The sequence below is a fragment of the Isoptericola hypogeus genome (genome assembly GCF_039531145.1).
GTDB lineage: Bacteria > Actinomycetota > Actinomycetes > Actinomycetales > Cellulomonadaceae > Isoptericola > Isoptericola hypogeus.
Genome location: NZ_BAAAPM010000005.1, coordinates 327,272 through 384,942, shown reverse-complemented (window position 1 = coordinate 384,942; position 57,671 = coordinate 327,272). Strand labels below are relative to the sequence as shown.

The 57,671-nt window shown below is 73.2% G+C and carries 44 protein-coding genes (1 of these 44 cut by a window edge); 20 read left to right on the top strand and 24 right to left on the bottom strand.

Annotated features, from left to right (window positions below; translation table 11 throughout):
- Positions 1-694 carry the 3' portion of an LCP family protein gene (locus ABD254_RS14405; RefSeq protein ID WP_344249111.1) on the top strand. Its footprint begins 314 nt before the window's first position, so 694 of the gene's 1,008 nt are visible here — the last part of the coding sequence; its start codon lies beyond the left edge, outside the window; its stop codon occupies positions 692-694.
- Between the two features lie 42 nt (positions 695-736).
- Here ABD254_RS14405 and ABD254_RS14400 read toward each other — a convergent pair whose 3' ends face one another.
- A complete protein-coding gene (locus ABD254_RS14400; RefSeq protein ID WP_344249110.1) occupies positions 737-2,050 on the bottom strand; it encodes a UDP-glucose dehydrogenase family protein in 1,314 nt (437 codons plus the stop codon).
- Positions 2,051-2,132: 82 nt separating this feature from the next.
- Here ABD254_RS14400 and ABD254_RS14395 point away from each other — a divergent pair, with 82 nt between their 5' ends.
- From ABD254_RS14395 to ABD254_RS14380, 4 genes are read left to right on the top strand one after another with little or no spacing between them, the layout of a single operon-like run.
- A complete protein-coding gene (locus tag ABD254_RS14395; protein WP_344249109.1) occupies positions 2,133-3,059 on the top strand; it encodes an ABC transporter permease in 927 nt (308 codons plus the stop codon).
- Entirely contained in the window at positions 3,046-3,990 is a 945-nt protein-coding gene (locus ABD254_RS14390) for an ABC transporter ATP-binding protein (RefSeq protein ID WP_344249108.1), read from the top strand. The genes ABD254_RS14395 and ABD254_RS14390 overlap by 14 nt, the downstream gene beginning before the upstream one ends.
- A 3-nt stretch (positions 3,991-3,993) precedes the next feature.
- Positions 3,994-5,151, top strand: a complete 1,158-nt coding sequence (wecB, locus tag ABD254_RS14385) for a non-hydrolyzing UDP-N-acetylglucosamine 2-epimerase (RefSeq protein ID WP_344249107.1) — start codon at positions 3,994-3,996, stop codon at positions 5,149-5,151.
- Positions 5,148-6,827, top strand: a complete 1,680-nt coding sequence (locus ABD254_RS14380) for a DUF6270 domain-containing protein (RefSeq protein ID WP_344249106.1) — start codon at positions 5,148-5,150, stop codon at positions 6,825-6,827. The genes wecB and ABD254_RS14380 overlap by 4 nt, the downstream gene beginning before the upstream one ends.
- 61 nt (positions 6,828-6,888) lie before the next feature.
- On the opposite strand, the gene ABD254_RS14375 is transcribed toward ABD254_RS14380, so the two are convergent.
- From ABD254_RS14375 to ABD254_RS14355, 5 genes are read right to left on the bottom strand one after another with little or no spacing between them, the layout of a single operon-like run.
- Entirely contained in the window at positions 6,889-7,716 is an 828-nt protein-coding gene (locus ABD254_RS14375; protein WP_344249105.1) for an acyltransferase, read from the bottom strand.
- A gap of 1 nt (position 7,717) precedes the next feature.
- Positions 7,718-9,580: a hypothetical protein gene (locus tag ABD254_RS14370; protein WP_344249104.1), complete on the bottom strand. Its 1,863-nt coding sequence runs from the start codon at positions 9,578-9,580 to the stop codon at positions 7,718-7,720.
- Positions 9,580-11,601, bottom strand: coding sequence for a CDP-glycerol glycerophosphotransferase family protein (locus tag ABD254_RS14365; protein WP_344249103.1), 2,022 nt, complete (start codon positions 11,599-11,601; stop codon positions 9,580-9,582). Before ABD254_RS14365 ends, ABD254_RS14370 begins: the two co-directional genes overlap by 1 nt.
- A gap of 44 nt (positions 11,602-11,645) precedes the next feature.
- A complete protein-coding gene (gene wecC / locus ABD254_RS14360) occupies positions 11,646-12,914 on the bottom strand; it encodes a UDP-N-acetyl-D-mannosamine dehydrogenase (RefSeq protein WP_344249102.1) in 1,269 nt (422 codons plus the stop codon).
- 17 nt (positions 12,915-12,931) lie between these two features.
- Entirely contained in the window at positions 12,932-14,722 is a 1,791-nt protein-coding gene (locus tag ABD254_RS14355) for a glycosyltransferase family protein (RefSeq protein ID WP_344249101.1), read from the bottom strand.
- A 446-nt stretch (positions 14,723-15,168) separates the two neighbouring features.
- Between ABD254_RS14355 and ABD254_RS14350 the strand changes: the two genes are divergently transcribed.
- Together ABD254_RS14350 and ABD254_RS14345 are read left to right on the top strand one after the other, a co-directional pair.
- Entirely contained in the window at positions 15,169-15,939 is a 771-nt protein-coding gene (locus ABD254_RS14350) for a sulfotransferase family protein (RefSeq protein WP_344249100.1), read from the top strand.
- 38 nt (positions 15,940-15,977) lie between these two features.
- Positions 15,978-18,035 carry an NACHT domain-containing protein gene (locus ABD254_RS14345; protein WP_344249099.1) on the top strand — a complete coding sequence of 686 codons (2,058 nt, stop codon included), beginning with the start codon at positions 15,978-15,980 and terminating at the stop codon, positions 18,033-18,035.
- On the opposite strand, the gene ABD254_RS14340 is transcribed toward ABD254_RS14345, so the two are convergent.
- Genes ABD254_RS14340 through ABD254_RS14315 form a run of 6 tightly spaced genes read right to left on the bottom strand, consistent with a single transcriptional unit; the run spans position 18,032 to position 25,945 of the window.
- Positions 18,032-19,057, bottom strand: a complete 1,026-nt coding sequence (locus tag ABD254_RS14340; protein WP_344249098.1) for a hypothetical protein — start codon at positions 19,055-19,057, stop codon at positions 18,032-18,034. The two genes, ABD254_RS14345 and ABD254_RS14340, sit on opposite strands and share 4 nt — an antisense overlap.
- Positions 19,054-19,764 carry a Gfo/Idh/MocA family oxidoreductase gene (locus ABD254_RS14335; protein WP_344249097.1) on the bottom strand — a complete coding sequence of 237 codons (711 nt, stop codon included), beginning with the start codon at positions 19,762-19,764 and terminating at the stop codon, positions 19,054-19,056. The genes ABD254_RS14340 and ABD254_RS14335 overlap by 4 nt, the downstream gene beginning before the upstream one ends.
- Before the next feature lie 55 nt (positions 19,765-19,819).
- Complete coding sequence (locus tag ABD254_RS14330) at positions 19,820-20,869, bottom strand: FAD-dependent oxidoreductase (RefSeq protein ID WP_344249096.1); 1,050 nt, start codon at positions 20,867-20,869, stop codon at positions 19,820-19,822.
- 20 nt (positions 20,870-20,889) lie between these two features.
- Positions 20,890-21,618, bottom strand: coding sequence for a glycosyltransferase family 2 protein (locus tag ABD254_RS14325; RefSeq protein WP_344249095.1), 729 nt, complete (start codon positions 21,616-21,618; stop codon positions 20,890-20,892).
- The gene (locus ABD254_RS14320) at positions 21,615-23,834 is read right to left on the bottom strand and encodes a glycosyltransferase (RefSeq protein ID WP_344249094.1); all 2,220 of its coding nucleotides are present in this window, start codon (positions 23,832-23,834) and stop codon (positions 21,615-21,617) included. Before ABD254_RS14320 ends, ABD254_RS14325 begins: the two co-directional genes overlap by 4 nt.
- 26 nt (positions 23,835-23,860) lie before the next feature.
- Complete coding sequence (locus tag ABD254_RS14315; RefSeq protein ID WP_344249093.1) at positions 23,861-25,945, bottom strand: phosphoadenylyl-sulfate reductase; 2,085 nt, start codon at positions 25,943-25,945, stop codon at positions 23,861-23,863.
- Positions 25,946-26,072: 127 nt separating this feature from the next.
- Here ABD254_RS14315 and ABD254_RS14310 point away from each other — a divergent pair, with 127 nt between their 5' ends.
- The 3 genes from ABD254_RS14310 (at position 26,073) to ABD254_RS14300 (ending at position 29,054) form a co-directional block, all read left to right on the top strand.
- Complete coding sequence (locus ABD254_RS14310; RefSeq protein ID WP_344249092.1) at positions 26,073-26,999, top strand: NAD-dependent epimerase/dehydratase family protein; 927 nt, start codon at positions 26,073-26,075, stop codon at positions 26,997-26,999.
- A 55-nt stretch (positions 27,000-27,054) separates the two neighbouring features.
- The gene (locus ABD254_RS14305) at positions 27,055-28,086 is read left to right on the top strand and encodes a hypothetical protein (protein WP_344249091.1); all 1,032 of its coding nucleotides are present in this window, start codon (positions 27,055-27,057) and stop codon (positions 28,084-28,086) included.
- A 77-nt stretch (positions 28,087-28,163) separates the two neighbouring features.
- Positions 28,164-29,054, top strand: coding sequence for a class I SAM-dependent methyltransferase (locus ABD254_RS14300; protein WP_344249090.1), 891 nt, complete (start codon positions 28,164-28,166; stop codon positions 29,052-29,054).
- Here ABD254_RS14300 and ABD254_RS14295 read toward each other — a convergent pair.
- The 8 genes from ABD254_RS14295 to ABD254_RS14260 all read right to left on the bottom strand — a co-directional run bounded on the left by ABD254_RS14295 (position 29,035) and on the right by ABD254_RS14260 (position 39,813).
- A complete protein-coding gene (locus ABD254_RS14295; protein ID WP_344249089.1) occupies positions 29,035-29,793 on the bottom strand; it encodes a sulfotransferase in 759 nt (252 codons plus the stop codon). The genes ABD254_RS14300 and ABD254_RS14295 overlap by 20 nt on opposite strands.
- Positions 29,794-29,869: 76 nt before the next feature.
- Complete coding sequence (locus ABD254_RS14290; RefSeq protein WP_344249088.1) at positions 29,870-32,020, bottom strand: glycosyltransferase; 2,151 nt, start codon at positions 32,018-32,020, stop codon at positions 29,870-29,872.
- Positions 32,017-32,361, bottom strand: a complete 345-nt coding sequence (locus ABD254_RS14285; protein ID WP_344249087.1) for a hypothetical protein — start codon at positions 32,359-32,361, stop codon at positions 32,017-32,019. Before ABD254_RS14285 ends, ABD254_RS14290 begins: the two co-directional genes overlap by 4 nt.
- Positions 32,351-33,301, bottom strand: a complete 951-nt coding sequence (locus tag ABD254_RS14280) for a glycosyltransferase family 2 protein (RefSeq protein WP_344249086.1) — start codon at positions 33,299-33,301, stop codon at positions 32,351-32,353. Before ABD254_RS14280 ends, ABD254_RS14285 begins: the two co-directional genes overlap by 11 nt.
- Before the next feature lie 41 nt (positions 33,302-33,342).
- Positions 33,343-34,662, bottom strand: a complete 1,320-nt coding sequence (wecC, locus tag ABD254_RS14275) for a UDP-N-acetyl-D-mannosamine dehydrogenase (RefSeq protein WP_344249085.1) — start codon at positions 34,660-34,662, stop codon at positions 33,343-33,345.
- A 13-nt stretch (positions 34,663-34,675) separates the two neighbouring features.
- Positions 34,676-36,592 carry a glycosyltransferase family protein gene (locus ABD254_RS14270; protein WP_344249084.1) on the bottom strand — a complete coding sequence of 639 codons (1,917 nt, stop codon included), beginning with the start codon at positions 36,590-36,592 and terminating at the stop codon, positions 34,676-34,678.
- Positions 36,593-36,740: 148 nt separating this feature from the next.
- Positions 36,741-38,204 carry an NCS2 family permease gene (locus tag ABD254_RS14265; RefSeq protein WP_344249083.1) on the bottom strand — a complete coding sequence of 488 codons (1,464 nt, stop codon included), beginning with the start codon at positions 38,202-38,204 and terminating at the stop codon, positions 36,741-36,743.
- A gap of 100 nt (positions 38,205-38,304) precedes the next feature.
- Positions 38,305-39,813: a sugar transferase gene (locus tag ABD254_RS14260; protein ID WP_344249082.1), complete on the bottom strand. Its 1,509-nt coding sequence runs from the start codon at positions 39,811-39,813 to the stop codon at positions 38,305-38,307.
- Between the two features lie 246 nt (positions 39,814-40,059).
- Here ABD254_RS14260 and ABD254_RS14255 point away from each other — a divergent pair, with 246 nt between their 5' ends.
- Positions 40,060-40,317, top strand: a complete 258-nt coding sequence (locus tag ABD254_RS14255; RefSeq protein WP_344249081.1) for a DUF2530 domain-containing protein — start codon at positions 40,060-40,062, stop codon at positions 40,315-40,317.
- A gap of 64 nt (positions 40,318-40,381) precedes the next feature.
- Here ABD254_RS14255 and ABD254_RS14250 read toward each other — a convergent pair whose 3' ends face one another.
- The 4 genes from ABD254_RS14250 to ABD254_RS14235 form a co-directional block, all read right to left on the bottom strand.
- Complete coding sequence (locus ABD254_RS14250) at positions 40,382-43,798, bottom strand: sacsin N-terminal ATP-binding-like domain-containing protein (RefSeq protein WP_344249080.1); 3,417 nt, start codon at positions 43,796-43,798, stop codon at positions 40,382-40,384.
- Positions 43,799-43,806: 8 nt separating this feature from the next.
- The gene (locus tag ABD254_RS14245) at positions 43,807-44,616 is read right to left on the bottom strand and encodes a DUF3027 domain-containing protein (RefSeq protein WP_344249079.1); all 810 of its coding nucleotides are present in this window, start codon (positions 44,614-44,616) and stop codon (positions 43,807-43,809) included.
- Between the two features lie 35 nt (positions 44,617-44,651).
- On the bottom strand, positions 44,652-45,035 hold the full coding sequence (locus ABD254_RS14240; protein WP_344249078.1) for a cold-shock protein: 384 nt from the start codon (positions 45,033-45,035) through the stop codon (positions 44,652-44,654).
- A gap of 101 nt (positions 45,036-45,136) precedes the next feature.
- On the bottom strand, positions 45,137-45,940 hold the full coding sequence (locus ABD254_RS14235) for a TetR/AcrR family transcriptional regulator (protein ID WP_344249077.1): 804 nt from the start codon (positions 45,938-45,940) through the stop codon (positions 45,137-45,139).
- A gap of 122 nt (positions 45,941-46,062) precedes the next feature.
- Between ABD254_RS14235 and ABD254_RS14230 the strand changes: the two genes are divergently transcribed.
- The 9 genes from ABD254_RS14230 to ABD254_RS14190 all read left to right on the top strand — a co-directional run bounded on the left by ABD254_RS14230 (position 46,063) and on the right by ABD254_RS14190 (position 57,665).
- A complete protein-coding gene (locus ABD254_RS14230; RefSeq protein WP_344249076.1) occupies positions 46,063-46,986 on the top strand; it encodes an NAD-dependent epimerase/dehydratase family protein in 924 nt (307 codons plus the stop codon).
- A 62-nt stretch (positions 46,987-47,048) separates the two neighbouring features.
- Positions 47,049-49,616, top strand: coding sequence for a helicase-associated domain-containing protein (locus ABD254_RS14225; protein ID WP_344249075.1), 2,568 nt, complete (start codon positions 47,049-47,051; stop codon positions 49,614-49,616).
- A gap of 75 nt (positions 49,617-49,691) precedes the next feature.
- A complete protein-coding gene (locus ABD254_RS14220) occupies positions 49,692-49,949 on the top strand; it encodes a type II toxin-antitoxin system Phd/YefM family antitoxin (protein WP_344249074.1) in 258 nt (85 codons plus the stop codon).
- Positions 49,946-50,374 carry a type II toxin-antitoxin system VapC family toxin gene (locus ABD254_RS14215; RefSeq protein WP_344249073.1) on the top strand — a complete coding sequence of 143 codons (429 nt, stop codon included), beginning with the start codon at positions 49,946-49,948 and terminating at the stop codon, positions 50,372-50,374. Before ABD254_RS14220 ends, ABD254_RS14215 begins: the two co-directional genes overlap by 4 nt.
- Before the next feature lie 99 nt (positions 50,375-50,473).
- A complete protein-coding gene (locus ABD254_RS14210) occupies positions 50,474-52,168 on the top strand; it encodes a DNA repair helicase XPB (protein ID WP_344249072.1) in 1,695 nt (564 codons plus the stop codon).
- A gap of 49 nt (positions 52,169-52,217) precedes the next feature.
- Positions 52,218-53,213 (top strand): TIGR03557 family F420-dependent LLM class oxidoreductase, encoded by a 996-nt coding sequence (locus ABD254_RS14205; RefSeq protein WP_344249071.1) that lies wholly within the window; start codon positions 52,218-52,220, stop codon positions 53,211-53,213.
- Between the two features lie 70 nt (positions 53,214-53,283).
- The gene (locus ABD254_RS14200; protein ID WP_344249070.1) at positions 53,284-54,582 is read left to right on the top strand and encodes an AI-2E family transporter; all 1,299 of its coding nucleotides are present in this window, start codon (positions 53,284-53,286) and stop codon (positions 54,580-54,582) included.
- Between the two features lie 145 nt (positions 54,583-54,727).
- On the top strand, positions 54,728-56,842 hold the full coding sequence (locus ABD254_RS14195; RefSeq protein ID WP_344249069.1) for a TPM domain-containing protein: 2,115 nt from the start codon (positions 54,728-54,730) through the stop codon (positions 56,840-56,842).
- 70 nt (positions 56,843-56,912) lie between these two features.
- A complete protein-coding gene (locus ABD254_RS14190) occupies positions 56,913-57,665 on the top strand; it encodes a PspA/IM30 family protein (RefSeq protein WP_344249068.1) in 753 nt (250 codons plus the stop codon).
- The last annotated feature ends 6 nt before the right edge of the window (positions 57,666-57,671 follow it).

The following is a 57,671-nucleotide window of genomic DNA, read 5'->3' as shown; positions in this document are numbered from 1 at the left end:
GTACCTCGTCTCTTTCACACGGGACATGTGGGTGCCGATCCCCGGCCTCGGGGAGGGCAAGATCAACGCGGCGTTCGCGCGCGGCGGCACCGACACCCTTGTGGAGACGGTGTCCGGCGTGCTCGGCGGCGCGGAGGTCGACGCCGTCATGCAGACCAACTTCAACGGATTCATCGCCCTGACCCGCGCGCTCGACGGCATCGAGGTGGACAACGCGCACGCGTCGACCGTGACCGTGCTGTCCACCGGGCGGGTGGTCGAGTTCCCCGAGGGCCGCATCAGCCTGGAGAACACCGACGGCCTCATCTACGTGCGGGAGCGCAAGACGCTGCCGCTGGGCGACCTCGACCGCGCGCAGCGGCAGCGCGCCGCCGTCACCGGCATCCTCGCCGGCCTGGCCGAGCGCGCGGACGAGCCGAAGGCGCTCGCAAAGCTCGTGCCGCTCATGGCAGGGAACGTGAAGCTCACCGGCGACCTGAAGCCCGCCGACCTGGTCGACCTCGTGCCGCTGGCCGCCGAGCTCGGCCGCGACGACGTCGTCGGGCTGATGGTGCCCCTCACGGGGTTCGGCACCCGCGGCGGGGCGTCGGTGAACCTCGTCGACGAGGCGCAGGCCGCCGACCTCGGTGACGCGATCCGCGGCGACGACCTCGACGCGTACGTCGAGCGGTACGGGACCGGCTACGCCCCCTGAGCCCGTCGCGTCAGCGCCCGGTCGCGTCAGCGCCCGGTCGCGTCAGCGGCGGCCGAGGGCGCGGTACTGCCACCCGGCGGCCGTCCACGCCGACCTGCTCAGCGCGTTGCGCCCGTCGAGCACCGTGCGCTGCGCGACGAGGCGGCCGACCCGCTCCGGGTCCAGGTCCCTGTACTGCTGCCACTCGGTGAGCACGAGGACCGCGTCGGCACCGGCCAGCGCGCCCTCGAGGTCACGGTCGTAGCGGAGGCCGGGCTCCTTCTGCCGGGCGTTGTCGATCGCCTGCGGGTCGTGCACGGTGACAAGGGCGCCCAGCTCCGCGAGGCGTGCCGCGACGTCGAGCGCCGGCGAGTCGCGCACGTCGTCGCTGTCGGGCTTGAAGGCCGCCCCGAGCACCGCGACCTCGGCGCCGTCGACCCAGCCGCCGAGGACCTCGGTCGCCAGCTCGACCATGCGGGCCCGGCGCCGGGTGTTGATCGCGTCCACCTCACCGAGGAACGCCACCGCGTCGCCCGCGCCGAGCTCGTCGGCGCGCGCCATGAACGCGCGGATGTCCTTGGGCAGGCACCCGCCCCCGAAGCCCAGCCCCGCGTTGAGGAAGCGACGGCCGATGCGCGCGTCGTGGCCGATGGCGTCGGCGAGCCGCGTGACGTCGCCGCCGGCGACCTCGCACAGCTCGGCCATCGCGTTGATGAACGAGATCTTGGTGGCGAGGAACGAGTTGGCCGCGACCTTGACCAGCTCCGCCGTCGGATAGTCGGTGACGATGCGCGGGACTCCCTCGCGCAGCGGCGTCGCATACACCTCGTCCAGCGCCGCCACCGCCTGCTCGCCCGCCGGACCCTCGGGGACGCCGTAGACCAGCCGGTCGGGGTGCAGCGTGTCCTTGACCGCGAACCCCTCACGCAGGAACTCCGGGTTCCAGGCGAGCACCGCGCCCGGCACCGTGGTGCCCAGGACCCCCGCCAGCCGGGCCGCCGTGCCCACCGGCACAGTGGACTTCCCCACGACGATTTCACCCGGTGCGAGGTGCTCGGCGAGCGCGTCGAGGGCAGCGTCGACGAACCGGAGGTCGGCGGCGTTGCCGTCGGTGCGCTGCGGAGTCCCCACGCAGACGAAGTGCACGCGCGCGCCGGCGACCTGGGACAGGTCGGTGGACACTGTGAGCCGCCCCGTGCCCCCGACCTGCGTCAAGAGCTCATCCAGGCCAGGCTCGAAGAATGGCGCCTTACCTGCTCCGAGAGCGTCCACCCGGGCCTCGTCGACGTCGATGCCCACGACGTCGTGCCCCAGGCTCGCCAGGCTCGCCGCATGGACGGCACCGAGGTAGCCCAGGCCGATCACCGAGATCTTCACGCGTTTGCCGCCCTTCGCCGAGGCGCCGGCACGCGCACCTGCGCGCCGGACCGGTTCGCGGCTCACTCTAGAATGCGGGGCGATGACTGACGAGGCTGAAGCTCGCCCGGGCGCCACGCGCCCTGGCGACCTGTACGCGGAGCTGTTCAGGGGGCAGTCCACCGCGCTGGAGGTCGTCTCGTCGGGCCGCCTCGCCCAGGTGGGCGCTCGTCCGCCGGTGCGGGCCTACCTGGGACAGCTCTGGAAGCGGCGGTACTTCCTGTGGGCAGAGGCCCGCGCCAAGGTCACCAGCGGCACGCGCGAGACGGTCCTCGGGCAGGCCTGGCTGGTCATCAACCCCATGCTCAACGGCCTCGCCTACTTCCTCATCTTCGGAGTGGTGCTGGGAGCACGGGAAGGGATCGAGAACTTCCTCGGCTACCTGATCGTCGGTGTCTTCCTCTTCCAGTTCACGACACAGTGCGTGACCGGGGGGGCGAAGTCGATCGCCAGCGGGCGCAACCTCATCCGCGCGTTCACCTTCCCCAGGGCCTCCCTGCCGATCTCCGTGGTGCTGCGCGGCATCCTCAACCTGGCCCCGACCCTCGGCGCGATGTTCGTCCTGCTCCTCGTGCTGCCTGAGCAGGAGCACTGGACCGCGGCCGCTGCCCTGTTTCCTGCCGTCCTCGCGCTGCAGGTCGTGTTCACCACCGGGCTGGCACTGCTGCTGGCCCGAGCTGCCTCGGCCCTGCCCGACCTCAACCAGCTCATCAGCGTGCTCATGCGGTTCTGGCTCTACGGCTCGGCGGTGTTCTTCTCGATCGACCGCTTCAAGGACTACCCGTGGATCGTCGGCATCATGGAGGCGAACCCGATGTACATGGTGCTCGACGGGGCTCGGGACACCTTGCTCTACGGTGTCGTGCCGGCCGTGTCCACCTGGATCGGGCTGGGCTGCTGGGCCCTCGGGACGCTCGTCGTGGGCTTCTTCGTGTTCTGGCGCGCGGAGGAGTCCTATGGCCGTGCCTGACCTCGCCGATCCCTTCGCGCAGGCCACGGTGGCCGTGCAGGACGTCAGCGTGCGCTACCGCGTCCCGTCCACCGACGCCGCCGAGCGCCGCCGCCGGGCCAACCCGATCGCCCGCGCCGCCCGCACCGTGCTCGGCAACGACCCCAAGGTGATCGTCCGAGCGCTGTCCGGCATCTCGTTCGTCGCGCGGTCCGGCGAGCAGGTCGGGCTCGTGGGCCAGAACGGGTCGGGCAAGAGCACGCTGCTGCGGATCATCGCCGGCCTCGAGAACCCCACCAAGGGCCGGGTGCTCGCCGAGAGCACACCGGTCCTCATCGGCGTCAACGCCGCCCTGGTGCCCGACCTGTCCGGCGAGGAGAACATCCGACTCGGCTGCCTGGCCATGGGACTGACGCCGGCGCAGGCGGAGGCCGCCGTCCCGGAGGTCAAGGAGCTCGCGGGCCTCGGCAAGTCGATCTACCTGCCGATGAAGACCTACTCGTCCGGGATGGGGGCCCGACTGCGCTTCGCCATCGCGACGGCCTCCAACCCGCACATCCTGCTCATCGATGAGGCGCTCGCCACGGGCGACGCTGCCTTCAAGGAGCGCAGCGAGGCGCGCATGCAGGGGCTGCGCAAGAGCGCTGGCACCGTGTTCCTCGTGTCCCACGCCGCACAGACCATCGAGGAGACGTGCACCCGGGCCATCTGGCTCAACCACGGCCGCCTCGTGCTCGACGGCCCCGCGGAGGACGTGGCCGTGCGCTACCGCAAGTGGGCGTGGGCCATCGCCAAGGACAAGCCCGACGTCGCGAAGAGACTCATCGAGGAAGCGTTCGCCGAGCGCGAGCAGACGCAGGTCCGGGTGGAGGAACCCCGCTCGCCACGTCGGTACACTTCCCGTCACGTGAGGCCGCGTGGCGTCTCGACCACGAACCCGAAGGGCAGGTAGCCGATGCGGCCGCGCATCATGACCGTGTACGGCACGCGCCCCGAGGCCATCAAGGTCGCCCCGGTGATCAAGGCGCTGGAGGCCAGCGACGTCGTCGACCCGGTGACCGTCGTGACGGGCCAGCACCGCGAGATGCTCGATCAGGTCAACGAGCTCTTCGGCATCACCCCGGATCACGACCTCGACATCTTCGAGCACGGGGCCCCGCTGTCGCTGATCGTCGCCCGTGTCCTCGAGCGCCTCGACCCGGTGCTCGCGGCTGAACGGCCGGCGGCGGTGATCGTCCAGGGCGACACCTCGACGTCGACCGCGGCGGCCGTCGCCGCCTTCCACCGGCGGATCCCGGTCGTGCACCTGGAGGCGGGGCTCCGCTCGGGGGACGTCAACTCGCCGTTCCCCGAGGAGGCGAACCGCCGGCTCACCTCGCAGCTCGCCTCGCTCCACCTCGCGCCGACGGAGACCAGCCGCGCCAACCTGGTGCGCGAGGCCCTCGACGGGGCCCCGATCGTGGTCACCGGCAACACCGTCATCGACGCCCTGCTGACTGCCGTCGACAAGAAGCCCCCGTTCTCCGACCCGGCGCTCGAGCACCTCGCCGACTCCGGCCGCCGCGTGCTGCTCGTCACCACGCACCGGCGCGAGAGCTGGGGCGACGCGATGGACGGCATCGGGCGGGCGCTCGGACGGCTGGCCGAGCGCTTCCCCGACACCCAGGTCGTGCTGCCCGTGCACCGCAACCCCGTCGTGCGCGAGGCGCTCCTCCCCCATCTCCATGCCCACCCGAACGTCACCGTGACCGAGCCCCTGGGCTACGGCGAGTTCACCCGGCTCCTGGCGCTCGCCTCCGTCGTCCTCACCGACTCGGGGGGCATCCAGGAGGAGGCGCCGAGCCTCGGCAAGCCCGTGCTCGTGCTGCGCGAGAACACCGAGCGCCCCGAGGCCGTGTCGGCCGGGACCGTCCGGCTGATCGGGACGGACGAGGACCGGATCGTCGACGAGGTCACGACCCTGCTCACCGACCCAGCCGCGCACGAGGCGATGGCTCGTGCGACGAACCCCTACGGCGACGGCCAGGGCGCGCGGCGCTCGGTCGCCGCCATCACCCACCTGCTCGATCTCGGCCCGCGACCGGCGGACTGGGGAACTGAAGGAAACCGATGAGCAAGACCCGCGTCTTCATCTACGGCTCGTGCGTGTCGCGCGACACGTTCGAGCACCTCGACCCGGCCCGGTTCGTCCTGGACCAGTACGTGGCCCGGCAGTCCGCGCTCAGCGCGTACACCCGCCCCGTCACGCTGATCGACCCCCCCACCCTGGAGTCGCCGTTCCAGCAGCGCATGGTGGCGGGCGACTTCGCGTCCAGCCTGCAGGTGCTGATCCCCGAGGCGGCGGCGCGGACGGACCTGGTGCTCGTCGACCTCACCGACGAGCGGCTCGGCGCCTACGTGCTGCCCGACGGGTCGGTCGTCACCCGGTCCACCGAGCTCATCCAGTCGGGCGCGGAGCAGCAGCTGCCCGCCGGGTCGCAGCATCTCGCCTTCGGCAGCGACCAGCACTTCCAGTACTGGTCCCAGGGCATCGCCGCCGTGGGCGAGCTCATCCGGCACCACATGCCCCAGGCCGCGGTGGCCCTGCTCGACATCCCCTGGGCAGAGCGCTCCGAGACCGGCGCCTCGACACCCGACAGCTTCGGTGTCTCGGCCGCCGAGGCGAACCCCGTGCTGCGGGCCTATGTCCAGGTGGCCGCGCAGGCCCTGGGCGCCCAGGTCGTCTCGCTTCAGCCCGACGAGGTCGCATCGAGCCCGAACCACCCCTGGGGCGAGGCTCCGTTCCACTACGCCGAGGACGTCTACCTCCGCGTCGTCAAGATGCTCACCGGGACCGCGGGCCGCGCCGTCTGGCGTGCCGACGACGGCCCCGGCGCCGGCACGTCGACGGCGTCGGGCGCGCGACGCAGCCCGACGCGGACGTCCACGCGGGCCTCGCACGCCGCCCGTGGCGGGTCCGACGCCGGCACGAGCCCTAGGAAGCTCGAGGGCGGGCCCAACTTCCTCCTGCTGGGGGCGCAACGCGCCGGGACGGCCTGGCTCGAGCAGCACCTGAGCGCCCACCCCGACGTCTTCATGGCCCCGATCTCCCAGGGCCCGATCCTGTCCGGCCGCAAGCGCATCGAGAACCCGAAGTCCCGCGCGGCCTACCTCAAGGTCTTCGCCGACGCCGGCCAGCAGCGATGGCGCGGACAGCGGTCCTTCCTCTACTTCTGGACGAGCGAGGGCGACCGGTTCGACCCGCGCCGCGAGGACAGCGCCGCGATCGTCCGCGACTACCTGCCGGACGACGCGCCCCTCCTCGTCTCGCTGCGCGACCCCGTCTCCCGCGCGATCTCGGCCTACTGGCACGCCGTCGTCCTGGGCAAGGTCGCGGCCGGCACGTCGATCTTCGAGGCCGCGGGGACCCGCGGCATCCTCGGCATCGGGGCCTACGAGCGGCACTACCGGCACTGGGCGAGCATGGTCGGGGCAGACCGCCTCAAGGTGCTCCTCCACGACGACCTCGTGGCCGATCCTCGCGGGTTCCTCACGCAGGCGCTCGGCGCGATCGGGGCGCCGGCTCCCGAGCACAGCGCGAGCGACAAGGCCCTTGCCGCGCCGGTCAACCGCAACGCCACCGCCGCGATCATGCGCGCGGCGAGCCCGCTGTCGGCGGCCGAGCTCCGGGTGCTGGTGGAGCTCTACCGCGCCGACGTCGACTTCGTGCAGGAGCTCACCGGCCGCGACCTGTCCCACTGGACGGACGTCGACCGGATCGCGCAGGCCGCCGCCGACCCGCGGCGCTGAGCCGATCGCCCGATCCGGCGAGCCCGGGCGTCTCGCGGCGGGGGCTCGAAAGCCGACGCGGTCAGCGGCCGATGCAGAACCGGTTCTTCGAGGTCAGGGCGTCGAGCCGCTCGCACCAGGCCGCCCGCTCGGCGGAGGTCGCGGCCCGGTCGAGCTCCTTCTCGAGCGCGTCCACGTCGAGGGTGTCGGCGTCCGAGGCGAAGAGGAACTCGTCCCCGGGGTGCGACGCGCCCCTGTCGGTCTGGTCCTGTGTCCACGCGTGCACCGACGGCCGGGTCCAGAAGACGTCGGTGCCGATCACCCGGGCCGGGACGCCGCCGGCCGACGTGTTGGAGGGGATCTCCTTCGTGACCACCGCCCGGGCGCCGAGGATGCTGCCCGAGCCGACGCGGGCGCCCTTGAGGAACAGGGTGTCCTCCCCCAGCCAGACGTGGTCACCCACCCACACCGACCGGCTCGGGTTGACGCGCCGGTGATCGTGCGCGGAGTAGACGAGGTGCGGGTCGGCGGTACGGAACGCGACCCGGGAGGAGAACATCGCGTCGGAACCCACGATGACGTGGCGCCGTTCGGACGGGATGAAACGGGCGGCCGAGGTGAACGAGCTGCCGGGGCCGAGGTACAGCACGGACTCGTGAAACAGCGTCGCGACCACTTCCGTGTAGCGCGCCGAGCGCCGGAGATGGATCACGGAGTCGTTCCCCAGGAACCGCAGCCTCGTGTTCCGCAGCTTGGCGCCGTCCTCGACGTGCAGCACGTTGCCGGTGCCGACGAACTCGATCGACGACGACACGAGCTCACCACCCGCGCCCGGGTTCAGGTGGACCACGTTGTCCCGGATGCCATCGACGTCGCCGTAGCTCCTGATGACCTGCGAGGGCGCCGCCATCTCAGCCTGCCTCGGTGCGCACGTCGTCGGCGACGAGCTCGACGTCGTCCCAGGCGATGTCCTGCAGCGCCCGCGCGGCCTCGGCTGGCCCACCCTCGACCACGACGCGGAGCCGGGAGACGCCCCCGGCGACCACCAGCCGGAGGACGATCAGGTGCACGAGAGCCCCGTCACCCCTCGGAGCGACGCGGGCGACGAACCGGGCCCGGTCGCTGCTCGCGACGAGCGGCTCACCGCCGTCCTCGCCCATGGTGCTCACGACGTGCACCTCGAGCGTGTCGCCGTCCGGCGCGGCCGGCGCGCTGCGGTACCGGAACCGCCCCAGCCGCGTGTCGTCCACGACGGCGTACTCCTGGACGCCGTCGGTCTCGAGCTGCAGCGGCGCGGTGGTCAGCTCGAGGTCGGCGGGTGCGCCGTCGGCCGCGATCTTCTCCGGCAGCGGACCGCTGTACCGGTCCCCGGAGGCGTCCAGCACGGTGACCCGGTCGATGTCGACCAGCCGGTCGTACGCCGGGTAGAGGCGCTGCGAGGTGTCCATGTACCTGACGAACGGGTAGTCGTGACTCGACAGGATCTGCAGGAAGCGAGTGCGGCCGAGGGTGCCCTCGACGAAGGTGTTCGCCCTGGACGGCAGGTCCTTGCTCGAGTCGTCGAGCCGTAGCTGCAGCCGCACGGAGTCCCCCTCGACGAAGGTCCGGAGGCCGTCGCAGCCCAGGGCGTGCTCGGAGCGCGGCGCGATGAACCGCCGCATCACCCCGAGCATCGCGGGCAGCGCGTTCTTGGCCACCGCGCCGTGGACGCCGCCGACCCGGTACTTGGTGAGGTTCTCCACGTCGTGCACGAGCTCGATCAGCGAGTGATTGCTCAGCTCGTCGTCGTTCGTGTAGAAGTAGTCGATCTTCCGCCCCTCGGCGAAGTACCGCCGCAGCAGCTCCTGCGGCTGATCCAGTTCCCGGAGCTGCGGCATCCGGAACAGGCTGTCCTTGAAGAACGGCTTGTTGAAGTAGTACGGCAGGTTCATCTGGGGGACGGCGAGGAGCAGGTGCGCCTGCGGGAACTCCTTCGCGTAGGTGATCGCGATGCTGCCTCCCTTGGAGGCGCCGAAGAACATCACGTCGTCCTGCGCGATCCCGTGCCGCCTCACGAGGTCGTCGATCACCCGGTGGACCCGGTCGTACAGCGGCCTGCCCCCGTTGTCGACGAGCATGTACGAGCCGGACACCAGGTAGCGGTCCTGGAAGCAGACCATCAGGGTGTCCTGCAGGTCGTCCTCGTCGAGGTCCTTGAGGTACGAGACCGCGTACGAGATCCGCGACGTCGACGGCCCGAAGCCGGGGAACGTGACGAGCAGCCTGGACGGGTTCGTGGTGTTGCCGCGCACGGAGTAGAAGACGTCGCCGTGCTGCTCGACCCCGTAGCGCTCGTCGTACTCGATCTGCTGCGGCGTCGTGAACGCCCCGTGCCCGATCTTCAGCGAGAAGGGGGCGTCGATGTCCAGGCTGAACCGGCCCGGGTCCTTCGACGTGACGACGATGTTCCGGTACTCGAGCGCCGATCCCCGTGCGGGCGGCTCGATCTCGTTGCCGTAGACGACGGTCGAGCCCTGCAGCAGGCGGAACGACCGGCCCCGATGCTTTTCCCAGTCGTCGATCGTCAGCTTCGCGTAGTACTTCCCGGCGGGGAGCTGCTCCGACATCAGCCGCCGCGCCGCGCCGTCCAGCCCCTTCGACTCCACGACCCGCCGCACCGGCGCCCCTGCCGGGGCGGACATGACCGTGCGGACCGCGGCCCGCACGGGGGCGGAGTAGGCCATGGAGCGGGCACCCGAACGCAGCGCCGTCGCGCGGCGGACCACCTTCTTCATCACAGGCTCAGCATCCTTTCCACGACGGTCGCGTTGATCCGCGACGGGTCCACGCCCTCGAAGAACCGCTCCTTGCGCCGCGCCATCTCGTCGTCGGGGACGGCGTACCGGCCGCCCACGACGTGGTCGACGACGTCGGCGTGGTCGTAGAAGACCGGCCCGAGCCCTTCCGTCGAGTAGTCGAGCCGGCTCTCGTAGGGCTGCTCGCGGAAGAAGCCCTCGGCGTCCCACTGGTAGTAGGCGATGGGCGTGCCGATGAACGCAGCGTCGATCACGGCGGAGCTGTAGTCGGTGAAGACCATCTCGGCCGAGGCGATCGCGTCCCGGTAGCTCACGTCGGTGGGCCGGATCCGGTCCGAGAAGTGGAAGGTGGACGACCGCTTCTCGACGTTCGGGTGCAGCTTCACGTGCAGGTACCGGTCGGTCCGCTCCAGGTGGTCGAGCAGCACGCGGTCGGTGAAGAGCGCGTCGATCGACCGGTAGTAGTCCGACTGCTTGAAGCTCTCGGTCGACAGCTGGTGCAGGTTGAACCGCCACGTCGGCATGAACAGCAGGTACCGGTGCTCCGACGGGACCCGCGCGAGCGACTCGAGCCGCGGCAGCCCCGAGTTGAGGGTCTCCACCGGCGCGACCGTGCGCAGGTACGACGCCTCCATCTCCCCGGTGGCGACGAAGACGTCGAAGTGCTTGGAGATGACCCAGTCGGTCATGTCGTTGAGCTGGACCCCGTGCTGCAGGTAGACGAAGCGCGAGTTGGCCAGCGTCTTTCCGCGGTATTGCAGGTTGTAGATCTGCGAGGAGACGACGAGGTCGGAGACCAGGAACAGCTCGTAGAACTCGGGCGTGAAGATCGGGACGAGCCGGAATCCCTTGCGCTCGAGCCGGTCCCAGTCGGGAGACTTGCGCGCCAGGGCGAAGTAGGCCTTCGTGTACTCGGGGTGGTGCGCCGTGAAGTACTCGTACAGGTGCTCGGCGTTGTCGTCGGCCTGGCCGGGCCGGTCGAAGAAGAGGATCGTCGAGGACAGGCCCACCGGGCGGCTGTAGAAGTCGTACACCGCCGGGTCGTCGTGCCCGGGTCGGTCGTCGCCCGGGCGGTAGGACTTGCCGATCGAGACCGTCTCGTCGCCCAGACGCACCCGGTACAGCGGCACCTCGGCCTGCGGCGCGCCGTCCAGGGCGAACTCCAGGTAGGCGTCCCTGCCGGTCAGGCGCTTGTAGAGGTACCGCGTCGTCGACGGATCGTCGATCCACCGGATCCACGAGGACTCCAGCGGCTCACGCACCGCAGCTCCGACGAGCCCGATGAGGTCGAGCTCCCGGATCAGGTCGCGCAGGTGGTCGAGGCCGACCCCGCACTCGCCACGGGAGCGCAGCCCCCGCAGGAAGAGCACGAGGTACCGGAGGACGTACAGCCGCAGCTCCCGCGACGCGGTGGGGATCAGCGGCACGAGACGCGCGGTGCCTGGGCCGGCCCCGACCCCGATGACGGCCTTCGTGTCCGAGGCGTACGAGTACCCGACCGCGAGCGGCGTCACCTTGGCGATCGACCAGTAGAGCCGGTAAGCGAGGTAGAGCGCGGACCGCTCGACGTCGCCCGCGGCCTCGACGAGGTCCGCCAGGCGCCGGGTGTGGAACGCCACCCCGTAGACGTCGGTGTCGCGCGCGTAGTGATACCGGTCGTCGAGCCTGGTGGCGCCGACGTCCCTCGGGACCGGGCCCGTGTAGACCGTCGGCTCAGCCAAGTACACCGTCCGCTTGCGCAGGTAGTCGAGCAGCGTCGGCAGGAAGGCGGCGGGGATCTGGTGCGACTCGCGAACGAAGACGACGTAGGTGCTGCCGAGACGCGCGCAGAGCTCGGCGACCCGCGCCGTCGTGAGCGGGCCGTCGACCAGCGCGACGTCGAACAGCGTCTCGTAGCGCAGCCGCGCCCCGACGATCCGGCGGTAGGTCTCCGACTCGCGGTCGACGGGACCGTCGGACTCGATGACGACGGTGAGCAGGACAGGTCGTGTGTCGGTCATCCGGGTCCTTGACGAGTCGTGCGGTGACGGGGAGCGCGAGCCGGTCATGGGGCCGCCGTTCCGCTGGGCCCCGTGAACGCGAGCACCTTCTTGCCGGCGAGCGCCCACGCACCGTTCTGGTCGCGGTGCTCGCGGAACGCGCCGTGCGCGACGAGGTGCGCCAGCACGTCCCCGCGACGCACCGCGTCGTCGATGGCGACCAGCTCGACGTTCCGCCGGTTGGCGAGCTCTGGCGGCAGCGCGTCGATGTGCGGCTCGGTGACGAGGACCCGCGCTTCCGGAAGGCGGTCGGCGACCGTAGCGGCGATGGTGCGCGCGGGCGACTCCCGCAGGTCGTCGATGTTCGGCTTGAACGCCAGCCCGAACAGGGCGACCGTCGCGGCGCCCACCTCCCGCGCCGCGGTCACGATCTCGTCGACGACCCACTGCGGCTTGGCGTCGTTCACCTCGCGCGCGGTGCGGATGAGCCGTGCCTGCTCGGGGGCGGCGTCGACGATGAACCACGGGTCCACCGCGATGCAGTGGCCGCCGACCCCCGGGCCCGGCTGCAGGATGTTCACCCTCGGGTGGTGGTTCGCCAGCCGGATGAGCTCCCAGACGTCGACGTCGAGCCGGTCGGCGACGAGGGAGAGCTCGTTGGCGAACGCGATGTTGACGTCGCGGAACGAGTTCTCGACCAGCTTGACCGTCTCGGCCGTCACGGCGTCGGTGAGCAGGATCTCGCCCTGGCAGAACACGGCGTAGAGGCCCTTGGCGATCTCCGCAGCCTGGGGCGTGAGGCCACCGACGATGCGGTCGTTCGTGACGAGCTCGATCATGACGCGGCCCGGCAGCACCCGCTCCGGGCAGTGCGCCACGTGGATCTGCGGGCGACCGTCGGCGCCGTCGAGGCTGAGGTCGGGGCGCGCCTCGAGGATCCAGTCCGCCATCCGCTGCGTCGCTCCGGGCGGGGAGGTCGACTCCAGGATGACCAGCTCGCCGCCCCGCAGGACCGGCGCGAGAGAGCGGGCCGCCGCCTCGATGTAGGAGAGGTCGGGCACGTGGTCACCGGCGAACGGCGTCGGCACGGCGACGATGAACGCGTCCGCGGGCTCGGGGACGTCCGTGGCGCGTAGGGTGCCGTGCTGCACCGCCCCGGCCACATAGGTCGCCAGGTCGGGCTCGACGAACGGCACGTCGCCGCGGTTGATCGCCTCGACCGTGGCCGGGTTGACGTCCACCCCGATCACCTTGACGTCCTGGGACGCCAGGATGGCGGCGGTCGGGAGTCCGATGTAACCCAGCCCGACCACACCGACAGTGCTCAGCTCCATGCCGTGCGATCCTCCGATCAGATGATGACGTGCCGGTCGGCGCGCCCGTAGAACCTGACGTCCCCGCTGGCGAGCACACCCGCCTCGGAGATCTGCCAGGTGTGCCCCGTCGCTCCCGCACCGCCGCGCACCTGCACGAAGTTGAAGCGGTCGGCGGAGTACACCTGTGCCCCGGCATCGACCACCCCGCGCAGGAACGCGGTGTCCTCGCCTGTCGACGTCTCGCCGAACCGCACCGCCGCGGCCGTGTCCCGGCGCGCGACGATCGTCGGGCCCATCACGAAGTCCGTGAACCGGTGCTCCCGCTCCGCGAAGCGCAGCACGGTCGCGTCGTGGGCTTCCAGGTACATGTAGTGCGCCTGCTTGCCCACCACCTGTGCGCCGCTGTACGCCAAGGCGTACAGCTGGTCCGAGAGGTACTGGGGCCCGTACAGGTCGTCGTCGTCGAGCTTCGCGACGACGTCGCCGTCCGCCGCGTCCACCAGCCGGTTGAGGCACCCGCCCAGCGGCACGTCGGTGCCTGCGTGGAGCAGCACGAGGTCCTCGACGCCCGCCTCCGTGGCGCGCATCCGCAGATCGGCCTCGTCGTCGACGCCGAAGCCGTGCGTGAGCAGCGCGAGCTGCACCTGCACCCCGGCCTGCGAGCCGAGCGTGCGCAGCACGTCGTCGAGCCGGTGCGGACGGTTGGTCGAGACGATCGCGGTGACGCTCGGCCGCGACAGCGCCGCCGTCGGCGCGAGGCCGACGTCGTGCAGCACCAGCTGCGCCCGCGCGCCGTAGGTGTGCTCGCGCCAGATGCGCCGCTGCCCGAGGTGGACGGCGCGGTCGCGTAGCTCGGGCGAGCGCACGAGGGCGCGCACCGTGTCGGCGGCCTCGGCGCGGGTGGTGACGGCGAAGACCTCGTCGCCGCCGAAGAACTCGCCGGTCGCGGCGCTGGGCGCCGTCACGACCGGCGTGCCGCACGCCGTGATCTCGAAGATCCGCCGCGCGCACATGCTCGGCGAGTCGACCACCGAGTTCACGTTGAGGAACGCCTTGTAGTCGCGGTAGGCGGTGAGCATCTGCGCGTAGTCGAGCGACCCGGCCACGCGCGACGCGAACGGCTCGGGGAACTCGTACCGGTCCCCCTGCCCGCGGAACCGGGAGAAGATCTCCAGCCCCGTCTCCATGCGTGGCGACACGTCCAGCGCCCCGCCGAGCAGCATCTCGGCCTGCTCGCGCCGCTCCGGGTACTTGTGCGCGAACCACGTGCCCGCGAACGCGACGTCACGCCCCGGGCCCTCACCGTGCGTGCGCACCGGGTTGTGGACCGCCGGCTGCGCGGCGAACGGCAGCACCCCCACACCGTCGTGACCGAGCCGTTCCCGATAGGCCTCCACGCGCCCCACGTCGGTCGTGTAGACGCGGTCGAACAGGGCCGCCGTGGCGACGAAGTCCTCGAAGTGGACCGGGTCCTCCTTGTTCCAGAAGACCGTGGGGATGCCGCGCTCGCGGCACGCGGCCAGCAGCTCGACCAGCGCCGGGCGCGGTGCCGACGGGCCCGTGAAGTGGTACTGCCACGCGCCGCCGTTGCCGTTCCAGGCCGACTCCACGAAGACCAGGTCCAGACCGTCGAGCTGCTCGCGCCACGACGACGGCTCGAGCAGCACCTGCTCCCACTCGTAGCCGAACGCCAGCCGGGAGAAGTCGTCGAGTATCACGCCGGCGCGGATCGTGCGGGCGGGCGCACGGTCGGGGAAGGGCCACGGGTCGTAGACCACGCGGTCGTGCTCGATCCTCGCGCGCCGAGCCGGGTGGGCGCCGACCATCCGCTCTCGCCGGAGAAACGTCCGAAACTGGGACAAACCGCCCTGTCGCAGATGCCACAGCGCCCTTCGTGCGGTCACGACGGGCCAACGCCGTGTCCCAGGAACCAGCATGGAGCGTGTGTCAATCCTCGGTCGGACGGAGGTGCGGGCAGGACGCGCTCGACCGAGGCCCGCACGTCTGGTGGCCGGTCCTCGTCGATACCGGCCGCGGGCAATCGTACCGGCGGCGTTCACCCGGCCGACACCGGATGTTCAGCATGAGGACGGGTCGGTCGGATTTCACCCGCGGTCGCGCGGGACGCCGCAGCCACCGCGGAGTGACGACGCGATCCGGCGGGACGGCGAGGCAGTTCGCGGGATCGTCGGCATGATGGAGGAGGCGTCGAGACGAGCCTGAGCCTGAACCCCGGCCCCACCATCCGGACATCGCGCACGCAAGGAGCCGAATGCAACCGCCCTTCTTCGTGATCGGTGCACCCCGATCCGGCACCTCCTACCTGGTGCAGGTCCTCGACCGGCACCCGGAGATCCTGCTGACGAACGAGACGCGCGTGATGACCTTCATGCACCGCGCCCTCACGCGCCACAGCAAGGACCGGATGGCGCTCATGGCCGAGCGCCAGCTCTTCCTGGAGACGTTCCGCAGCCACGTACCCGGCATCGTGCGGGACTTCTACCGCCGCCTGGGCGCCACGGACGAGATGCGCTGGGGCGACAAGTTCCCGCACTACGCCGACGCCAAGACCGACCCCGGGCTGCTCGACGACGTCGCCAGGCTGTTCCCGCGGTGCCAGTTCGTGCACATCACCCGCGACGGCCGGGACGTCGTCACGTCGCTCGTCGACAAGGGGTGGGTGGACCTCGAGGAGGCGTGCGACGTCTGGACGAGGCACGTCGAGGCCTCCCGGGCGATCGGGCGCAAGGTCGGACCGCGCCGGTACCACGAGCTGCGCTACGAGGACCTCGTGGCGGACGGCGTGGCTGCCACGCACCGCCTGCTCGAGTTCCTGGGCCTCGACCCGGCGCCCGAGGTCGACGACTTCCTGCGCGAGCAGGACGAGGAGCGCACCCCGTTCAGCGGGGCGACGACGCCGCCCGGCGCCATCGGGCGCCCCGGGTGGGCTGAGCGGCTCAGCCCCGACCAGCTCACGACGGTCGAGACCCACCTCGCCCCGGCGCTGGCCGCTCTGGGCTACGACTCCCCCTCGACCGTCTGAGCGTCGCGTCCGCGACGACAGACCGGGAGCCCGCCTCGATGGCCGACCACCCCACCCGCGACCCGGACGACCGACCGCCCGGTGCGCCGGCACCGCCCGGTGCACCGCCCGCCGGGTCGCAGGCACCACGACGGGGGTTCCCCGGCGGCCGTCTGTCCCGGCGCGCGGTCCTGGTCGCGGGGGCGGCGTCGGCCGGAGCGGTCGGCTACGCGATCGTCCGCGGCGCGACGTCCGACGACGGCGGCGCCCCGACCGTGCGGCCGTCCGCCTCCGCGGACGGCCTGGCCACCCCCGCGGGGATCGACCGGAGCACGGTCGCCGGGCGCGAGCAGCCGCTCGCCGCCTACGGGCTGACGATCGCCCGGCTCGCGAACGGTGTCGGTCTCGAGGCAGGCCGCCGGGGGCTGTTCGGGACGAGCTGGTGGCGCGACGACGTCTCCGGCTTCAACGCGCGCGTCTGCGAGCAGGTGCTCAGCCTGGCCTGGTTCTACGCGAACGACCGGCCGTGGCACCCGTACGCCGGGGACCCCGCGCTCCTCGAGGCGACGGACGCCCTGCTGGACCACTATCTCGGCCTGCAGCACGACGACGGCTCCTGGCCCGAGCTGGCGCCCGACGACCACAGCACCGCCGCGACGGCGTTCGCCCTCGGCTACCTCAGCCGCACCCTCGCGCACCTCGGGCGCGCCGGGGCGTTGCCCCGGCAGCAGCGACGGATCCGCGAGGCTCTGGCACGCGGCTCGCGATGGTTCCTGACCCCGGCCCTCAACCCCGACTGGTCCGACGTCCCGCTGGAGTACACGAACCAGCTGATCGTGGGCCTCGCGGGCAGCGCCCTGGCGTTCGACCAGCACCGCGACCCCGCGGTGGCGTCCCTCCTCGCGGCGCGGGTCCGCGATGCCGCGGGACGGGTGCAGAGCCCGGCCGGGTTCCTCTACGAGGCCGGGGGGATGGACATCGGGTACAACCTCGCCGTCGCCCTCCCCCGCATCGCCGAGCTGCACCGCGCGCTCGGCGCGGCACCGTTCGCCGCCGTCGTCGACGGCCTCGCCGGCTGGTGGGGGCTCGCCCTGCTCCCGGAGCCGGACGGGTCCGGCTTCGTCACCTTCGTCGCGGCGTCCACCCGGACGCAGACCCGGTACCTCGACGCGATCGCCGACGACGAGGACGCCACGGCTCCGGCGTCGTCGCTCGTCGCCGGGTCCCCGGGTCTGGCGGCCTTCCTCACCGCGCTGGAGGACCGCGCGGACGAGCGACGCCGGTGGGCGGGGGCGACGGAGCCCCTGGAGCCCGACGTCCCCAACCCGCGCGTCATCGCGAACCTGGCGCTCCCCCAGGTGCTCCCCGCGCGCGCGGAGCGCCAGGCCGCCGTCGACCGGCTCCCCCCGGTCGCCCGGGCCCGGTTCGTCGAGGTCCGCACGTCCGGGCGCGACCAGGTCTACCTGTTCGTGCGCCGCCCGCGGTACTACCTGCAGGCCTGCTTCGGCCCGCGGGCGAGCACCCGGGTGCGCGCGGGCCTCGGGACGCTCTGGACACCGGGCGCCGGCACCTTCGTCCACGCGTCGGCCGGCGACGACGTCGACTGCGCCTGGGGCGCCGTCGGGCCGGGCCGGGAGGACTCCGAGGCGACGTCCGGGCTGCGCGCGTCCGTCGTGCCGAACGGTGCGGGCGGCGCTCAGGACCTCGCCGCCACGCCCACCCCGGAGCTCGACCCGGGACCCGCGCCGGCGCACCTGTCGTGGGCGGACCCCGACGGCAGGTTCCGCGTCGACGTGCGCCTCACGGACACCGAGCTCCGGCGGTCCGTGACGGCCCCGGACGGCTCCGTCGAGCAGGTGCCGCTCCTCCTGACCGACACGGACCGGGTGAGCTGGGCCGACGGGACCGCCGTCGTCCACGGCGAGGCCTCGTCCAGCACGTCGACCGGTCTCACCGTGGTCCGCGGGGCCACCACCTTCGAGGTCCGGTGGAGCAGCGCCGGCGAGGCCCGGACCGTCCCCGTCGACGTGACCTACTTCCGCGACGGACGCCGGCGCATCCACCTGCTCCAGCTGCCCCTGGCGGGCACCACCGCCGTCAGGTACACGGTCACCTAGGTCCCGGCGCTCCGTCGCAGGTCCGCCCGGACCACCGGCGCGCTCGGCTCGACCGGGTCGATCACCTTGTCCGTGAAGGCCCAGCTCCCGTAGTCCGGGACGCCGGTCTCGGCGGGGAACCTGCGCGAGACGTAGTCGAGCAGGGCCTCGGTCCGGGCCTTGTGGTGGCGCTCGTAGATGCCCCGCATCCGGTCGGCCGGCATCGAGAACGACCAGGCGCCGGACGCCGCCACCACACGACGGGCCTCGGCATCGGAGACGTCGCGCACGACCGTGGTGGGTCGGCGCCCGTTGACGATGACGAGCGTCCTTCGAGGGACCTCGATCCCGTCCACCGGCTCTCCGTGCTCTCCCCCGTAGAGGATGACGGGCGCGCCCGCGGACTCGTGCACCCGCGGGGCGTCGCCGGGACGGAACGCGCCGTCGTCGCGGACTCCCAGCCAGCCGCAGAGGTCGCGGTAGAAGGTGCCGAAGTCGCGCCCGTCCCGCTCCAGGAAGAAGAGCTTCACGCGCTCGGGCCCGACGGTCTCGGTGAGCGCGACGAGCCGGGCGTGCAGGTCTGCGGTGAGGTGCGGTTCTGTCTCCAGCGCCTCCTCGAACGTCCGGGTATAGGGCCGCTCGACGGCCTCCCGCCCGTCCCCCGGCCGGAACCGCCCGGCGCCGAAGCGCGCGAAGTGCGACGCGACGTTGTGCACGTAGTGCGAGTACGCACGCTCGGTCGGATGGCGGAGGTTGAGGACGAACCTCGCGTCCGGCACCCGCTCGACGATGCGGGCCACCACCCCGGCCATCACCTCCGGGCTGGACGCCGTCAGGTACTGCGGGCTCGCCTCGAAGAGCACCTCGGTCTGCTCCGGGACGTCGCCGAACTCCGCGACCCACCCGCCCAGGTCGGCCCGCGGCCCGAGGAAGTGCTTGAGCTCCTTCCTGCGGGGGACGGCGAACGTGGACGTGCGTCCGAGGCACGCGTGCAGCAGCGTCGTCCCGCTCTTGGCGAACCCGGGGCTGATGAGGTACTTCATCGGTCCGCACCTCCGGGCCACGGCTCGAGGGCCGCGACGACCCGGGACACCCGGGCGGCGAAGCCCGGGTCCAGCTCGGTGACCGGGCCACGACCCTCCGTGGCGCCGGCGGCGAACCGCTCGAGGATCGGTTCGGCGCTGGAGAGGAAGTCGACCTCGGACACGCGTGTCCCCGAGGCGTCCTCGAGCCACACCCGCCGCTCGGGCTCGGCGTCGTACCGCGCACGGAGGCTGCCGACCGACGACTCCGGCACCGCCCACTCGCGGATCGCCGCCAGGTGGCTGCCCATGTTCCAGAGGGCCGGGATGCCCAGCCGGTCAGGGGCCGCGACCGAGAAGACGCCGTGGAAGGTCAGCCCCGCGCCACCGCCCTGGGACTCGCGCCACGCCTGCACCCCGCTGAGCAGGACGTACTCGAAGCAGACGAGCACCCGCGGGGCGACGCCGTGGTGACCGGCCGCGACGGCGCCGAGGTCCGCGGGGTCGTAGGGCCACGGCTTCTCGCCGATGACGTGGATGCCGCGGCGCGCCGCGGCCTCGACCTGGAGCGGCACGTGGCGGCCCGGGGGCACGCACAGCCACGCGTGCGTGCACCGCGCCTCGCCCAGCGCGGCGGACATCCGCGCGACGTACTCCGGGTCGCTCTCGCCGTCCCGCTGCCGCACCGCGCCGAGCGGCACGACGTCGAACGCGGCGCGCTCCAGCATGGACCGAACCTTGGTCCCCCACCGGCCCCGGCCGAGCACGGCGATCCGGGCGCCGTCAGCCCCGGGCATCGATCAGGTCCGCGACCGTCCGCGCCGCCTTGACGGCCGAGACGACCTTGCCCGAGAAGATGTGGAGCTCCCGCGGGTTTCCTTCGCGCACGTGCAGGACGCGCCGGTCGTCTGCCGGGCTGTCCTCCACGACCCTAAGGGCGAACCGCGAACCCAGGTACCTGGCCCGGGCCGCCTCCGGGACGGCCCGAGCGGCCGCGCTCCGCATCTCCGCGAACCTGGTCAGCGGGGTCTCGGCGAACTCGTCCGCCTCGACGAGCTCCTGGAGCGCGGGCGGCACGACCTCCCACGGGTCGGTCGACGTCCAGTGGTTGGTGTGCAGCGCCGACCCGAAGAGCGAGCGGCCGGAGGTGCCGAACGGGTCGAAGGCCGTGAACGGACCGTCCACCACGACTAGCGCGATCCCCCGCAGGTGCGGGGGAAGCTCGATCAGCACCTTCTCGGCGACCTGGTACCGGGCGATCGCGAACACGGTCCTGCTCTCGCCCAGCCCGTAGGTCGCGAAGACGACGAAGTCGTAGTCGTCGCGCATCGGGGACACGTAGGACTCGCGGCGCACGCTCACCCCGGAACGCGCGAGGCGGTCCGCGACCACCTCCCGCAGGACGTCGGGGTCGTAGACCTCCTCGGCCACCTCGTAGCAGCGGTCGATGAAGTCGAAGTCCATCCAGTTCGGGCGGCGGCGGGTGAGGGGGAGGTCGTACTTGTCCATCACGCGCTCGAACTCGTCGGGGCTCGTGAGCGACCCCTCGTGCGGGATCGCGTAGTAGTTCGTCGACGAGCGGACGATCGCCTCGTCGAAGGCCTCGCTGAACTCGGCCCGGGCGTCGAGGATCTCCTCGATCGTCTCGGGGCTGCGCGGGTAGTGGTAGCCGGCATGCACGCGGTACTGGTTCGTCGCGGAGGTCGCGCGCAGGATCCCGCGGGGGTCGAACAGGTCGACGCGGTGCCCCCGTTCCGCCAGCCGGAGCGCGGTGGTCGACCCGTAGATCCCCGCGCCGACCACGGCGACACGCGCTCGCGAGGAACCCTCCATGCGATGTCTCTCCGTCCGGGTCACACGAGGTCGGCGTCCTGCGCGTAGTCGTAGGTCAGCAGCGGCGCCCATCGGGTCAGCGACTTGTTCGTGACGGCCACGATGTTCTGGGACATCTTCTGGCGGCGCTTGAAGTGGATCGTGTCCGGGGCGACGCGGTGGACCAGGCCGGCCTGCACCGTCTCGATGTTCCAGTACCAGTCGTCGTAGGCGAACCCGCCGGCGATGTCGCGGGGAGCCAGCGGGTGGTCGAGGAACACCTTCCGGGGCGCCAGGCAGAGCGAGTCCCAGTAGTTGCTGAACCGCATGAAGTTCGGGTCGAAGGAGGGGTCGACCTGGTCGACGTGGAAGAACAGGTTCGCGCTCTCGCCGAAGAACCAGTCCACCTCGGGATGGACGATCACGTCGCCCTCCGACCGGCACAGGCCGAACGCTGCCGACAGCCAGTTCCGGCTCCAGAGGTCGTCCGCGTCCAGATGGGCGACACAGCTCCCCGCGGCACGTTCCACCGCGTAGTTCCGCGCCAGGCCGTGGTCCTTGAAGTCGACCTGGTGCACGACCCAGCCGCGCTCCTCGGCGTCCGAGAAGACCTCCAGCGTCGCGGCGCTGGGGTCGTCGAGCACCACCGCCACCTCGACGGCGATCCCGTCCTCCTGGGCGCGCGCGACGGCGTCGAGCATGCTGCGGATCGTCGGGCCCGCCAGCGCGCCCTCGTGGTGCGCGGCCAGGATCACGGTCACGTCGGTCATCGGGGAGTCTCCTGGGTCAGTGCCGTCGGCTCGCCCTCGAGGCGCAGCGCGACGGACATCGCGCGCGCGAACGTCTCGCGTGAGCAGAGCGAGCGGGCGTGCTTGCGCAGGAGGCCGGATCGCCGGGCCGCCTCCACCGGCGACGCGACCATCTCCTCGATCGCGGCGACGTACGCGGCGGGATCGAGAGCGTCGGTGACGGGGTATCCCGTCTCCTCGGTGACCAGGTCCGCCACCCCACCCACCGCGCTCGCGACCGTGGTGACGCCGCGCGCGGCAGCATCGATGAGGATGGTCGGGACCCCGTCCCACTCCGCGGTGTAGAGGAAGAAGTCGCAGGACTCGACCGGGAGGTCGTCGAACTGCTGGTACGTCCCCTGCAGCTTGATGTTCGGGGGGAGGTCGGCGAAGTCGATGTCGCTGCCGCCGAGGACCCTGCGGCCCCACACCCAGATCTCCAGGTCCGGCAGCATCGTCGCGACGTCGACGACGACGTCGAACCGCTTCTGCCGGTCGAACCGCCCCGCCCAGAACGCCCGCAGGACGCGCCCCTCCTGGCGGCGCGACGCGAGCACCTGGGAGTGATCGATGTGCTCGAGGTACTCGGCCGGGGTGTACACGAGGCGGAACACGTCGGCCAGCCTGGACGAGTGCCCGTACCTCCAGGTCAGCTCGTCGTGGAGCGGCTTGCTGTCCACGATCACCGACGTGAGGGAGGAGAGGCACTCCTGGATGGCCCGGACCGGGTACCCGCCCTTGTTGCCGTGCTTGTCGAGCTCCCACGTGAAGAGGTAGGCGTGCAGGTCCATGATCGCGGACAGCTGCCGCCCGAAGGTCGTGTAGAGGACCCATCCGAGGCCGCTGTTGATGTTCATGACGCGCCGGGGCTGCAGTCCCCGGACGACGTCGAGCAGCAGCCGCACCCGCGCCTCCTCGGGAAGCTCGCGGGCCACCTCGGCGATGTCGACCAGGAGGACGTCCTCGGGGAACCAGTCCGGGCGTTGGAACTCGTTGAGGTCGGTCGTCAGGACGAGGGTCCGCCCGGTGGTGTCGAGATCGTGCAGGGTGCGGACGAAGGCGCCCGCCACCCGCGCGGAGCCGGCCATGCGGACGTGCGGCACGACGACGACGTTGTCGACCCGCGACACCGGCAGCGACCGCCTGAGCGCTTCCGCCCGTTCGAAGAGGTCGCTCGCGTGGCTCAGGACGGGCGCGAGCGAGACACGACGCGCCGTGTACGGCCGGCGGATCATCGGCTCGATCTCGTACGCCCGCTCCACCAGCTCCCGCATCACCGGGTCGTCGAGCCTGGACCGCAGCCGCTGGGCGAGCATCGCGCGCTCCTCGAGCGCCGACGTGCGGGCGATGTCCTCGAGCCGCTCCTCGGCGAGGATCATGTCGGCGACGATCGGGATCCGGTGCGGCCGGGAGTGTCGCCCGTGGCCGAGTCGTTGGTTGAGCACCGTGCTCGGGACGCGGAACGTCTCGTAGCATCCGTGGTTCACGAAGTGGTCGAAGGCCCAGCCCTTGACGTTCGCCATGTCGCCGTGGGTGCGCCGGTAGAAGTCCTCGTCGAAGAGCGGCGTCGGGGAGACGCGCGCCGGGTACCCGACCGCGAGCCAGTGGAAGAGGGGGTGGCCGTCCGGGCCGGAACCGAGCTCACGCAACGCGGCTTCGGTGTACCACTCCGGGTGGAAGAGCGCCGAGGGCCGCAGGCCGCGGTGGACGCCGTCGACGAGGAAGTCGGCCAGGACGTCGTCGACCGACTCGTCGCGCCCGGCGGCCAGGACCGCGGCCCCGGCATCGATCGTCTCCGACCCCGGGTCGGCCTCCGGGTCAGGGTCGCCGGGCTCGAGCGCACCGGCGGCGACCAGCTCCTGCATCCGGTAGATCGTGGGATGCACCATCTGGTGGAGCGTCTGCCAGGCCCCCGCGTCGCTCAGCAGCGACGAACGGTGCTCGGCGGGCACCAGACGCAGGAGGTCCAGGACGGGCGTGCGCGCGTCGCCGGGCAGCCGCGCCGCCCAGGCCCGCAGAGCCGGCGCGACCGGTCGTGCCGCTGCCGACCAGATCCGCCCCTCCCGGTGCCCGTACGTCGTGAAGTGGACCCACGGGTCGACCCCGGCGGCCTTCACGTCGGGGTTGTCCGCGAGATAGAAGGCCCTGTCGAACACCTCCTCGGGAAACATCTCCTCGATCCCGGCGTGCTGCTCCATCGGCACAGTGCTCCCGTCTCGTCCGCTCAGTCCGCGATCACGACGACCGTCTGTGACACCGGCTCGTCGCCCGCGCGAGCCAGCAGCTCGTCCGCGGCCTTCGACCGCCACCGCGACGTCGACGGGATCTTCGTCCGGTCGGCGCGGTGCGCGTACTTGGCGGCGATGTCCTGGACCTCCTCCATGAGGCCCGCGTTGAGGGTGATCGGGTCGAGGCCGAGGTGCAGGAAGCGGTCGTTCGCGACGTGCAGCTCGTTCTCGTCGGCCTCGAGCCGCGGGTTCGGCACGTTCTCGACGGCGACGCCGGTCCGCTCGGAGATCAGCTTGGCCAGGTCCCGCACGCGGTGGGTCTCCGTCATCTGGTTGAAGATCGCGACGCGGTCGCCCGGCTGCGGCGCGTTCTCGAGCGCGAGCTGGATACATCGCACGGTGTCCTGGATGTGGATGAACGCGCGCGTCTGCCCGCCGGTGCCGTGCACCGTGAGCGGGTGGCCGACGGACGCCTGCATGAGGAAGCGGTTGAGGACGGTGCCGTAGTCGCCGTCGTAGTCGAAGCGGTTGATCAGCCGCTCGTCGAGCTTGGTCTCCGCCGTCTGGGTTCCCCAGACGATGCCCTGGTGGAGGTCGGTGACGCGGACCTTGTCGTTCTTGTTGTAGAAGACGAACAGGAGCTGGTCCTGAGTCTTCGTCATGTGGTAGATGCTGCCCGGGTTGGCCGGGTAGAGGATCTCGTTGTCGACGAGCTCGCCGCCGGCGACCTCGACCTTGACGTTCAGGTACCCCTCCGGGATCTGCATGCCGGCCGTCCCGTAGCCGTACACGCCCATCGTCCCGAGGTGCGCGACGTGGATGTCCAGGCCGCTCTCGACGATGGCGGCCAGGAGGTTGTGCGTCGCGTTGATGTTGTTGGTGACGGTGTACCGCTTGTGCTGGCTGCTCTTCATCGAGTAGGGCGCGGCCCGCTGCTCCGCGAAGTGCACCACCGCGTCGGGCTGCCAGTCGCTCAGCAGGGTCAGCAGCCGGTGGTAGTTGACCGCCACGTCGAAGTTGTGGAAGTCGATCCGCCTGCCGGACACCTCCTCCCAGGCGCGCAGCCGCTCCCCGAGCGGTCGGATCGGCGTCAGGGACTCGACCTCGAGCTCGACGTCGATGTTCCGGCGGGACAGGTTGTCCACGATGGCGACCTCGTGGCCGATCGCGGAGAGGTGCAGCGCGGTGGGCCAGCCACAGAAGCCGTCGCCGCCGAGTACCAGGACCTTCATCGGTTTCCTCCCCTGCGCACCAGGCGTACGCCTGGGCTCGTGCGTCTGCTCGTCGTGACGGTGGCGGTCGAACCTCTCGAGGGTGGCGACGGGGGGCCGCCGGGTGTCGGCGGCGGAGAAGACGTCCTCGGCCGGCGTTCGCGGTTCCGACCGCTCCATCCGGCCCGTGCCGGGGTTGAGATGGATCCCGCACTCCTTGGGGGCGTCCTGCTCCCACCACCACCGCCCCGCGCGGACGTCCTCGCCCGCCGAGACGGCGCGGGTGCACGGCGCACATCCCACGCTCGGGTAGCCCTGGTCGTGGAGGGCGTTGTACGGCACGGCGTGGTCCTTGATGTACGCCCACACCTCGTCGGCCGTCCAGTCGACCATCGGGTTGAACTTGTGGATGCCGTAGCCCTCGTCCCACGAGGACACGGGAAGGCCGGTGCGGCTCGCCGACTGACCGCGGCGCAGGCCGGTGAGCCACGCGCGCTTGCCCTCCAGGACGCGTGCGAGCGGGTGGACCTTGCGGATCGCGCAGCACTCCTGGCGCAGCTCGACGCTCTCGTAGAACGCGTTCGGGCCGTTCTTGGTGACCCAGTCCTGAACCTCGAGCTGATCCGGGTACACCATCGTGACGACCGGTCCGTACCGCTCCCGGACGTTCTGCGCGGTGCGGTAGGTCTCCTCCGGCAGCCGACCCGTGTCCAGGCTGATCACCTGGATGTCGAGGTCGTGCTGCACGATCAGGTCGGTCAGGACCATGGACTCCGGTCCGAAGGCGTTGGCGAGGACCGCCGGCCGGAAGCCGTGCTCGATGACTCGGAGGCGCTCCAGCGTCCGCTCGAGCGCGGCCTCGTACTGCAAGCGAAGATCCCTCCGTCGTCTGACCCGCTGAGCGAGAGCCCGGACAACCGCACCGACCTATAGTGACCCAGGACACACAATTTCGCCGCTCCAGGGCGGCGGTCCGCCCCTGGGGAGGAACCTCGCCATGATCGGTGTGTTCGGCGCGAACGGCTTCATCGGCCAGCACCTCGTCCGTCGGCTCGCCCGCGACGGGCAGGCGGTCACCGCCGTCGCGCGAAGGTTCGACCCGGGCCTGGACTCCCTCGGCGTCCGCACCGTCGCCGGCGACCTGCGCGACCGCTCCGCGATGCGCTATGCCCTCGAGGGTGTCGACACCGTCGTCCAGCTCATGGGCACCTCGACCCCGGCCCAGGGCATCGCGCAGAGCACGCAGGACATCCAGGACAACGTCATCCCGCACGTCGCGTTCCTGCGCGAGTGCGTCGACGTCGGCGTGCGGCGCTTCGTGTTCCTCTCGTCCGGGGGCGCCGTCTACGGCCCGGTGCCGGGCGACCGGGTGATCCCCGAGACGCACCCCACGCGCCCCATCTCGTCGCACGGCGTGACCAAGCTGATGATGGAGCACTTCATCCGGCTGCACTCGCACCTCGACGACCTCGAGCACGTCATCCTGCGCGTGGCCAACCCCTACGGGCCAGGGCAGGTCGTGAAGGCCGGCCAGGGCCTCATCCCCGCGCTGCTCGACCGGCAGGCCCAGGGGCTGCCCGTCACCGTCTACGGCGACGGGTCCGCGGCGCGCGACTACGTGTACATCGACGACGTCGTCGACGCGATCGTGCGCGCCGCGGCCCTGCCCGGGCACGAGGAGCTCACCGTCAACGTCGGCTCGGGCCGGCACCGGACCGTCCTCGACGTGATCTCCTGCCTGGAGGAGGCCACCGGGTCGAGCTTCGAGATCGAGAAGCTCCCGGCCCGCGCGACCGACGTCGACCGGATCGCGCTCGACGTCCGCCTCGCCGAGAGGGCGCTCCGCTGGACGCCGACCGTGGGCTTCGCCGAAGGCGTCCGCCGGACGGTCGGCGCGCTCGGACCGCGGACGGCGACCGGATAGCGCTCGCGCGCCGGGCTCGACCACGAGGCCGGCTGCAGCACTATGGTCTAGCAGCATGGCGAACGTCTTCATCCACGTCGGGCCGCACAAGACCGGGTCGACGTACATCCAGAAGCAGCTGCGGGAGAACGCCGCGGTGCTCGCCGAGCACGGGGTGTCGTACCCCGACCTGAAGTCGCCGGTGTACGGGCACGGAGCCCTCGCGCGGCGCCTGCGCGGATGGGGCCCGCCGGTCACGGCCGAGGAGATGGAGGCGCTGACCGACCAGCCCACGCTCGTGCTGTCGAGCGAGAACTTCGTGCTGCTCAGCGAGGAGCAGCTCCGGCACCTCAGGGCGACGCTGGCCGGCCACGACATCACCGTCGTCTTCACCCTGCGGTCGCTGACGAAGACGTTGCCGTCGCACTGGCAGGAGACCGTCAAACACGGGAACCCGCAGACGTACCTCGAGTACCTCGCCCGCATCCACGGCTGGCTCGAGGGAAGCTACGAGCAGGTCATCCCGAGCACGCAGCTGGCGAAGCTGGCCGCAGTGTTCGGCCGGGACGACCTCAGGCTGATCTCGTACGAGAACTCCGAGGACCTGTTCGAGACGTTCGGCCGGGTCGTGCTGGGCACGACGTCCCCGGTGTTCGCCGGCGACGGCGCCCGGGTCAACCCGTCCTACAGCGCGGAGCGCGTCGAGCTCGTCAGGCAGCTCAACCGCAGGTTTCACTCGGCACACAAGGGGAGGACTCCCGGTCGGCACCTGCGGATGGCGTACACGGAGTCGTCGGGGGCCTTCGAGGCCTCGGCGCAGTTCCAGGCCTTCGCGGCCGCCTTCGGCGAGGTCGCGATGACGATCCGGCTCGCTGACTCCGACCCGTTCATCCAGGCGGAGGCCAGCCGCGTCGACGCGGCCTACGGCGATCTCGTCGTCAACCCGGTCAAGTCCACCGGCGCCGACGCCGCAAGCGTGACCGAGCAGCGGTCCGAGACGCGGTGCGCGCTCGCCAGCTGGCAGCTCTCGCCGGAGGTCGACGAAAGCCTCGACGCCCTCTACCACCGGCTCGAGCCGACCGCGCTCGAGCTCCTGGGAGGCAGGTAGGACGGACAGGGGGCGCGCGCAGCCGAAGGCCCACGGATCCCTCGCCGCCACCGTGACCCCGTGGCAGACTCCCGAGCATGGCTGAGAGAGCAACCACCAGCGCACAGCCGATCTGGGAGGACATGGTCTCCCTGCACTCGCGCGGGCTCGCGCAGTTCGAGGTGCTGGAGCCGGCCGGGCACTACCGGGACGGCGACACCCACACCGACTGGAGCTCCGAGGGTCCCGGCCTCGAGGCGGCCCTGGAGCGTGACACGTACCCGCTGCCCCGCACGGAGGATCGCGAGGGCTACTACGGGGGCTGGCACTTCAGCTACTGGGCGAGCGGCTACCGCGACGCCCGGCTGCTCCGCGAGGCGTGCGAGCGGCTCGGCGTGGACCTGCGCGGCTACCTCGACCTCGGGTGCGCCAGCGGACGGGTGCTGCGGCACCTCGCGCTGGACGGGGACCTGAGCGAGGTCTACGGCTGCGACCTCAACCGCCGGCACGTCGACTGGATCAACCGCTACCTGCCGGCGAAGGCCGTCGCCTTCCAGAACCACTCGATCCCGAGCCTGCCCCTGCCGGACAACAGCCTCGACGCCGTGTCGGCGTACTCCGTGTTCACCCACATCGAGGCGTTCGAGACCGCGTGGCTCATGGAGCTGCGACGCGTCCTGAAGCCGGGCGGCATCGCCTGGATCACGCTGCACTCCGAGCGCACCTGGGCGGAGATGAACGACAACTGGGGCCTGTACAAGCGCCTCAAGCACCAGCCCGACTTCGCGCCGTACGTCGCGCACGAGAGCCGCGCGGAGCTCCCTGAGGAGCGCATGGTCTTCCGCTGGTACGCGGACCGGTCCTACTCGAGCAAGGTCTTCTACCACCAGGACTACGTCCGTCGGGTCTGGGGGCGGATCATGGAGATCCGCGAGGAGCACCACCGCCTCCCGAAGAAGCAGGACGTCGTCATCCTCCAGAAGACGTGACCGGGCTCGCCAGCGAGGAGGGCGGCTCGGGGAGGGGCATCGCGCGAGCGCGCAGCTCGTCGTAGCGCTCGGCGACGCCGCCGGGAACGTACGTCGGCGCGCTGATGTCCGAGACCGGGTTGACCGCGAACCTGCCCTTGATGGTCTCGAGGCACGCCGGGTCGAACCGCGCGTCGGCGAACTCGAGGACGCCTCGGATGAACGCCTCCGGGGTCTCCTGCAGGGACTCGAAGGTGAACACCCGCTCCAGCAGGCTGTCCCGGTGCAGCAGAAGCTGGAGCATCTCGTCGAGGCGCGCGAAGTTCCGCTCGACCGAGCCGCCCCAGCGGATCATGCTGGACCGCACGGTCTCGGCGGGGTCGCGAACGACGGTGAGCACGCGCCCGTCCGGGAAGAGGCTGCGGAACGTCGCCCAGTACCACGTGCCGAACGCGTCGATCGAGGGAAACGTGTCGGCGATCCCCGGCACCATGATCGGCTTCTGGAACCACCGCGGCTTCCCGGAACCGTAGAGCTCGACCAGCACCGCGTGGACGGCGTCCCGAGCCGCCGTGTCGACGCTGCGCCCGCCCCTGATCGGCCCCGTGTAGGCGAGGGACCTCTCGATCTGCCCGTAGGTCGAGAAGACGACGTCGGCGGTCTCGCCCAGCGCACGAAAGTCGGGATGACGGCGGAAGACGTTCGTCACGAAGGTCGTGCCGGACCTGCCCCACCCGACGAGCGAGACCGGAGACGTCACGTTCCTCTTGTTCGGCATCCTCGCCCCGTCCGTCCTCGTACCGCCACGGCCCCTACGACGTCGACCCTCGGTCACACTAGCGGCCTGGTCGCGCCGGTGCTGGGCTCGTGCTGGGCTCCGCACCGCCCCGTGACACCGCGCGGGGTTCCGCCAGTCGTCCGAGCACCGCGTCGGCGAAGTCCGCCGCCAGCCGATCCGGTCGGCGGTCGTCGGCGTACCGGCGCGCCGCCCGTCGCGCCTCGGGCGTCCGCAAGGTGACGACCGCCCGCTGCAGCGCCTCGGCGAGGCTCTCGGCCGAGCCCGCCTCGAAGAACTCGACGAACCGGGCGCCGTCCAGCTCCCGGAGCTGCCCCAGCCGGGGCGCGACGACCGGCACCCCGAACGTCGTCGCGAGCATGAGGCTCCCCGAGTTGAGGATGGTCTCGTACGGCAGCACCATCAGGTCGGCCGCCCGCAGGAACTGGTGGACCGCGGCACTCTCGACGAAGCCGACGTGCGGCACGACACGCGGCAGCTCAAGCATCCGCTCGACGACCGCCTTGTTCATCGTGTTGCCGAGCCCGCCCGCGACGTCGAGCCGCAGCCGGGCGTCCGCGGCCGCGGCGATCTCGAACGCGTCCAGGAGCAGAGGCACGCCCTTGTAGGGCCGGATGCCCCCGAAGAAGAGCACCGCGACGTCGTCGTCGTTCATCGACAGCCGTTCCCGGGCCGCCGGACGGTCGAGCAGCTCCGGGTAGCAGCCGTCGAACGACGGGTGCTCGACCAGCACCACCTTCTCGGGCGGGATCCGGTACAGGTCGCGGGTCTCGGTCAGCGTCGCCGGCGACATGACGTGCACGACGTCCGCGATCTCGGCCACGAACTCGCTCAGCTCGAGCTCGAGGAACCGGTAGGTCAGCTCGTGCGCCAGCGCGTTGTGCACCGTCCAGACGATCCGCGCGCCGCGCTCGACCAGCTCCGTCATCGCCCGCTTGAACGCCTCGAGGCGGTCGAAGGCCTCCGGGAGGTTCCGCCCGGGCTGCACGATCCCGTTCAGCCAGTGCAGGTGCAGGACCTGCCCGGCGAGCGAGCCGCCGTCGTGGGCGTCGCCCGGCACAGGGTGGTCGAGGACGTCGTGGGCCGGCACGGCCAACGCGTCGTGCGCCCCGAGACCCCCGTACAGGAGCGTCTGGTACGGGTTGGTGGACGAGTAGTCGGGGAAGAAGCTGACCACCGTGCGGCTCGCCCGCTCCGGGTGCGCGGCGATCGCGTCCCGCGCCAGAGCCTCGAACTGCTCGGCCCGCGCGGCGAACGAGTGCTCCCGCACGACCCGCTGGTGCAGGTCCTTGGTGAGCGTGTCGTACTCGCCGGCGGCGGCGCGCTCCACGATCTCCTCCAGCTCCGCGGCGCTGCGGTACACCGGCACGCCGTCGAGCCCCGCCTCGGCCAGGCCGAGGCCCGAGTTCACGACCACCAGCGACCCGCAGGCCAGCGCCTCGAACAGGCGGCTGTTGAGATGGCCGTGGTCGAGCGAGCTGTCCTGCATGTCGTCGACCGTCACCCGCGCCGCGCGGTACACGTCAGGTACGTCGACGTACGCGAGCTCGCCGCGGTGGACGCTGCTCAACGCCTCCCGGCCCGACCTGTCGACGCCGTACCAGTCGACCGGCACGTCCCGCTGCGACAGGTGCAGCAGCGCCTCGTGGACGACCCGGTGCCCGCCCCAGTGGTTCGCCGTGCTCACGGCCGCCACGGCACGGGCGCACCCCTCGTCGGAGAACAGGTCCGGGTCGAACCCGATGCGGCACACGCCCGTCGGGCCGTCGAACGTCCGCAGGACCTCGCGCCGGCTCAGCTCGGACGACGAGATCACCGCGTCGTACAGGCCGAGGCCCGGCGACCGGAGCCAGTCGGAGGTCCGGTTGCGGATCCAGGCGACGCGCGTCGCGACCGCCGGGATCCGGCGCACGTCCGCGCCCGCGACCATGACCACCACGACGGTGCCCACGTCCCGCGCGCGGTACCACTCGGGCTGGTCCGACAGCCGGGCGCCGTGCCCGCGCGCGACCAGCGCCCGTGCCAGGCCGGCGGCGACGAACAGGTCGCCGCGGCCGTGGGAGAAGTCGACGGTGGAGACGAGGAAGTCGAACTCCAGGCCCTGGTCCGCGACGGGCGCGACGCCCGCGACCAGCGCCTCGTACTCGGCCGTCACCGCTCTCGCCCGCGAGGTGCGCACGACCGCCGTCACCCGACCTTCTGGTCGTAGCCGCGGACGGACCGGAACCGGCTCCACAAGCGGTGCGCCGGGCCGTAGAGCGGCGACCCCTCGAGGCGCTCGACCTGCCGCCTGTACCGCGACAGCTCCTTGATCTCCTCCTTGGCCCGCGCGAGCGCCTTCAGGACGCCCTCGTCCGCCCTGCCCGCGGCACGCATCGTGTCGGCCGCGCGGCGCTGCTCGACGAGGTACTGCGCGCGCTCCTGCCGGATCAGTCGCTCCAGCGACGCGATGCGGTCCCGCGCCTCGTCGAGCTCCGCCTCCAGGTCGCGGATCCGTCCGCTCGCCGCGTCGTCCCGCACCTCAGCGTCCATCGTCCCACCCCGCGACATCGTCGACACCGAACTCCTCGAGTCCCTCGAACCGACCTGTGACCCCACGACGCCCGTGCTCCTTCGCGACGGCCACGACCTGCGCGAAGGCGGGCGACAGCGCGGGTGCCCGCTCTTCGACCAGGAGCGCCCACGGCTCGAGGAACGTCTCGTCGAGATGCGCGTACGCGCGGTCGACGGCGTCCGCCTCGCCGCAGTGCCGCGACGCGAACACCGCGCGGTTGCGCGTCATGTAGTACACGTAGGCCCGGGACGGCACCGTCGCCGTCGACCGGCGGTAGTGGTGCGCCCGAACGTCGCGGTCGACCACGCACGCCCAGCCCCGCTTCGCGGCAGCCAGCGCGTGCTCGGTCTCCTCGAAGTACAGGAAGTAGTCCTCCGGCATGAGACCGACGTCCTCCAGCATCCGCCGCCGCAGCAGGGCGCACGCGCCCGTCACGTAGTCGACGTGGTCGATCCCGTGCGGCGCCTCCTCGAGGCGCACCCCTCCCGCGGCGTGCCTGGTCGCGCCGCCGAGGGACCAGTCGACGCGACCGCCATCCGACTGGACGGTGGCCGGGCTGGACCCGCCGTGCACGATCCGCGGGCCCACGAAGCCGGCGTCGCCCACGCGCTGGGCCGTCCGGACCAGCCCCTCGACGGTGCCGCCCTCGACGCGCGCGTCCGGGTTGACGACCAGCACGTACTCCACGCCGCCGTCGAGCAGGAGCTCGATACCCCGGTTGTTCCCCGCCGCGTACCCGAGGTTCTCGCCCGTCGGGAGGTACGACACCGACCCGGGGAGGCCTGCACTCAGGCGCTCGCGCTCCGCGGGGTCGGTGCTGTTGTCCACCACCACCACGTGCTGGTCGAGCCACGAGCTGCGCATCAGCGACGCGACGGCTTCGAGGGTGTCGTCGGGGGTGTCGTAGTTGAGGACCACGCTCCCCACCTCTGCGGTGAACGGGCGGAGCCGTGCCGTCGTCAACGCGGGCCTCCCCGGTGTCGTTCGTGTGCCGCCCGGGACGGCCGGCCGGGGCGCCGTCCCCCATCCTGCCGCCGAGCCAGCGCCCCGCGCGTGTCCACGACCGCCGGGACCGAGCCCAGCCGGTCGAGAAGCCGCTCGAACCGGCCGTGGTCGACCAGCAGGACGCCGACGTCCGCGCCGTCCAGCGCCCTGTCCGGGTCGACCAGGGCGACGTTGGCGAGGCGCCTCAGGTCCCCCGGCAGCCTGGAGACGTGCGGCTCCACCACCCGGATCCGTGCGTGCGGCGCCTCGTACGCCAGCCGACGCACGATCTCCACGGCTGGGGACTCGCGGAGGTCGTCGACGTCGGCCTTGAACGACAGCCCCAGCGCGGCCACGACCGGCCGCTCCATGCCCACGACCGCCGCCAGCACCTTGTCCACGACCCACTGCGGCTTGGCGTCGTTGACCTGGCGCGCGGTGCGGATGAGGCGCGCCTGCTGGGGCGCGGCGTCCACGAGGAACCAGGGGTCGACGGCGATGCAGTGCCCGCCCACGCCGGGGCCGGGCCGCAGGATGTCCACCCGGGGGTGCCGGTTGGCCAGGCGGATCAGCTCCCACACGTCGATCCCGACCTTGTCGGCGATGAGCGACAGCTCGTTGGCGAACGCGATGTTGAGGTCGCGGAACGAGTTCTCGGCCAGCTTGACCATCTCGGCCGTCACGGTGTCGGTCGTGAGGATCTCGCCCTGGCAGAACACCGCGTAGAGATCCCGCGCCATCTGTGCCGCCTGGGGCGTCAGCCCGGCCACCACCCGGTCGTTGGTGACGAGCTCGATCATCACCCGCCCGGGCAGCACCCGTTCGGGGCAGTGCGCCACGTGGATCACGGGCCGGGCGTCCGAGCCGTCGAGGCTGAGGTCCGGACGCGCCGCGAGGATCCAGTCCGCCATCCGCTGCGTGGCACCCGGCGGCGACGTCGACTCCAGGATGACCAGCTCCCCGCCGCGCAGCACGCGGGCGAGCGCCTCGGCGGCGGCCCGGATGTGCGACAGGTCGGGCCCGCGGCCGTCCGAGAACGGCGTCGGCACCGCGACGATGAACGCGTCCGCCGGCTCTGGGACCTGCGCGGCCCGCAGCATGCCGAGCTGCACCGCCCCGGCGACGTAGGTCGCCAGGTCCGGCTCGACGAACGGCACATCCCCGTGGTTGATCGCCTCGACGGTGGCCGGGTTGACGTCCACCCCGACCACCTTGACGTCCTTCGACGCGAGCACGGCCGCGGTGGGCAGGCCGATGTAGCCCAGCCCGACGACGCACACCGAGTTGATCCCCATGCTCCCGCCCCGGTCAGAGGAGGACGTGCCGGTCGGCACGCCCGTAACAGGTGACCTCGCCGCCCGCGAGCAGCGAGGCGTCGGTGACCGTCCACGTGTGCCGGCCCCCGCCGGAGCGCACCTGGACGAAGTTGAAGCGGTCGGCGGAGTAGACCCGCGCCCCGGCGGCCACGACGCCGCGCAGGAACGCGGTGTCCTCCCCCGTCGAGGTGTCGGCGAACCGCACCGCCGCGGCCGTGTCCCGGCGCGCGACGATCGTCGGGCCCATCACGAAGTCCGTGAACCGGTGCTCCCGGTCGGCGAACCGCAGCAGCGTCACGTCGTGGCCCTCGAGATACATGTAGTGCGCCTGCTTGCCCACGACGTCGGCACCGCTGTAGTCGAGCGCGTACAGCTGGTCCGACAGGTACTGGGGCCCGTACAGGTCGTCGTCGTCGAGCTTCGCGACGACGTCGCCGTCCGCCGCGTCCACCAGCCGGTTGAGGCACCCGCCCAGCGGCACGTCCGCGTCGGCGCGCAGCAGCACGAGCTCCTCGACGCCCGCCTCCTTGGCGCGCACCCGAAGGTCCGCCTCGTCGTCGACGTCGAACCCATGGGTGAGCAGCGCGAGCTGCACCGCGAGACCCTCCTGACCGCCGACCGTGCGCAGCACGTCGTCGAGCCGGTGCGGGCGGCGGGTCGAGACCAGGGCGGTGACGCGGGGACGCGGCACCTCGGCCGACGACGCCAGACCGACGTCGTGCAGCACCCGCTGCGCCCGCGCGCCGTACGTGTGCTCGCGCCAGATCCGCCGCTGCCCGAGGTGCACGGCGCGGTCGCGCAGCGCCGGCGAGCGGACCAACGCCCGCAGGGTGTCCGTCGCCTCGGCGCGCGTGGCCACGGCGAACACCTCGTCGCCGCCGAAGAACTCGCCGGTCGCGGCGCTGGGCGCCGTCACGACCGGCGTGCCGCACGCCGTGATCTCGAAGATCCGCCGCGCGCACATGCTCGGCGAGTCGACCACCGAGTTCACGTTGAGGAACGCCTTGTAGTCGCGGTACGCGGTGAGCATCTGCGCGTAGTCGAGCGAGCCGACGACGTACGCCGCGTACGGCTCCGGAAACTCGTAGCGGTCGCCCTGCCCGCGGAACCGGGAGAAGATCTCCAGCCCCGCCGCCATCCACGGCGAGGCGTCGACGGCGCCCCCGAGCAGCATGTGGGCCTGCTCGCGCCGCTCCGGGTACCGGTGCGCGAACCACGTCCCCGCGAACGCGACGTCACGCCCCGGACCCCCGCCGTGCGTGCGCACCGGGTTGTGGATCGCCGGCTGGGCGCCGAACGGCAGCACACCGACCCGGTCGTGACCCAGCAACGTCCGGTACGCGTCGAGCCGGCCGACGTCGGTCGTGCGGACGTGGTCGAACAGCGCCGCGGTCGCGACGAAGTCCTCGAAGTGGACCGGGTCCTCCTTGTTCCAGAAGACCGTGGGGATGCCGCGCTCGCGGCACGCCGCGACCAGCTCGACCAGCGCCGGGCGCGGGGCGGACGGGCCCGTGAGGTGGTACCGCCACGCCCCGCCGTTCCCGTGCCACGCCGACTCGACGAACAACAGGTCCAGCCCGTCGAGCTGCTCGCGCCACGACGACGGCTCGAGCAGCACCTGCTCCCACTCGTAGCCGAACGCCAGCCGGGAGAAGTCGTCGAGGATCACACCGACGCGGACCGTGCGGGCCGGCGGGCGCTCCGGCAGGACCCAGCGATCGAAGGTGAGGCCGCGCCGCGTCATCCGGCCCGCGCCGCGGGGCTGGTCGCCCAGCACGCGCCGGCGGCGCAGGAACGTCCGCAGCTGGGGGACGCCGCCGTGGCGCAGGTGCCACAGCGCCTTGCGGGCGGTCGCGGTCGACCACGCCGGTGCCCGCCCACGCTCGTGGGTCCTGGGTCGTCGGAACACAGTGACGACTAGATCACGATTCGGCCATGATCACCTGGAGAATCATCACCAAGCGGACAAACAGACCCGGACTTGACCCGCTCCGGCCGGCCGACGCCCCGGCTGCCGTCATCTGCCCCGCCACGACGGGGACACTCTCCACCCGGTGTCAGATCCCCAGGGCCTGCTGGATGGGCTCGAGCGTGAAGTACACGACGAACATCACGGCGGCGCCCCACATGAGCGGGTGGATCTGCCGCGCCTTGCCGAGCGCGAGCTTGATGATGACGAAGGCGATGAAGCCGGCTCCGATGCCGTCGGCGATGGAGTACGTGAACGGCATGAGGACGATCGTCAGGAACGCGGGGATCGCGATCTCCACGTTGCGCCAGGAGATGCCGGCGACCTGCGCCATCATCAGGTAGCCCACGAACACCAGCGCCGGCGCGGCGGCCTCGTACGGCACGAGCGCGACGATCGGCGACAGGAAGATCGCGAGGACGAACGCGATGCCCGTCACGACCGACGCGAGGCCGGTACGTGCGCCCGCGCCCACGCCGGTCGTCGACTCGACGTAGGCGGTGTTCGACGACACGCTGCCCATGCCACCGGCCACGGCGGCGACGGAGTCGACGGCGAGGATCGCGCGGGTCCGGGGCGGGTTGCCCCCGGCGTCGAGGAGCTTGCCCTCGGCCCCGACCGCGACCATGGTGCCCATGGTGTCGAAGAAGTCCGCGATGAGGAGGGAGAAGACCAGGAGGGCGACCGTGACGACCGTGAGGTTCTCGAACGACCCGAGCAGGGAGAACTGGCCGAGCAGGCCGAGGTCCGGCACGTCGACGACACCCTCGAACGTGGGCGCGTTGAGGTTGAAGCCGTTCGGGTTGCCGCCGGCCTTGGTGCCGATGTGCAGCGTGTTCTCCAGCACGACGGCGAGCGCCGTGGCGGTGACGATCGCGACGAGCATCGCGCCGCGCACCTTACGCACGAACAGCACGATCGTCAGGACCAGACCCACGACGAACACGAGGATCGGCCACGTGCCGAGGTAGCCGAGCGCGATGGGGGTGCCGTTGCCGGGGACCACGAAGCCGGCGTTGACGAAGCCGACGAGCGCGATGAACAGGCCGATGCCGACGCTGATCGCCGTCTTGAGCTCCACCGGCACGGCCTTGAACACGGCCTCGCGGAATCCGGTGAAGACCAGGATGAGGATGATGATGCCCTCGATGACGACGATGCCCATCGCGTCGGCCCAGGTCATCCCCGGGAGGCTCGCGATCGAGAAGGCGACGACGGCGTTGAGCCCGAGGCCGGCTGCGAGCGCCAGGGGGTAGTTCGCGAAGACGCCCATCGCGATGGTGAGGAGGCCCGCGACGAGCGCCGTCGCGGACGCGATCATGCCCAGCGTCTCCGGCGTCGCCTCGAGCCCGCCGCCGAGCACCTGCCCGGTGCCGTCGGGCACCGTGCCGATGATCAGCGGGTTCAGCACGATGATGTAGCTCATCGCGAAGAAGGTGACCAGGCCGCCGCGGATCTCGGACCCGACGGTCGAGCCTCGCTCGGTGATCTTGAAGAAGCGGTCGATCGCGCTCAGGTCGCCCGACGGCGGCGCGGTGGTCTGGTTCGCCATGAGCAGAATCATGGCAGACGCTGTGAAGGAAGCCTGCACGAATCGGTCGGTCGAGCCGGTCGAGACCGTGTGATCTCGACCCGGCCCGACCGGGACGGCTTCAGTACGCGCCGCGCGCGGAGAAGACGGCCTTGGCGGTGCGGGCGAGGATCAGCAGGTCCCCGAAGAGCGTCCAGTTCTCGGCGTAGAAGACGTCGAGCCGCACGGTCTCCTCCCACGACAGGGAGGATCGCCCGCCCACCTGCCAGAGCCCGGTGATGCCGGGCTTCACCCGGAGGCGACGACGCATCCGCGTCTCGTACCGCGACACCTCGGCGAGCAGCGGCGGCCGCGGTCCCACCAGGGACATCTGCCCGACGAGCACGTTGAAGAGCTGCGGCAGCTCGTCGATCGAGTAGCGGCGCAGGACCTTGCCGAGGGGGGTGACGCGCGGGTCGTCGCGCAGCTTGAACAGCACGCCGGCACCGTCGCTCCCCCCGGTGAGCAGCGTCAGCTCGCGGTCGGCGCCCACCCGCATCGAGCGGAACTTCAGCATCGGGAAGGTCCGCCCGTCGCGACCCACCCGGTCCTGCCGGTACAGCACCGGCCCCCGGCTCGTGAGCTTGACGGCGAGGGCCACGGCGATCATCACGGGGAGGAGCGCCAGGGTGATGAGGGCGGCGCCGAGCCAGTCCACGACGGACTTCAGCACGTACCGGGGCCCGGAGAACCGCGGGGCGTCCACGTGCAGCAGCGACACCGACTGCTCGGGCGTCACGGTGATGCGCGGCCCCGCGACGTCGGCGAGCTCGGCGGTGAGCATGAGGTCGACGCCGACGGGCTCCAGCTCCCACCCGAGGCGCCGCACGACGTCGGCCGTGATGGCGTCCGACCCGCTCACCGCGACGCAGTCCGCGCCCACCTCGGCGGCCATCGTGCCGGCCGTGCGCAGGTCGCCCAGCACCGGCACGCCGAGGATCTCCTCGCCCGGCAGCACGTCGTCGGAGGCCGGCACGCACGCGCCCACCACCCGGTAGCCGGAGGGACGGTCGTTGAGCTCGCGGATCAGTCGCTCCACCTGGTCGCTCAGCCCGACGGCGAGCACGAGGGTCACGCAGCCGCCGGCCTGCCGCTGTCGGTGCAGCCAGCTGCGGCTCGCCCACCGGCCCCCGAGCAGGGCCAGGACGCCGGTCGGCACCGCGACCAGCAGGAACATGCGCGCGCCCGGCCAGGAGACCAGCAGCGCCAGCAGCGCGAGCGGGGTGACGAGCTTCCACGACGCCTCGAGGACGCGCTGGTACTCGGCAGGCCCGGAGGCGAAGACCCGCACGTCGTAGGCACGGGCGAGCGCGAGGCTGCACGTCCACGCCCCGACCAGTACCAGGGCGAGGATCAGCTGGTCGCCGAGCACCCACGGCGTGACGCTCTCGTTCGTCACCACGCCCCGGAACAGGGCCGCGAGCACGGCGGTGGCGACGACCACCCCGAGGTCCGTCCGCACGAGCCGGCGGCGGTACACGGCCTGCCAGGGCTCGCTCCGGAACTCCTCGCGCACCTCGCGCAGCTGAGCCGCGCGGACGGCGGCGCGGCGTGAGCGCGGGGCTTGGACGGTGTCCGGGACGGTGATCACGGCGGCCTCCTTCCTGCGGCTGGACGCTCACCACAGTAGGAGCGGGAGGCCGCCACCGAGGACCGTTCGCGGGGCCTTTCACCCCCGCTTTCACCCGCGCTTCACCCGCGGGTGAAAGTACCCTTCACCTGCAGTTTCACCCGCTCGTCAGTCTTGACGAAACGGTCGGACCCGCACTCGCCCCGGCCGGCCGGGACGAGCCGCCGAGGCAGCCCGGCGGCCGCCCGCGGACCGTAGACTTCCCGCGTGCCCTCGATCACCAGCATGCTGCTGCACCCGGAGCGCCGCCGTCCCGGTCCCCCGCCCCTGCGGGTGGACCTGCGCCGCGTGCTGCTCGCCGGGATCGCGGCCTGGGCGACGGCGCTGGCGGTGACGGTCGTGCTGCTCGCCCTGGGGCGCGCGACGCCGGAGGTCGTCGTCACGTGCTCCGTCGGCATCCTGCTCGGCGGGCTCGGGCTGCTGTGGGAACGCCGGAACCGGCGCGCCTACCGCGGCGAGGACTGACCCGGACGGTGGTTGAGCCTGTCGAAACCACTGCGAGGGTTTCGACAGGCTCAACCCGCGAGCGTCAGCCCCAGGCGGTGGTGACCCACAGCTCGGTGGCGCGGTCGGGCGCCGCGAGCACGGTCGCGAGCAGAGCGGCGCGGTCCGGACGGCCGAGGACGTCGGCGAGCGCCGCCGCGAGCCCGGCCCGATCGGTCGCGTGCGCGCGGCCCTCGGCGTCCACCCACCACGGCACGGGGGCGCCCGCGACGGACAGCCGCTCGTGGCAGATCCAGGTCCCGGGCAGGCGCGGGTCGAGCGCGGCGACGCGCGGGTCGAGCTCACGCTCGGCGCCGAGACCGTCCGGCGCGGGCAGCCCGTCCTCGCCCACGACGGGCAGGTCGAGCAGGTCGGCGACCGCGTCGACCTCCCCCGCGGGTACGGGCAGCACCGGGCCGAGCACCGCCCAGCGCGCCGTGCCCGCCACCTCGACGTCGTCGGCCCGCCGCACCACCACGTCGCTTGCGTCGAGCGCGGGCAGCCGGTCGGGCAGCGGGTCGAGCGCGGCGGCCCGGGCCGCGGGCGTGAGGCGCACGGCGAGGCCCGCCAGGCCGCGCCACACGCCGAGCGCGACCGGAAGCTCGAGCGGCGTGCCGGCGTCCGGCAGCCGGTCGAGCGCCGCCGGCCAGTCGGCCGCGGCGAGCTCGCCGAGCCCGCCGACGGCGCCGAGGGCGCGCTGCATCTCGTCGTCCAGCCCGGCCAGGGCCGGCGGGACGGGCGGCAGCAGGGGGACGTCGGTGCGCCGGGCGAACGGCGCCCGCAGCCGGCGACGCAGCCACCACGCGGTGTACGACGGCGCGCCCGCGACCGGCGTGACGAGCGCGCGCCGCGCGGCCGGGTCGGCGGCGACCCGGGCGAGCACGTCGGCCCAACGGTCGGGGACGTCGTCCGCCGCGGCCCCCGGGCCACCGACGCCGTCGCCCTCCTCCTGGGCGCCGACGGCGTCCAGGTCGGCGACGGCGAGCACCTCGCCCACGTCCACGCCCGGCCCCAGACGCCCGGACAGGAACCGCAGGTAGTCGGCCCACCCGGCGAGCCAGCCCGCGGGCTCGTCGGGGCCGTGCTCCGGGTCCGGGTCGTCCACGTCGGGCGTGAGCACGTCGGGCACCCGGTACACGTCGACGTCCGCGTGCGTGCCGACGGCGCGCAGCAGCTCGGCGCCGTGCCGGGCCGTCGCGGCACGGGTCACGGGCGCCAGACCGTCGAGTGCCCCGGACGCCCAGGAGCCCGGCACCGTCGTCTCGCGCGCGGGCGCGAGCTCGCCGTCGGCCGTGGGCAGCGGCAGCTCGCCGAGCCAGAACGGGAAGCCCTCCGGCCCGGCCGGCAGCGCGAGGCGCGCCAGGGCCAGGGCCGTCTCGACGACCTCGTGCGGGCGGGCGTCGACGGGCCCGACCAGCGTCGTGGGCGCCGGCCAGTCGGCCACCGGCGGCACCTCGGCGGCGCCGTCGAGCAGGGCCTCCGAGGCGGCGAGGGCCAGCGCCCGCACGCCGTCGTCGTCGAGCAGGGCTCGAGCGTCCGTGGGCGTGGCCCCCGCCCGCACCAGCAGGGGGTGCGCCGCGTCGGGGTGCACGACGCGCACCCCGAGGGTCCGCGCGATGGCGACGAGCGCGGGGTCGTCGTCGTCCTCGGGCAGCACGACGGTGCCGCGCACGCCGGACGCCGTCCGCCCGTCGACGAGCGGCACGCGCGCGCCGGCGAGCGCCTCCAGGACGCCCGGGTCGGACGCGTGCGGCTCGAGCGCCTCGCACAGCGCGTGCCATCGCGCGGGCGGCAGGCCCGCGGGCAGGTCGGCGACGACGTCCGCGACCGTCACGGCGGCCGCGCCGAGCCTGCGCGCGACTCCCTGGTGCCGCGGCCCGAGCGCGACGAGCCCCGGCACCACCCCGGCCAGAGCCGCGACCAGCCGGTCGTCGTCCCCGGCCGGCCCCGCGAGCACCGTCGCGTCCCCCGGGGCGACGAGGGACCCGCCGGCGCCGTCCTGAGCCTGCCGAAGGGCGCCGTCCTGAGCCTGCCGAAGGGCCGGGTCTCCACCGGACGTCGGGTCCGCACCGGACGTCGAGTCCGCCGGGGCCGGCAGCAGCCGCGTCGCGCGCAGCGCGTCCGTGGCCGCGTCCCGGATCGCGGCGTCGAGCTCGCCCGCCGGCAGGTCGGCGGGCACGAGGTCGAGGACGTCGGCCCCGCGCTCGACGGCGAGATCGGCGAGCAGGTCGGCGAACGCCCCGCCGGCCTCGGCGGCGAGGAGCTCGGTGACCGGTCCGGGCAGCACCTGCCGGCGACCCGGGTCCACGGGGAACGACGCGACCAGCAGCCCCGGCAGCGAGAGAGGTACGTCGGTGGGCGTGGGGGCGTGCAGCACGCCCGCCGCCCGGTCGGCCGGCGCACCGGTCGGTCGCGCGCCGCGCCGGGGCAGCGCCCACGCGACGGACCACGCGGTGCGACGCTGCTCGCGCGGCAGGTCCGCGACGTCCTCGGGCCGGGCGACGCCGGTCCGCCGGCGCACGACCCACCGCTCGTCGACCCCCCGCACCTCCACGCTGTGAGCATGGTTTTGGCCCACCTCGGCGCCCGAAACAGGGCCCAATTCATGCTCACAGCGCTGGACGGTGACCGACGCGAGGGCGGGCAGGGCGAGGAGCAGCGCGTCGTCGACGGCGGCGAGCTGGTCGCGCACGGCCTCCACGGCGTCGTCGCGCAGCGCCAGCTCGACGACGGTCGCGGCGCCGTCGAGCTCCGCCTGCTCGGCGTCGTCGAGCCCGGGGGCTGCGAACGGCAACCGCAGCACCGGCAGGTCGTCGCCCCGCTCGGCCACCGCGCGCCGGAGGCGGGACTGCGCCTCGCCACCGGCGGCCGTGGCCTCGTCCAGCAGCGCCCGCGTCCCAGTGAGCGAGAACCGCACGCCCCCGGTGACGGAGCGCACCGCCACGTCGTCCGCGACGGACCGGGTGGCCGCGAAGCCGACGCCGAACCGGCCGACCGGTCCGTCGTGGGTCGCCCGCCCGGGTTCCGCCGACTTGGCCGACGCGCGCAGCGAGGCGAGGGAGGAGACGCCGTCGGCGTCGAGCGGCGCCCCCGTGTTCGCCGCCACCAGCCGCCACCCGCTGTGAGCATGATTCTGGCCCACTTCGGAGCCCGAGAGTGGGCCAGAATCATGCTCACAGCGCTCGAGGCGCAGCAGCAGGTGGCCGGGTTCACCCGCGCGGGCAGCGGCGTCGGCCGCGTTCTGCGCGAGCTCGACGACGACCCGGTCGCGGTAGTAGCCCCGGGCGTGGTCCTCCTCGGCGTTCGCGTCCTCCCGGAAGCGGGTGCCGGACGCGAGCCACGCCGCCACGACGGCGTCGCGCAGCCCGGCGGTGCCGAACGGGTCGGCGGTCTCGACCCCGCGACCCGCTCGGGACTGCGCCGGCTCGACCGGCGGCTCAGTGGTCTCGGCGGGCTCGACCACCGCCGGCCTCACTGCTCGTCGTCGGCGGGATCGACTCGCTCGATGCTCACCTCGTCGATGAGCGGGGCGTCGGCGGGCCAGTCGCTCGGCGGCTGCTCGACGTCCGTCTCCGAGTGCGCCCCGCAGCCGTGGTCGAGCGAGACGACCTTGCCGTCGTCGGGCGACCACTCGTTGGCGCACACCGCGAAGAGCTGGCCCAGCGGACCGGCCAGCGGCACGAGGAAGCCGCAGGTCCCGCACTCCGACTTGGACGCCACGGCCCCGCGAGCCGTCGGCCCGCGCGACCCGCGGTACCAGCGCTCGGCGGCCTCGTCACGACCCTGCGGCGAGAGCACGCGCTCCCGGGCGAGCGCCAGCTCGTCGATCGCGACGGAGTCGAGCTCGTCGTCGCCGGACGGCGTCCAGCCGGGCTCCAGGCGCGGGTCGTCGGCGCGGAACGGCAGCGTGTCGCCCGGGCCGACGTCGCCCGGTCGCAGGCGCTCGGACCAGGGCAGCCACGCGGGAGCGAGCAGCGCGTCGTCGCCGGGCAGCAGCTCGACCTCGGACACCGTCGCGACGCGCCCGCGCGGCACGCGGGCGACCGTGACGGTCCAGTGCCAGCCGTGGTAGCCCTTCATCGCCGCCGCGAACCGGTGCGACATGAGGCGTTCGCCGTCGGCGACCGCGCCCAGGTGCTCCCCGACGTCGGACGGTGACGACGCCACCTCCTGCGCGGCGGCGCGTGCCAGGTCGGCAGCACCCAGCAGCACGGCGTCCTTGCGTGCGCGGGCGCTGACCCGGGTCGTGCGCGCGGGCGCGGGAGCGGCAGCAGTCACCATGTTCCTTCTCGGGTCTCGGTCTCTCGGAGTTCTCGTCAGCTGTCGAGGTCGTCGGCGACGGCGCGCAGCAACGTCGCGACGCGCTTGCCCGTCGCCCCATCAGGGTACTTGCCGCGCTTGAGCTGGTCGCCGACGTTGTCGAGCACCTTGATGAGGTCCTCGACGATGGTCGCCATCTCGGACGGCGCCTTGCGCTTCGCCTTCGTGACCGACGGCGACGGATCGAGCACCTTGACCGCGAGGGCCGAAGGGCCGCGCCGACCGTCGGCGACGCCGTAGTCCACGCGCGTGCCCGGCTTGGGGCTCGCGGCGTCCGCGGGCAATGCGGAGGCGTGCAGGAACACCTCGCCGCCGTCGTCGCCGGCGATGAAGCCGAAGCCGCGGTCGGCGTCGTACCACTTGACCTTGCCGCTGGGCACCTGGAACCTCTTCGTGCTCGTCGTTGTCGTGCTCGTCGTCGTGCTCGTCGTCGTGGGCCGGCCGCGCGGACGTGCGCCCTGCGGGACCGGAAGGTCCCAGATTACCGGCCGACGGAGGGCGCCGTCGCCTCCGCCCGCCCGCGCCCTGCCGATCGGTGGATGCCGAGGTCGGCGGCGAGGCGTCCCGCGACGGCGTCGAACCACCGCCCGGTGTCCGTCACCGACCCCACGAGGTGCCCGAAGAGCTCGAACGACACGGTGCCGAACAGTGCGGTCCACGCCATGAGCGTGCGCACCACGGCCTCGGTGGGCGCGTCGTGGGCCAGCCCGCGCGCCGCGGCGAACTCTCGGGCTCCGGCGACCAGCGCGGCGTCGCCCTCGGCCCGCGCGTCCCCGGCGTCCCCGTCGGCCGGCGCGGGCACGGGCCGCGACCCACGCGCGTCCGCCTCCACGACCACGGCGATCAGGACCCGCACGACGCGCGTCGCCGGGTCCACGGTGCGCCGCGGGGCCGCGTAGCCGGGCACCGGCGTGCCGTACAGGAGGGCGAACTCGCCGGGATGGGCCACGGCCCAGTCTCGCAGCGCGCGGCAGGCGGCGAGCCAGCGCGCGGGCAGGTCGTCGCGGGGGGCGTCGGCCTCCGCGCGCTCGACGGCGGCGCCGAGCTCGTCGTAGCACTCCACGATCAGCGCGGTGAGCAGGGCGTCGCGGCTGGCGTAGTACCGGTAGACGGCGGAGGAGACCATGCCGACGTCCCGCGCGACGGCGCGCAGCGAGAGCGCGGCGGGGCCGTCGGTGGCCAGGCGGGCGCGGGCCGCGGCGAGGATCTCGCGCGTGATCGCCTCGCGCGCGAGCGCGCGGGCGGTGCGTGGGGTGCCGACCGGGGCGTCGTGAGGGTCGCTCATCGCCCCAGCCTGCCATTGCGAGATCACCGCCCACAAATGCGAGCACTGCTCTTGCCTGGGGCGCACCGGCGTGACATGCTCGAACGGACAGAGAGCACCGCTCTCGGATTGGAGCACCCGTCATGACCGACCGTCAGCTCGTCGTCGGCGCCGGCCCGGTCGGCCGCCACGTCGCCGCCCTCCTCGCCGCCCGCGGCGCGCACGTCACCGTCGTCACCCGCTCCGGGCGCGACACCGGCGTGGCCGGCGTCCGCCACCTCGCGCTGGACGCCTCCGACGCCGACGCCCTCTCGGCCGCCGCCGAGGGCGCGGACGTCCTCTACAACTGCGCCAACCCGGGGAGCTACCCGCAGTGGGAGCGGGTATGGCCACCGCTCGCGGCCGCGCTCCAGACAGCGGCCGAGCGCTCGGGCGCCGTCTACGCCCTCACCGGGAACCTCTACCCCTACGGCCCCGTCGACGGCCCCATGACCGAGGACCTGCCCGACGCCGCGACCGACCACAAGGGCCGGCTGCGCGCCCGGATGTGGGCCGACGCCAGGACCGCGTTCTCCGCCGGGCGCCTCGCGGGCGCCGTCGAGGTGCGCAGCTCCGACTTCGTCGGGCCGGGCGTGGGCGGCAACGGGCACGTCTCGCGGGTCGTGCCCGCGGCACTGGCCGGGAAGCGGGTCACGATGATCGGCCGCACCGACCGGCCGCACACGTTCACCGACGTCGGCGACGCCGCGCGCACGCTCGTCGCCGCCGCCGAGGACGCGGGCGCCCACGGCCGCACCTGGCACACCCCGAGCAACGCGCCCGTCAGCCAGGTGCAGGCGCTCACCGACGTCCTCGCGTCGGCCGGGCGCCCGCCCGTGCGCGTCGGGTCGCTCCGCGGGGCCGCGCTGGCCGGCGTGGCGCTGGTCTCGCCGATGATGCGCGAGCTGCGCGAGCTCGCCTACCAGTGGGAGCGCCCGTACGTCATGGACTCGACCGCGGCGCAGGAGCGCTTCGGCATCGCACCCACGCCGTGGGCGGAGGTATGCCGGCGCACCGCGCAGGGCTGAGCGACGCCCCCACGAGGGCGTGCCGGACGGGCGGCGGGGAGACGGCGCGTAGCATCGATCAGATGGTCAGCACGTCGCCAGGGAGCACGGCCGCGGTCGACGTCGCGGACGGCCTCGGCGACCCGGCTCCGCGCACGTTCACCGAGGCGATCCGCACGCGGGACGACGCCGCGCTCGTCGCGCTGCTGCGCGCCCGGCCGGATCTCGCCACCCCGTCGCCGTCGACGCTGCGGTCGCTCGCCGCGCGCGCGTCGAGCCGCACGAGCCTCGAGCGCGCCGTCGCGCACGCCGACGCCCGCACGCTGCAGGTGCTCGAGGCCGTGGCCGTGCTCGCCGAGGCCGGCCCCGTGACCGCCCCCCGCGTCGCGGCGGCGATCGGCGCCCTCGACGCCGCGGGACCGGCGACCGAGAGTGCCGCGGGGGGCGCGACAAGGGACGGCGCGGCAGGGGTCGGCGCGACGCGCGGCGCGGCGGCCGCCGTCGGACGGGCTCTCGACGACGCCCTCACCGCGGGCCTGCTGTGGGACGCGGGCGACCCGTCCGGCCCGGACCTGCGCGTCAGCCCCGGGCTCGCCGACGTCCTCGGGCCCTACCCCGCCGGCCTCGGGCCGGCACGGCACGCGCCCCGCGATCCCTCTGAACCGCCGACCGGCACCGGGACGACCGACGCAGAAGGACGCAGCCCGCGTGCCGCGCAGCTCGACGACCTGCCGCGCGGCGGGCGCGAGATCCTCGACGCACTGGCGTGGGGGCCTCCGGTCGGCGTCGTGCCGCCGGTGGGCACGGCCGCGCGGGCCGCGGTCGACGCGCTCGCCGACGCCGGCCTGCTGCAGCGCACGGACGCGCGGCACGTCGTGCTGCCGCGCGACGTCGGCCTGGCGCTGCGCGGCGGCCGCACGCACCGGTCGCCCCAGCTCGCTCCCCCGGCCCCGGACGGCCGCGCGGTCCGGCCCGAGATCTCCGACGCCGAGTCCGCGAGCGCCGCGCTCGACCTCGTGCGGTACGTCGACCTGCTCGTCGCCGCCTGGGAGGACGCGCCGCCGTCCGTGCTCCGCAGCGGCGGCGTCGGCGTGCGCGACCTGCGCCGCACCGCGCAGGCGCTCGGCTGCGACGAGCGGGTGGCGGCGATCGTCGTCGAGCTGGCGGCCTCGGCCGGCGTGCTGGCGGACGACGGCGACGCCCCGCCGTCCTATCGGCCCACGACCGCCGCCGACGACTGGGACGACCTGGACGACGCAGGCCGGTGGGCCCTGCTCGCCGCGGCGTGGGCGACGTCGCGCCGCACCCCGTGGCTGGTCGGCTCCCGGGACGAGAAGGGCACGGTCCGGGCGGCGCTGTCGCCCGACCTGCACCGGGCGTGGGTGCCCCGCCTGCGGCGCCACGTGCTCGGGGTGCTCGCCGCGCAGCCCGGCACCGCGCTCGACCCGGACGCGGTGATGACGGTGCTGCGCTGGCACAGCCCGCGCACCGTGCCGCCCGAGCAGGCGGTCGCGGGGCTGCTGACCGAGGCCGCGCTGCTCGGCGTCACCGGCGCGGGCGCGCTCTCCGGGCCCGGGCGGGCGCTGCAGACGCACCTGTCGGGCACCCTGCCCACCGGGGCGAACCCCGCGCCTGACACGTTGGCGGAGGCGATGCGCGCGGCGCTCCCGTCCGAGGTGGACGAGCTGCTGCTGCAGGGCGACCTCACCGGCATCGTGCCGGGACGACCGTCCCAGGCGCTGGCGCGGCTGCTCGAGCGGGCGGCCGACGTCGAGTCGCGCGGGGCGGCGACGACGGTCCGCTTCTCCGCGGCGTCGGTCACGCGCGCGCTGGACCACGGCACGACCGCGGACGAGCTGGTCGCCGACCTGGCGCGCCGGTCACGGGTGCCGGTGCCGCAGCCCCTGGAGTACCTGGTGCGCGACACCGCACGCCGGCACGAGGCGGTGCGCGTCGGGAACGCCGGGTCGTACGTGCGGGCGGCGGACCCCACGACGCTCGCGGGCCTCGACCAGGACCCGCGCCTCGCCCACCTCGGGCTGGTGCGCCTCGCGCCGACCGTGCTGGCCGCGGCCGTCCCGGCCGCCGAGCTGCACGACGCGCTGCGCGCCCGCGGGCTGCTGTCGGCGCTGGAGGGGCCCGACGGGCGCGTGCTCAGCGCCCGGCTGCGGCGTCCGCCACGCCTGGACCGGGCCGCCCCGTCGCGGCGCGGGGCGGCGGCGCGCGTGGCGGCGTCGGGCGCCGTGCCGAACGGCTCGACGGAGGAGGCGCACGCCATGCTGGTCGCCCGTCTGCGCGCCGCGGACCGCGGCGAGGCGACCGCCGTCGACCGGCTCGCGGCCCGCGGTGCGCAGACGGCCGCCGACGTGCCGCCGTCGCCCGGCCCGGCGAGCGCGCCCGTCCACCCGCGCCACGGCACGCCGGGGGCCGGCACCCAGCCCGGCGACGCGATGGCGGTGCTGCACGACGCGCTGCGCGACGGCCGGCGGGTGTGGGTCGAGATGGTCGGGCCGCTGGGGGCGATGGAGCGTCGCGAGCTCAAGCCGCTGCGGCTCGACGGCGGAAGGCTGCGCGCGCTCGACCCCGTCCGCGAGGCCGAGCTCACCGTCGCCGTCCACCGCATCGCCGCCGTCGAGCCCTCCGACAGCTGAGGGACTGCCACGACCACCGGCCTCCGGCCTACGATGTACATACGTAGCAACGAGTCGGCGCCACGGAGGCTTGCCATGACGACGATGAGCGCACGCGACTTCAACCACCACGCCTCGGCGGCCAAGCGCGCGGCCGATCGCGGACCGGTCGTCATCACCGAGCGAGGGCGAGCGTCCCACGTCCTCCTCAGCATCGAGGAGTACCGGCGGCTCACCGCCGACCTCCCCAGCCTGGCACGTCGCCTCTCGATGGGTGCGGGCGCGCCCGACGCGGACGACGTCGACTTCGAGCCTGGTCGGGTCGAGCCGCGGATCGAGGCCGCCGACCTGTGACCTACCTCCTGGACACCAACGTCATCTCAGAGCTGCGCAAGAGCCCGTCCCGACGAGAACCCGCGGTCTTCGCCTGGGCCGATGCTCAGCCCGACGAGACCCTGCACACCTCCGCGATCTGCCTGTTGGAGCTCGAGATGGGGGTGCTCCGCAAGGAGCGCACCTTCGCCGCGCAAGGTGCCAGGCTGCGGCACTGGCTGGAGTCCGTCGTCGTGCCGGGGTTCGGGGAGCGGGTGCTGCCCTTCGACGCCGCGGCCGCACGGCGCGCCGCCATGATGCACGTCCCGGACCACCGGAGCGACCGCGACTGCCTGATCGCCGCGACAGCCGCGGCGCACGACCTGGTGGTGGTCACGCAGAACGTCGCGGACATGGAGCCGACCGGCGTCGCCGTGCTGAACCCCTGGCTGCGGCCGGAGGGGTGACCGTTCGGGCCCCGCGGAACACGCGGCCCGGGCCCGGTGTTGGCATGCTGGATGCCCACGGGCGTCCGCCCCCACGCCCGGCACACCGAAAGGAACCGCATGCCCGACGGCCCGCTCATCGTGCAGAGCGACAAGTCCCTCCTGCTGGAGGTGGACCACCCGCGCGGCGACGACGCGCGCCGCGCCATCGCGCCGTTCGCGGAGCTGGAGCGCGCACCCGAGCACGTGCACACCTACCGGCTCACGAGCCTGGGGCTGTGGAACGCGCGCGCGGCGGGGCACGACGCGGAGCAGGTCGTCAACACCCTCATCGAGTACTCCCGGTACCCGGTACCGCACGCGCTGCTGATCGACGTGGCCGAGACGATGGGCCGCTACGGGCGCCTCACCCTCGCCACCCACCCGACGCACGGGCTCGTGCTGCAGGCCACGGACCGCGCCGTGCTGGCCGAGGTGCTCAAGTCGAAGCGCACGGCCGGCCTGGTGGGCGAGCGCGTCGACGACGAGACGGTCGTCGTGCACCCGTCCGAGCGCGGCCACCTCAAGCAGGTGCTGGTCAAGCTCGGCTGGCCGGCGGAGGACCTCGCCGGGTACGTCGACGGCGAGAAGCACGCCATCGAGCTGGCCTCCCCCACGCACCCCCGCACGCCCACCGAGCAGCCGAAGACCTGGGAGATGCGCCCGTACCAGGCACAGGCCGTCGACGGTTTCTGGCACGGCGGCTCGGGCGTCGTCGTGCTGCCCTGCGGCGCCGGCAAGACGATCGTCGGCGCCGCCGCGATGGCGAAGAGCGGCACGACCACGCTCATCCTCGTCACCAACACGGTCAGCGCCCGGCAGTGGCGCGACGAGCTGGTGCGCCGCACGTCGCTCACCGAGGACGAGATCGGCGAGTACTCGGGCTCCCGCAAGGAGGTCAAGCCCGTCACCATCGCGACCTACCAGGTGCTCACGACCAAGCGGAAGGGCGTGTACAGCCACCTCGAACTGCTCGACGCCCGCGACTGGGGCCTCATCGTCTACGACGAGGTGCACCTGCTGCCGGCCCCGATCTTCCGGATGACGGCGGACCTGCAGGCGCGCCGCCGCCTCGGCCTCACCGCCACGCTGGTGCGGGAGGACGGGCGCGAGGACGAGGTGTTCTCCCTCATCGGCCCGAAGCGCTACGACGCGCCGTGGAAGGACATCGAGGCCCAGGGCTACATCGCCCCCGCGGACTGCGTCGAGGTGCGCCTCACCCTGCCGGAGCACGAGCGGATGACGTACGCCACCGCCGAGCCGGAGGACAAGTACCGCCTGGCCGCGTGCGCGCCGGGCAAGAACCGCGTCGTGGAGCAGATCGTCTCGTCCCACCCCGACGACCAGGTGCTCGTCATCGGGCAGTACCTGGACCAGCTGCAGGAGCTCAGCGAGCACTTGGACGCCCCGCTCATCACCGGCGCGACGACGGTCCGCGAGCGCCAGCGGCTGTTCGAGGCGTTCCGGTCCGGGGAGATCTCCCGGCTGGTGGTGTCCAAGGTCGCGAACTTCTCCATCGACCTGCCGGAGGCGTCGGTGGCGGTCCAGGTGTCCGGCTCCTTCGGTTCGCGGCAGGAGGAAGCACAGCGGCTGGGGCGGGTCATGCGGCCGAAGGCGGACGGCCGGACGGCGCACTTCTACGCCGTCGTCGCCCGCGACACGGTCGACCAGGACTTCGCCGCCCACCGGCAGCGGTTCCTCGCGGAGCAGGGGTACGCCTACCGCATCGTCGACGCGGAGGAGCTGGACGCCTCCGGCACGGACCTCGCGCTGTAGACCCGGTGACCGGGGTGCGGGCATCGCGGCTTCGACGGACGGTGGCCGCATGACCCGATTCGGCTACACCCTCATGACCGAGCAGTCCGGGCCACGGGAGCTGGTGCGGTACGCGTCGGACGCGGAGCGCGCCGGCTTCGACTTCGAGGTCTGCAGCGACCACTTCTTCCCGTGGCTGGCCGCCCAGGGCCACTCCCCGTACGCGTGGAGCGTCCTGGGCGCCGTCGCGCAGGCGACCGAGCGCGTGGGCCTCATGACGTACGTGACCTGCCCGACCGTGCGCTACCACCCGGCCGTCGTCGCGCAGAAGGCCGCGACCCTGGGCCTGCTCTCCGACGGGCGCTTCACGCTGGGGCTGGAGGCGGGCGAGAACCTCAACGAGCACGTCGTGGGCGAGCGCTGGCCCGCCGTCGACGAACGTCACGAGATGCTCGCCGAGGCCCTCGAGATCGTCGACGCGCTGTTCTCCGGCGACCTCGTGAGCTACCGCGGCAACCACTTCCAGGTGGACTCCGCCCGGCTGTGGGACCTGCCGGACAGCCCGGTCGAGATCGGCGTCGCCGTGTCGGGGCCGCAGTCGGTCGAGCATTTCGCCCCGCTCGCCGACCACCTGATCGCGACCGAGCCGAAGCAGGAGCTGGTGGAACGCTGGGACGCGACCCGCGCGGATGCCGCGACCGGGCCGTCGCGCAAGATCGGCCAGCTGCCGATCTCCTGGGACCCCGACCGCGACGCCGCGGTCGCCCGCGCGCACGAGCAGTTCCGCTGGTTCGGGCTGGGCTGGCCGGTCAACGCCAACCTGCCGACGACGGAGTCCTTCGAGCGCGCGAGCGGGTTCGTCCGGCCCGACGACGTGGCCGCCTCGATCCCGTGCGGCCCGGACCTGGACGCCGTCGTCGAGGCCGCGTCGGCGTTCTGGGAGGCCGGGTTCACGGACCTGTCCGTGGTGCAGATCGGTGACGAGCGCCAGCAGCAGTTCCTCGACGAGGGCGCGGGGCCGCTGCTGGCCAGGCTCCGCGAAGCGGCACCGGCCGACGCCGCCTGACCTCGGCCGACGTCGGGGTGCGGCGGCGTTCCGCCGCGCCGGAGGACGATGGCGCCGCTAGGTTCGCTCCATGACCACGCCGTCCGACGACGCCCGGGCCCCGGCGGCCGCGGCCGACACGGGCGCGGTGCCCGACGCACGGCCCCTCCAGCACGACTCCGTGCGCCCGCCGCGCTGGGTGCCGCGCGCGCTCGTCATGGCGGCGGCCGCGGTGTTCGCGGCGCTCGCCGTCGGTTACGCGCTGGGCCAGCTGCGCGGGCTGATCGTCAACCTCGTCATCGCGTTCTTCCTGGCGCTCGCGCTGGAGCCGATCGTCGTGTGGCTGGTGCGGCGCGGCTGGCGCCGCGGGATCGCGGCGTTCACCGCGCTCATCGGGTCCCTCGTCGTGGTGATCGTCGTGATGGCGCTGTTCGGGAACCTGTTCGTGCAGCAGCTGATCCAGCTCGTGAACGCGCTGCCCGACCTGTACCTCGAGCTGCGCGCGTGGGTCGAGACCACCTGGGGCGCGACCCTGCCCGAGTCGGACGAGCTGCTGCGGCAGGCCGTCGACCAGTTCGGCACCGACGTCGCGACCGGCACGATCCTGATCGGCACGACGATCATCGGGGTGATCTTCGCCGCGCTGACGATCATGCTGGTCACGTACTACCTGCTGGCCGCCGGGCCGCAGTTCCGGGTGGCGGTGTGCCGCTGGCTCACGCCGAACCGGCAGACCGAGGTGCTGCGCCTGTGGGAGATCACGCAGGTGAAGGTCTCGGACTTCATCAACTCGCGCATCGTGCTCGCGGCCCTGTCGGCCGTATTCACCTTCGTGTTCCTGCTGATCATGGACACGCCGTACGCGCTGCCGCTGTCCGTGTTCACGGGCGTGGTCTCCCAGTTCGTGCCCACGATCGGCACCTACCTCGCCGGGGCGCTGCCCGTCGCCGTCGCGCTCACGTCGCAGGGGCTGCCGCAGGCGCTGGCGGTGCTGGCGTTCATCATCGCGTACCAGCAGCTGGAGAACCTCGTGTTCTCCCCGAAGGTCTCCGCGCGCGCGCTGGAGATGAACCCGGCGGTGAGCTTCGTCGCCGTGCTCGCCTTCGGCGCCGTGTTCGGCCCGCTCGGCGCGTTCCTGGCGCTGCCGATCGCCGCCACCATCCAGGCCGTGGGCAACACCTACCTCCTGCGCTACGAGCTGGTGGAGTCGCACCTCCTGCACGACCCGGAGCGCGGCGCCGACCGGCCCGACGACCCGTCCGACGACGCGTCCGACAACCCGCCCGACGACACGCACGGGGGAGGCTCACGACGTCGGCGGGCGAACCGGCGCGCCGCCCGCGAGGCGGCGCGGACGGTCGACGAGCGCCGCGAGCAGGCCGGCGGGTAGGCGGTCCGACGACCGCGGCGCCGGCGCCCGCGCGCCGCGGGCCGTCTGCCCTGGTCCCGGGGCGTGCGCCCGGCGGAGCAGGGGTGTGACCGACCCGCGCCCGGGCGCGATTGCGTCGGGGACTCCCCCGCGACACGATCAGGGCGTGATCGCGCCCGACCCGACCGTGCCGCGTCGCACGGCCGCACCCGTCCTCGCCGCTCTGCTCCTCCTCGTCGCGCTGCTGGTGGCTCCGTTCACCGCGCCCGCGCCGGCCCACGCCGTCCCGCCGCTGACGGCCCTGGACAGCGAGATCACCGACCCGGCGGGGGTGCTCGGCGACGACGCCCCCGAGGTCCAGGAGGCCCTGGACCGGCTCGCCGAGGAGACGCCGTACCAGCTCTTCGTCGTCTACGTGGACTCGTTCGACGGCATCGCCGGGCGCGACTGGGCCAACGAGACGGCCAACAACGCGTCGCTGGGCACGGACGACCTCCTGCTCGCCGTCGCGACCGAGGACCGGGTCTACGGGCTGTCCGTGGACACGAACGTGGGGCTGAGCGACGACCAGCTCGACGCCGTGGAGACGGCGACCGAGGACGCGCTGCGTGCCGACGACTGGGCGGGCGCCACGGTCGCGGCGGTCGACGCGGTGCTGGACGCGGGCGGGTCGTCCGGGGGCGGGCTGCCGTGGGGCGTGCTCGTCGCGGTCCTGGTGCTGGGCCTGGTCGTGGTGGGCGGCTGGGTCTGGTTCCGGTCGCGCCGGCGCGCCGCCGCGTCCGCCGCGCCCACCTCGGTCGGGCGGCACGGCACGCCGGTCCCGGACGAGGACGCGCTGGCCGCGCTCGACACCGACGAGCTGGAGCGTCGTGCGGGCACCGCGCTGGTCGACGTCGACGACGCGCTGCGCACCAGCGAGCAGGAGCTCGGCTTCGCGGAGGCGGAGTTCGGCGTCGAGGCGACGCGGGAGTTCGCCGCCGCGCTGGAGGCGGCCCGGGCCGACGTCGCCACCGCGTTCCGGCGCCGCCAGGAGCTCGACGACGGCGAGCCCGAGGACGAGCCGCAGCGCCGCGAGCTCCTGCTCGCCGTCCTGGCCCGCTGCGAGCGCGCGGCCGCGGCCCTCGACGCCCAGACCGACGCCTTCGACGACCTGCGGGACCTGCACACCCGGGCCCCGGAGCTGCTGGAGACCACGGCGCTGCGCGCCGACGAGATCGGCGAGCGGGTCGACGTCGCGCGGCAGACGCTGGCCGGGCTGGCCAGCACCTACCCCGCGTCCGCGCTCGCGTCGGTGCGCGAGAACCCCGACCAGGCGGCGGCGCTGGTCGTGCACGCCCGGGAGGCCCTCGACTCGGGCCGGGAGGCTCTGACCGGACGCACCCGCACGACGACGGTCGGCCTCCTGCGCGCCGCGCAGAACGCCCTGGGCCAGGCGACCACCCTGCTCGACGCCGTGGACTCGGCGGGGGCGGGCCTCGCGACCGCGGGCGCCGACCTCGACAAGGGCGTCGCGTCGATCGGCCAGGACGTCGCCGACGCCGACCGGCTCGCGCCCGGCGACGCGACGGTGGCCTCGGCCGTCGCCGAGGCGCGCGCCGCGATCGACCAGGCCCGTGACGCGCGCTCGGGCGGCGACCCGCTCGCCGCGCTGCGCCGCGTCGCCGCCGCCGAGACGGACCTCGACGCCGCCCTCGCGCCCGCGCGGCAGCAGGCCGAGAACGCCGTGCGCGCGGGCGCCCTGCTGCGCGACGTGCTCCGGCGGGTCGACGCGCAGGTGCGGGCCACCCAGGACTACGTCGCGACCCGGCGCGGCGCGGTCGGGACGCAGGCCCGCACGCGCCTGGCGGAGGCCGCGCGGCTCGCGGACGACGCCCGGCGGCTGCAGCCGCAGGACCCGGTGGGGGCGCTCGACGCCGCCCGCCGCGCCGAGTCGCACGCCCAGGAGGCGGCGCGGCTGGCCCGCGAGGACACCGCGGGGTTCGGGATGCGCCAGGGCGGCTCCGGCTCCGACGCGGCCGGCATGGTGCTGGGCGGGATCCTGCTGGACACCGTCCTGCGCGGCCCCGGACGCGGCGCCCGCCGCGGCGGGTTCGGCGGCGGCTTCGGAGGCGGCTTCGGCGGCGGCGTCGGCGGCGGGTCCGGGGGCGGCTTCGGCGGCGGCGGGTTCGGGGGCGGCTTCGGCGGCGGCGGGTTCGGGGGCGGACGCGCCGGGCGCGGGGGCGGCGGTTCCCGCGGGAACCGCGGGGGGCGTGGCGGACGTTCCCGTGGTGGACGATTCTGACGAGCTCTCGGACGACGACAGACCCACGGATCCGGACGACGCGCCGGACCAGGCGGAAGGAAGCAGCACCATGACGCAGAAGCAGAGCATCCTCGGTCGCATCAGCCAGCTCGCGAAGGCGAACATCAACGCGCTCATCGACCGCGCCGAGGACCCGCAGAAGATGATCGACCAGCTCGTGCGCGACTTCACGAACAACATCGCCGAGGCCGAGCAGGCGATCGCCCAGACGATCGGCAACCTCCGGCTCGCGGAGCAGGACTACGACGAGGACCTCAACGCCGTGCGCGAGTGGGGCTCCAAGGCGCTGGCCGCGTCGCGCAAGGCCGACGAGTACCGGTCCGGCGGCAACCCCCTCGAGGCGGACAAGTTCGACAAGCTCGCGAAGGTGGCGCTCCGCAAGCAGCTCGACGCCGAGTCCGAGGTCACGCAGGCGCAGCCGATGATCGAGCAGCAGCGGGTGACCGTCGACAAGCTCAAGACGGGCCTCGCCGCGATGAAGGACAAGCTCGGCGAGCTCAAGTCGCGGCGCGACCAGCTCGTCGCCCGGCAGAAGGCGGCCCAGGCGCAGCAGACCGTGCAGGGCGCGATCAGCTCGATCAACGTGCTCGACCCCACGAGCGAGCTGGGCCGGTTCGAGGAGACCGTGCGCCGCGAGGAGGCCATGGCGATGGGCCAGGCCGAGATCGCCGCGTCGTCGCTCGACGCGCAGTTCGCCGAGCTGGAGATGTCCGACAAGGAGATCGAGCTCGAGGCCCGGCTCGCGGCGCTGAAGTCCGGCGCCCCCGCCCCGCAGATCAGCCCGGTCGCCGAGCAGCCCTGACCCCGA

Excerpts from the sequence above, each read along its gene's own strand:
- ABD254_RS14395 (WP_344249109.1), top strand. The coding sequence starts at position 2,133 with ATGACTGACGAGGCTGAAGCTCGCCCGGGCGCCACGCGCCCTGGCGAC.
- ABD254_RS14390 (WP_344249108.1), top strand. The coding sequence starts at position 3,046 with ATGGCCGTGCCTGACCTCGCCGATCCCTTCGCGCAGGCCACGGTGGCC.
- wecB (WP_344249107.1), top strand. The coding sequence starts at position 3,994 with ATGCGGCCGCGCATCATGACCGTGTACGGCACGCGCCCCGAGGCCATC.
- ABD254_RS14380 (WP_344249106.1), top strand. The coding sequence starts at position 5,148 with ATGAGCAAGACCCGCGTCTTCATCTACGGCTCGTGCGTGTCGCGCGAC.
- ABD254_RS14375 (WP_344249105.1), bottom strand. The coding sequence starts at position 7,716 with ATGGCGGCGCCCTCGCAGGTCATCAGGAGCTACGGCGACGTCGATGGC.
- ABD254_RS14370 (WP_344249104.1), bottom strand. The coding sequence starts at position 9,580 with ATGAAGAAGGTGGTCCGCCGCGCGACGGCGCTGCGTTCGGGTGCCCGC.
- ABD254_RS14365 (WP_344249103.1), bottom strand. The coding sequence starts at position 11,601 with ATGACCGACACACGACCTGTCCTGCTCACCGTCGTCATCGAGTCCGAC.
- wecC (WP_344249102.1), bottom strand. The coding sequence starts at position 12,914 with ATGGAGCTGAGCACTGTCGGTGTGGTCGGGCTGGGTTACATCGGACTC.
- ABD254_RS14355 (WP_344249101.1), bottom strand. The coding sequence starts at position 14,722 with ATGGTCGGCGCCCACCCGGCTCGGCGCGCGAGGATCGAGCACGACCGC.
- ABD254_RS14350 (WP_344249100.1), top strand. The coding sequence starts at position 15,169 with ATGCAACCGCCCTTCTTCGTGATCGGTGCACCCCGATCCGGCACCTCC.
- ABD254_RS14345 (WP_344249099.1), top strand. The coding sequence starts at position 15,978 with ATGGCCGACCACCCCACCCGCGACCCGGACGACCGACCGCCCGGTGCG.
- ABD254_RS14340 (WP_344249098.1), bottom strand. The coding sequence starts at position 19,057 with ATGAAGTACCTCATCAGCCCCGGGTTCGCCAAGAGCGGGACGACGCTG.
- ABD254_RS14335 (WP_344249097.1), bottom strand. The coding sequence starts at position 19,764 with ATGCTGGAGCGCGCCGCGTTCGACGTCGTGCCGCTCGGCGCGGTGCGG.
- ABD254_RS14330 (WP_344249096.1), bottom strand. The coding sequence starts at position 20,869 with ATGGAGGGTTCCTCGCGAGCGCGTGTCGCCGTGGTCGGCGCGGGGATC.
- ABD254_RS14325 (WP_344249095.1), bottom strand. The coding sequence starts at position 21,618 with ATGACCGACGTGACCGTGATCCTGGCCGCGCACCACGAGGGCGCGCTG.
- ABD254_RS14320 (WP_344249094.1), bottom strand. The coding sequence starts at position 23,834 with ATGGAGCAGCACGCCGGGATCGAGGAGATGTTTCCCGAGGAGGTGTTC.
- ABD254_RS14310 (WP_344249092.1), top strand. The coding sequence starts at position 26,073 with ATGATCGGTGTGTTCGGCGCGAACGGCTTCATCGGCCAGCACCTCGTC.
- ABD254_RS14305 (WP_344249091.1), top strand. The coding sequence starts at position 27,055 with ATGGCGAACGTCTTCATCCACGTCGGGCCGCACAAGACCGGGTCGACG.
- ABD254_RS14300 (WP_344249090.1), top strand. The coding sequence starts at position 28,164 with ATGGCTGAGAGAGCAACCACCAGCGCACAGCCGATCTGGGAGGACATG.
- ABD254_RS14285 (WP_344249087.1), bottom strand. The coding sequence starts at position 32,361 with ATGGACGCTGAGGTGCGGGACGACGCGGCGAGCGGACGGATCCGCGAC.
- wecC (WP_344249085.1), bottom strand. The coding sequence starts at position 34,662 with ATGGGGATCAACTCGGTGTGCGTCGTCGGGCTGGGCTACATCGGCCTG.
- ABD254_RS14265 (WP_344249083.1), bottom strand. The coding sequence starts at position 38,204 with ATGGCGAACCAGACCACCGCGCCGCCGTCGGGCGACCTGAGCGCGATC.
- ABD254_RS14245 (WP_344249079.1), bottom strand. The coding sequence starts at position 44,616 with ATGGTGACTGCTGCCGCTCCCGCGCCCGCGCGCACGACCCGGGTCAGC.
- ABD254_RS14235 (WP_344249077.1), bottom strand. The coding sequence starts at position 45,940 with ATGAGCGACCCTCACGACGCCCCGGTCGGCACCCCACGCACCGCCCGC.
- ABD254_RS14230 (WP_344249076.1), top strand. The coding sequence starts at position 46,063 with ATGACCGACCGTCAGCTCGTCGTCGGCGCCGGCCCGGTCGGCCGCCAC.
- ABD254_RS14225 (WP_344249075.1), top strand. The coding sequence starts at position 47,049 with ATGGTCAGCACGTCGCCAGGGAGCACGGCCGCGGTCGACGTCGCGGAC.
- ABD254_RS14220 (WP_344249074.1), top strand. The coding sequence starts at position 49,692 with ATGACGACGATGAGCGCACGCGACTTCAACCACCACGCCTCGGCGGCC.
- ABD254_RS14210 (WP_344249072.1), top strand. The coding sequence starts at position 50,474 with ATGCCCGACGGCCCGCTCATCGTGCAGAGCGACAAGTCCCTCCTGCTG.
- ABD254_RS14205 (WP_344249071.1), top strand. The coding sequence starts at position 52,218 with ATGACCCGATTCGGCTACACCCTCATGACCGAGCAGTCCGGGCCACGG.
- ABD254_RS14200 (WP_344249070.1), top strand. The coding sequence starts at position 53,284 with ATGACCACGCCGTCCGACGACGCCCGGGCCCCGGCGGCCGCGGCCGAC.
- ABD254_RS14190 (WP_344249068.1), top strand. The coding sequence starts at position 56,913 with ATGACGCAGAAGCAGAGCATCCTCGGTCGCATCAGCCAGCTCGCGAAG.